At 57.7% G+C, this 57,671-nt stretch carries 50 protein-coding genes and 4 pseudogenes (2 of these 54 only partly in view); 17 read left to right on the top strand and 37 right to left on the bottom strand.

Translation table 11 applies throughout. The features are described from left to right. The 6 genes from RBB80_RS15580 to RBB80_RS15555 form a co-directional block, all read left to right on the top strand. On the top strand, window positions 1-535 hold the 3' portion of the coding sequence (locus RBB80_RS15580; protein WP_433969231.1) for a ligand-binding sensor domain-containing protein. Its footprint begins 1,175 nt before the window's first position; 535 of the gene's 1,710 nt are visible here — the last part of the coding sequence; its start codon lies beyond the left edge, outside the window; it ends in the stop codon at window positions 533-535. Beyond that, a complete protein-coding gene (locus RBB80_RS15575) occupies window positions 439-864 on the top strand; it encodes an ATP-binding protein (protein WP_433969694.1) in 426 nt (141 codons plus the stop codon). The genes RBB80_RS15580 and RBB80_RS15575 overlap by 97 nt, the downstream gene beginning before the upstream one ends. Then, window positions 861-1,493: a response regulator gene (locus tag RBB80_RS15570; RefSeq protein WP_433969229.1), complete on the top strand. Its 633-nt coding sequence runs from the start codon at window positions 861-863 to the stop codon at window positions 1,491-1,493. The genes RBB80_RS15575 and RBB80_RS15570 overlap by 4 nt, the downstream gene beginning before the upstream one ends. 143 nt (window positions 1,494-1,636) lie before the next feature. Beyond that, the gene (locus tag RBB80_RS15565; RefSeq protein WP_433969227.1) at window positions 1,637-4,816 is read left to right on the top strand and encodes an efflux RND transporter permease subunit; all 3,180 of its coding nucleotides are present in this window, start codon (window positions 1,637-1,639) and stop codon (window positions 4,814-4,816) included. A gap of 7 nt (window positions 4,817-4,823) precedes the next feature. Further along, window positions 4,824-6,008 (top strand): efflux RND transporter periplasmic adaptor subunit, encoded by a 1,185-nt coding sequence (locus RBB80_RS15560; protein ID WP_433969225.1) that lies wholly within the window; start codon window positions 4,824-4,826, stop codon window positions 6,006-6,008. Window positions 6,009-6,018: 10 nt separating this feature from the next. Then, window positions 6,019-7,632: an efflux transporter outer membrane subunit gene (locus RBB80_RS15555; protein ID WP_433969224.1), complete on the top strand. Its 1,614-nt coding sequence runs from the start codon at window positions 6,019-6,021 to the stop codon at window positions 7,630-7,632. On the opposite strand, the gene RBB80_RS15550 is transcribed toward RBB80_RS15555, so the two are convergent. Further along, the gene (locus tag RBB80_RS15550; RefSeq protein ID WP_433969222.1) at window positions 7,581-8,222 is read right to left on the bottom strand and encodes a TetR/AcrR family transcriptional regulator C-terminal domain-containing protein; all 642 of its coding nucleotides are present in this window, start codon (window positions 8,220-8,222) and stop codon (window positions 7,581-7,583) included. The two genes, RBB80_RS15555 and RBB80_RS15550, sit on opposite strands and share 52 nt — an antisense overlap. Window positions 8,223-8,396: 174 nt before the next feature. On the opposite strand from RBB80_RS15550, the gene RBB80_RS15545 reads away from it, so the two are divergent. Continuing rightward, a complete protein-coding gene (locus RBB80_RS15545) occupies window positions 8,397-9,989 on the top strand; it encodes a DHA2 family efflux MFS transporter permease subunit (RefSeq protein ID WP_433969221.1) in 1,593 nt (530 codons plus the stop codon). Window positions 9,990-10,135: 146 nt separating this feature from the next. On the opposite strand, the gene RBB80_RS15540 is transcribed toward RBB80_RS15545, so the two are convergent. From RBB80_RS15540 to murC, 14 genes and pseudogenes are all read right to left on the bottom strand, one after another. Next, on the bottom strand, window positions 10,136-10,930 hold the full coding sequence (locus RBB80_RS15540; RefSeq protein ID WP_433969219.1) for an NAD(P)H-hydrate dehydratase: 795 nt from the start codon (window positions 10,928-10,930) through the stop codon (window positions 10,136-10,138). Beyond that, window positions 10,888-11,748, bottom strand: coding sequence for an NAD(P)H-hydrate epimerase (locus RBB80_RS15535; protein WP_433969217.1), 861 nt, complete (start codon window positions 11,746-11,748; stop codon window positions 10,888-10,890). The genes RBB80_RS15540 and RBB80_RS15535 overlap by 43 nt, the downstream gene beginning before the upstream one ends. 434 nt (window positions 11,749-12,182) lie before the next feature. Continuing rightward, window positions 12,183-13,424, bottom strand: coding sequence for a penicillin-binding transpeptidase domain-containing protein (locus tag RBB80_RS15530; protein WP_433969216.1), 1,242 nt, complete (start codon window positions 13,422-13,424; stop codon window positions 12,183-12,185). Between the two features lie 151 nt (window positions 13,425-13,575). Then, window positions 13,576-13,794: a hypothetical protein gene (locus RBB80_RS15525; protein WP_433969214.1), complete on the bottom strand. Its 219-nt coding sequence runs from the start codon at window positions 13,792-13,794 to the stop codon at window positions 13,576-13,578. Then, the gene (gene ftsZ, locus RBB80_RS15520) at window positions 13,766-15,076 is read right to left on the bottom strand and encodes a cell division protein FtsZ (RefSeq protein WP_433969213.1); all 1,311 of its coding nucleotides are present in this window, start codon (window positions 15,074-15,076) and stop codon (window positions 13,766-13,768) included. Before ftsZ ends, RBB80_RS15525 begins: the two co-directional genes overlap by 29 nt. A 475-nt stretch (window positions 15,077-15,551) precedes the next feature. Further along, a complete protein-coding gene (locus RBB80_RS15515; RefSeq protein ID WP_433969212.1) occupies window positions 15,552-16,031 on the bottom strand; it encodes an SRPBCC family protein in 480 nt (159 codons plus the stop codon). After that, complete coding sequence (locus RBB80_RS15510; RefSeq protein WP_433969210.1) at window positions 16,021-16,530, bottom strand: SRPBCC domain-containing protein; 510 nt, start codon at window positions 16,528-16,530, stop codon at window positions 16,021-16,023. The genes RBB80_RS15515 and RBB80_RS15510 overlap by 11 nt, the downstream gene beginning before the upstream one ends. A 33-nt stretch (window positions 16,531-16,563) precedes the next feature. After that, on the bottom strand, window positions 16,564-17,097 hold the full coding sequence (locus tag RBB80_RS15505) for an SRPBCC family protein (RefSeq protein ID WP_433969209.1): 534 nt from the start codon (window positions 17,095-17,097) through the stop codon (window positions 16,564-16,566). Next, complete coding sequence (locus RBB80_RS15500) at window positions 17,057-17,545, bottom strand: ArsR/SmtB family transcription factor (RefSeq protein ID WP_433969208.1); 489 nt, start codon at window positions 17,543-17,545, stop codon at window positions 17,057-17,059. Before RBB80_RS15500 ends, RBB80_RS15505 begins: the two co-directional genes overlap by 41 nt. A gap of 15 nt (window positions 17,546-17,560) precedes the next feature. After that, the gene (locus tag RBB80_RS15495; protein WP_433969207.1) at window positions 17,561-18,787 is read right to left on the bottom strand and encodes a hypothetical protein; all 1,227 of its coding nucleotides are present in this window, start codon (window positions 18,785-18,787) and stop codon (window positions 17,561-17,563) included. Further along, complete coding sequence (locus RBB80_RS15490) at window positions 18,720-19,424, bottom strand: hypothetical protein (RefSeq protein ID WP_433969205.1); 705 nt, start codon at window positions 19,422-19,424, stop codon at window positions 18,720-18,722. The genes RBB80_RS15495 and RBB80_RS15490 overlap by 68 nt, the downstream gene beginning before the upstream one ends. A gap of 278 nt (window positions 19,425-19,702) precedes the next feature. Further along, on the bottom strand, window positions 19,703-20,932 hold the full coding sequence (gene ftsA / locus RBB80_RS15485; RefSeq protein WP_179581998.1) for a cell division protein FtsA: 1,230 nt from the start codon (window positions 20,930-20,932) through the stop codon (window positions 19,703-19,705). Further along, window positions 20,929-22,221 carry an FtsQ-type POTRA domain-containing protein gene (locus RBB80_RS15480; RefSeq protein ID WP_433969204.1) on the bottom strand — a complete coding sequence of 431 codons (1,293 nt, stop codon included), beginning with the start codon at window positions 22,219-22,221 and terminating at the stop codon, window positions 20,929-20,931. The genes ftsA and RBB80_RS15480 overlap by 4 nt, the downstream gene beginning before the upstream one ends. A gap of 131 nt (window positions 22,222-22,352) precedes the next feature. Continuing rightward, window positions 22,353-23,762: pseudogene (gene murC, locus RBB80_RS15475) on the bottom strand (UDP-N-acetylmuramate--L-alanine ligase). Window positions 23,763-23,969: 207 nt separating this feature from the next. Between murC and RBB80_RS15470 the strand changes: the two are divergent. Together RBB80_RS15470 and RBB80_RS15465 are read left to right on the top strand one after the other, a co-directional pair. Then, the gene (locus tag RBB80_RS15470; RefSeq protein ID WP_433969202.1) at window positions 23,970-25,052 is read left to right on the top strand and encodes an acetamidase/formamidase family protein; all 1,083 of its coding nucleotides are present in this window, start codon (window positions 23,970-23,972) and stop codon (window positions 25,050-25,052) included. Between the two features lie 217 nt (window positions 25,053-25,269). Continuing rightward, complete coding sequence (locus tag RBB80_RS15465; protein WP_433969201.1) at window positions 25,270-26,667, top strand: hypothetical protein; 1,398 nt, start codon at window positions 25,270-25,272, stop codon at window positions 26,665-26,667. Window positions 26,668-26,822: 155 nt separating this feature from the next. Here RBB80_RS15465 and RBB80_RS15460 read toward each other — a convergent pair whose 3' ends face one another. The 15 genes and pseudogenes from RBB80_RS15460 to RBB80_RS15390 all read right to left on the bottom strand — a co-directional run bounded on the left by RBB80_RS15460 (window position 26,823) and on the right by RBB80_RS15390 (window position 41,959). Next, window positions 26,823-26,996: a hypothetical protein gene (locus RBB80_RS15460; protein WP_433969199.1), complete on the bottom strand. Its 174-nt coding sequence runs from the start codon at window positions 26,994-26,996 to the stop codon at window positions 26,823-26,825. Window positions 26,997-27,347: 351 nt separating this feature from the next. Further along, window positions 27,348-28,505: an undecaprenyldiphospho-muramoylpentapeptide beta-N-acetylglucosaminyltransferase gene (gene murG / locus RBB80_RS15455; RefSeq protein WP_433969197.1), complete on the bottom strand. Its 1,158-nt coding sequence runs from the start codon at window positions 28,503-28,505 to the stop codon at window positions 27,348-27,350. A 147-nt stretch (window positions 28,506-28,652) separates the two neighbouring features. After that, window positions 28,653-29,746 (bottom strand): annotated as a pseudogene (gene ftsW / locus RBB80_RS15450) (putative lipid II flippase FtsW). A 17-nt stretch (window positions 29,747-29,763) separates the two neighbouring features. After that, the gene (gene murD / locus RBB80_RS15445; RefSeq protein ID WP_433969692.1) at window positions 29,764-31,119 is read right to left on the bottom strand and encodes a UDP-N-acetylmuramoyl-L-alanine--D-glutamate ligase; all 1,356 of its coding nucleotides are present in this window, start codon (window positions 31,117-31,119) and stop codon (window positions 29,764-29,766) included. Between the two features lie 15 nt (window positions 31,120-31,134). Further along, window positions 31,135-32,271, bottom strand: a complete 1,137-nt coding sequence (gene mraY / locus RBB80_RS15440; protein WP_433969196.1) for a phospho-N-acetylmuramoyl-pentapeptide-transferase — start codon at window positions 32,269-32,271, stop codon at window positions 31,135-31,137. A gap of 139 nt (window positions 32,272-32,410) precedes the next feature. Beyond that, window positions 32,411-33,073 carry a hypothetical protein gene (locus RBB80_RS15435; protein WP_433969194.1) on the bottom strand — a complete coding sequence of 221 codons (663 nt, stop codon included), beginning with the start codon at window positions 33,071-33,073 and terminating at the stop codon, window positions 32,411-32,413. Between the two features lie 70 nt (window positions 33,074-33,143). Continuing rightward, entirely contained in the window at window positions 33,144-34,532 is a 1,389-nt protein-coding gene (locus tag RBB80_RS15430) for a UDP-N-acetylmuramoyl-tripeptide--D-alanyl-D-alanine ligase (protein ID WP_433969192.1), read from the bottom strand. After that, window positions 34,529-35,263: a glutamate ligase domain-containing protein gene (locus RBB80_RS15425; protein ID WP_433969191.1), complete on the bottom strand. Its 735-nt coding sequence runs from the start codon at window positions 35,261-35,263 to the stop codon at window positions 34,529-34,531. Before RBB80_RS15425 ends, RBB80_RS15430 begins: the two co-directional genes overlap by 4 nt. Further along, window positions 35,191-35,841 (bottom strand): Mur ligase family protein, encoded by a 651-nt coding sequence (locus RBB80_RS15420; protein ID WP_433969189.1) that lies wholly within the window; start codon window positions 35,839-35,841, stop codon window positions 35,191-35,193. The genes RBB80_RS15425 and RBB80_RS15420 overlap by 73 nt, the downstream gene beginning before the upstream one ends. Then, a complete protein-coding gene (locus RBB80_RS15415; protein ID WP_433969188.1) occupies window positions 35,838-36,029 on the bottom strand; it encodes a Mur ligase domain-containing protein in 192 nt (63 codons plus the stop codon). The genes RBB80_RS15420 and RBB80_RS15415 overlap by 4 nt, the downstream gene beginning before the upstream one ends. A 46-nt stretch (window positions 36,030-36,075) precedes the next feature. Continuing rightward, window positions 36,076-38,419 (bottom strand): annotated as a pseudogene (locus RBB80_RS15410) (penicillin-binding transpeptidase domain-containing protein). Window positions 38,420-38,505: 86 nt separating this feature from the next. Continuing rightward, complete coding sequence (locus RBB80_RS15405; protein ID WP_433969186.1) at window positions 38,506-39,030, bottom strand: cell division protein FtsL; 525 nt, start codon at window positions 39,028-39,030, stop codon at window positions 38,506-38,508. Between the two features lie 215 nt (window positions 39,031-39,245). Next, on the bottom strand, window positions 39,246-40,139 hold the full coding sequence (gene rsmH / locus RBB80_RS15400; RefSeq protein WP_433969184.1) for a 16S rRNA (cytosine(1402)-N(4))-methyltransferase RsmH: 894 nt from the start codon (window positions 40,137-40,139) through the stop codon (window positions 39,246-39,248). 212 nt (window positions 40,140-40,351) lie between these two features. Beyond that, window positions 40,352-40,813 (bottom strand): division/cell wall cluster transcriptional repressor MraZ, encoded by a 462-nt coding sequence (locus RBB80_RS15395; RefSeq protein WP_433969182.1) that lies wholly within the window; start codon window positions 40,811-40,813, stop codon window positions 40,352-40,354. Window positions 40,814-41,500: 687 nt separating this feature from the next. Then, window positions 41,501-41,959 (bottom strand): DUF2127 domain-containing protein, encoded by a 459-nt coding sequence (locus RBB80_RS15390; protein WP_433969181.1) that lies wholly within the window; start codon window positions 41,957-41,959, stop codon window positions 41,501-41,503. A 323-nt stretch (window positions 41,960-42,282) separates the two neighbouring features. Here RBB80_RS15390 and RBB80_RS15385 point away from each other — a divergent pair, with 323 nt between their 5' ends. Both RBB80_RS15385 and RBB80_RS15380 read left to right on the top strand, forming a co-directional pair. Then, a complete protein-coding gene (locus RBB80_RS15385) occupies window positions 42,283-42,837 on the top strand; it encodes a fasciclin domain-containing protein (protein ID WP_433969180.1) in 555 nt (184 codons plus the stop codon). 128 nt (window positions 42,838-42,965) lie between these two features. Continuing rightward, window positions 42,966-43,517, top strand: a complete 552-nt coding sequence (locus tag RBB80_RS15380; protein ID WP_433969178.1) for an SRPBCC family protein — start codon at window positions 42,966-42,968, stop codon at window positions 43,515-43,517. A gap of 73 nt (window positions 43,518-43,590) precedes the next feature. On the opposite strand, the gene dxs is transcribed toward RBB80_RS15380, so the two are convergent. Next, window positions 43,591-45,480 (bottom strand): 1-deoxy-D-xylulose-5-phosphate synthase, encoded by a 1,890-nt coding sequence (gene dxs / locus RBB80_RS15375; RefSeq protein ID WP_433969177.1) that lies wholly within the window; start codon window positions 45,478-45,480, stop codon window positions 43,591-43,593. A 268-nt stretch (window positions 45,481-45,748) separates the two neighbouring features. Between dxs and RBB80_RS15370 the strand changes: the two genes are divergently transcribed. The 5 genes and pseudogenes from RBB80_RS15370 (at window position 45,749) to RBB80_RS15350 (ending at window position 50,745) form a co-directional block, all read left to right on the top strand. Beyond that, on the top strand, window positions 45,749-46,549 hold the full coding sequence (locus RBB80_RS15370; RefSeq protein ID WP_433969175.1) for an ABC transporter ATP-binding protein: 801 nt from the start codon (window positions 45,749-45,751) through the stop codon (window positions 46,547-46,549). Next, window positions 46,537-48,042 carry a hypothetical protein gene (locus RBB80_RS15365; protein WP_433969173.1) on the top strand — a complete coding sequence of 502 codons (1,506 nt, stop codon included), beginning with the start codon at window positions 46,537-46,539 and terminating at the stop codon, window positions 48,040-48,042. The genes RBB80_RS15370 and RBB80_RS15365 overlap by 13 nt, the downstream gene beginning before the upstream one ends. 575 nt (window positions 48,043-48,617) lie before the next feature. Further along, window positions 48,618-49,523: a hypothetical protein gene (locus RBB80_RS15360; RefSeq protein WP_433969172.1), complete on the top strand. Its 906-nt coding sequence runs from the start codon at window positions 48,618-48,620 to the stop codon at window positions 49,521-49,523. Further along, window positions 49,505-50,461, top strand: a pseudogene (locus RBB80_RS15355) (prolyl oligopeptidase family serine peptidase); the annotation flags it as partial. The gene RBB80_RS15360 and the pseudogene RBB80_RS15355, both read left to right, overlap by 19 nt. Window positions 50,462-50,583: 122 nt before the next feature. Further along, window positions 50,584-50,745, top strand: a complete 162-nt coding sequence (locus tag RBB80_RS15350) for a hypothetical protein (protein ID WP_433969171.1) — start codon at window positions 50,584-50,586, stop codon at window positions 50,743-50,745. 51 nt (window positions 50,746-50,796) lie between these two features. On the opposite strand, the gene pgeF is transcribed toward RBB80_RS15350, so the two are convergent. Next, a complete protein-coding gene (gene pgeF, locus RBB80_RS15345) occupies window positions 50,797-51,657 on the bottom strand; it encodes a peptidoglycan editing factor PgeF (RefSeq protein WP_433969170.1) in 861 nt (286 codons plus the stop codon). A 322-nt stretch (window positions 51,658-51,979) separates the two neighbouring features. Between pgeF and aroE the strand changes: the two genes are divergently transcribed. Beyond that, window positions 51,980-53,599: a shikimate dehydrogenase gene (gene aroE / locus RBB80_RS15340; RefSeq protein ID WP_433969169.1), complete on the top strand. Its 1,620-nt coding sequence runs from the start codon at window positions 51,980-51,982 to the stop codon at window positions 53,597-53,599. A gap of 47 nt (window positions 53,600-53,646) precedes the next feature. On the opposite strand, the gene RBB80_RS15335 is transcribed toward aroE, so the two are convergent. From RBB80_RS15335 to RBB80_RS15315, 5 genes are all read right to left on the bottom strand, one after another. Next, window positions 53,647-54,042 (bottom strand): hypothetical protein, encoded by a 396-nt coding sequence (locus tag RBB80_RS15335; protein ID WP_433969168.1) that lies wholly within the window; start codon window positions 54,040-54,042, stop codon window positions 53,647-53,649. A gap of 174 nt (window positions 54,043-54,216) precedes the next feature. After that, window positions 54,217-54,432, bottom strand: a complete 216-nt coding sequence (locus RBB80_RS15330; RefSeq protein WP_433969166.1) for a hypothetical protein — start codon at window positions 54,430-54,432, stop codon at window positions 54,217-54,219. Between the two features lie 538 nt (window positions 54,433-54,970). Then, window positions 54,971-55,405 (bottom strand): ATP synthase F1 subunit epsilon, encoded by a 435-nt coding sequence (atpC, locus tag RBB80_RS15325; RefSeq protein ID WP_433969165.1) that lies wholly within the window; start codon window positions 55,403-55,405, stop codon window positions 54,971-54,973. Window positions 55,406-55,408: 3 nt separating this feature from the next. Beyond that, window positions 55,409-56,851 (bottom strand): F0F1 ATP synthase subunit beta, encoded by a 1,443-nt coding sequence (gene atpD / locus RBB80_RS15320; protein ID WP_433969164.1) that lies wholly within the window; start codon window positions 56,849-56,851, stop codon window positions 55,409-55,411. A 30-nt stretch (window positions 56,852-56,881) separates the two neighbouring features. Then, a protein-coding gene (locus RBB80_RS15315) for a F0F1 ATP synthase subunit gamma (RefSeq protein ID WP_433969162.1) crosses the window boundary here: on the bottom strand, window positions 56,882-57,671 show its 3' portion. Its footprint extends 302 nt past the window's final position; the window shows 790 of its 1,092 coding nt (coding positions 303-1,092); its start codon lies off the right edge, out of view; its stop codon occupies window positions 56,882-56,884.

The following is a 57,671-nucleotide window of genomic DNA, read 5'->3' as shown; positions in this document are numbered from 1 at the left end:
TACGGAGCCCGCAGTACTGGCCTTCACCCTCTTACCTGCCTTCTATCAGACGAAATGGTTCATCGCGCTATGCCTCTTGGCGCTCCTGCTTGCTATCCTCCTCCTGGTTCGGTTTAGGATTCGGTCCGTAGCCGATGGGCTTCGGCGGCGTTTCGAAGAGCGGCTGGACGAACGCGCACGCATGGCCCAGGATCTGCACGACAATCTGCTGCAGGATGTCATGGGAATCAGCCTGCAACTTGAGATCGCGGATGAACTCACTCCCCGGGAGCAGCGGGCAAGCCAATACTCGGTCGAGCCCTTCAGCTCTCTGAATCGGCCTTGGCGCAAGGACGTGGCGCACTCACAACTCTGCGAGCAACCACCGTCTCGAAGCAGGACGTGCTCCAGACACTCAAACTTGCCGCGACGCATTTCCCGGAAGACCGACACCAAGCGATCCACTACATCACCGAGGGAACAGAACTCCCTCTCCGGGCCGGCGTCGGCGATGAGATCATCCAGATTGCGTGCGAGGCCCTGCGAAATGCTCTGAAGCATACGCGTGGCGGCGTTGATGTGCGACTGAGCTATACCCCCAACGTCTTCACTCTCCATGTCGATGATGTAGGGCCGGGCATCAGCCAGCCGATCCTCGAATCGGGTCTGCCCGGACACTTCGGCCTTATGGGCATGCAGGAGCGTGCCTCCAGGATTGCGGCTACCCTTACCATCGAATCAAAGCGCGAAAATGGCACCCGGATCCTGCTCACCGTTCCTGGACACATGGCGTATCCCGACCACAAAGCGAGTCCGAGCATCTGGGGCAGACTGCGCGCACGTTGGTCGAACACACGCGTCAATCATAAAATTGACCAGAGATGACAAAAACTCCACGAATCCGAATCCTCTGCATAGACGATCATCCAATCGTCCGCGACGGGCTGATCAGCATCGTAACACTGCAGCCCGACATGGAGATCGTCGGCGCGGCTGGTTCCGGTGCAGAGGGCCTCAGCATGTTTCGAGACCTCAAGCCGGACATAACCCTCGTCGATCTTCGTCTTCGTGATACCACTGGATTCGACCTCATTCGAAACATCCTGAAACTCTCTCCCTCTGCTCGCGCCATTGTGCTCACCTCGTTTGAAGGTGACGTGGACATTGAGCGCGCTCTCGCCGCAGGCGCAAAAGGCTATGTGGTCAAGGGCATGGTCCGCGAGGAACTCCTTCAAGCGATCAGGGCCGTTCATGCCGGCAAGCAGCACGTCCCCTCCACCATTGCCGCGAAGCTGGTCGATCACCTCGCCTCAGAGAAACTCACCCAGCGAGAGTTGGATGTGCTGAAGGAAATCGCCCGCGGTAAACGAAACAAGGAGATCGGCGCAACGCTCTCCATCGCGGAAGACACAGTCAAGATGCACGTCAAGAGCATTCTGATGAAGCTGGGCGTGAACGACCGCACCGAGGCGGTTACGAGCGCTCTGCGCCGCGGCATCATCCACCTGCACTAGCCCCCGATACACCCGAAAGAGTTACCTTTTCTACGCCTAGTTTGGCGTATCGACGGCACACCATGAATCCATAGAGTGGTTCTCAAGCAGATTGTGGTTCGCAACTATCGGCGCACCCCTCAGCTGCTTCTTAGAGGACTGCCATGTGGATCGTTAGACTCGCACTCAACCGGCCGTACACCTTCGTAGTACTCGCGCTCCTGCTGTTTCTCGCAGGGCCCGTGATGTTGATGCGCACGCCCGTCGACATCTTTCCCGAGATCAACATACCAGTGGTCAGCGTCATCTGGACGTTTACAGGTCTCGTGCCTTCCGAAATGGAGTCCCGAATTACCTCCATCTACGAACGTGCTCTTACAACGACCGTTGGCAACATCGACCATATCGAGTCGCAATCTCTGAACGGTGTCGCCGTCATCAAAGTGTTTCTCCAACCGCAGGCGAACGTCGATGGAACCATCGCCGAGGTGAATGCGGAGGCAGAGGCAACACTCAAACAACTTCCAGCCGGAATTACCCCACCTCTTGTCATTCGTTACAGCGCATCCACGGTACCGATTCTTCAACTCGGTCTCAGTGGACGAGGACTTTCAGAACAGCAGCTCAACGACTTCGGGACGAACTTTATCCGACCTCAACTGTCCACCATTCCAGGCGCTGCGGTTCCGCTTCCCTATGGCGGCAAGGTTCGCCAGATCATGGTGGATATCGACTCGTCCCAGTTGCAATCCAAAGGGCTCTCCCCTATGGACGTCGTCAACGCGATCAATGACCAGAACGTCATCCTGCCCTCAGGAACAGCGAAGATCGACAAGACCGAATACAACGTCGGTCTCAACGGTACTCCGGTCACAGTTCAAGAGCTCAATAACCTGCCCGTGAAGACGGTGAATAGCGGCACCATATTTATGCGCGACGTCGCGCATGTGCGAGACGGCTTCGCCGTGCAGCAGAACATCGTACGCCAGGACGGACAGCGTGGAGCTCTGCTCACGATCGAGAAAACAGGCAACGCCTCCACACTGGCCATTGTCGCCGGGATTCGCGCAGCTCTACCCCGCATCGCATCCACACTGCCACCCGAGTTGCAGATGCATCCGCTCTCGGATCAATCGGTGTTCGTGCGTGCCTCCCTGAATGGCGTCGTGCGTGAAGGAATCATCGCCGCTTCACTCACGTCGATCATGATCCTGGTGTTTCTCGGAAGCTGGAGAAGCACTCTGATCATCTGCATCTCCATTCCACTCTCGATCCTTACGTCGCTGCTATTGCTGAGTGCCTTGGGCGAAAGCATCAACATTATGACGCTGGGTGGGCTGGCGTTGGCAGTCGGCGTTTTGGTCGACGACGCGACCGTAGAGATCGAGAACATGCAGCGAAACGTCGCCATGGGCAAGGATCTCCGACAAGCCATCCTCGATGGCGCCCAGGAGATCGCAGTTCCTGCGTTTGTCTCCACCGTCTGCATCAGCATCGTCTTCGTCCCCATGTTCTTCCTCTCCGGCGTGGCGCGTTACCTCTTCGTGCCGCTTGCCGAGGCGGTGGTCTTCGCTTTATTCGCCTCCTACTTCTTCTCGCGCACCATCATTCCCACGCTCGTCATGTTTCTTTTGCCTAAGGAACTCGAACAGCATCGGCACCCTATTACAGGCGAGCGAACCAGCCGGTTTGCGCGCATCCATCAACGCTTCGAACATGCGTTTGAGGCCTTCACGGTCCGATACACCGGCTTACTGCAGCAGTGCCTCGATCACCGCAGAATCTTTCTCAGTCTCTTCCTGGTCTTCTGCCTATCCAGTCTGGCGTTGATACCTTTTCTCGGTCAGGACTTCTTTCCCGCTGTCGATGCCGGACAATTTCGCCTGCACCTTCGTGCCAAAACCGGCACACGCATTGAGGAGACGGCTCGGCTGGTGGACGAGGTGGATCGCTACATCCGGACTCAGATACCTGCGAATGAAGTCGGTGGAATTCTCGACAATATAGGCCTCCCAACCAGCGGCATCAATCTCTCCTACAGCAATAGCGGAACCATCGGAAATGCGGACGCGGAGATCCTCGGCTCCCTCCAGCCAAATCATCACCCTACCGCTGACTACGTCGCACGTCTCAGAGAGGAACTTCCCAAGCGCTTTCCAGGGACGTCATTCTTCTTCGAACCTGCTGACATCGTCGCGCAGACGTTGAACTTTGGCATACCCGCTCCCCTCGACATTCAAATCGTCGGACGCGACGTAAACGCCAACTTCGCCATCGCGTCGCAGATCGCCGAGCAGATGCGTGCCGTGCCAGGCGCAGTGGACGTCCATATTCAACAACTGCTGGATCAACCAAGGTTGCAATTCGATGTGGACCGCGTACGTATCCAGCAGCTCGGACTCACCGAGCGGGATGTTGCCAGCAACGTCCTCGTATCCCTGAGTTCAAGCTTTCAAACGCAGCCTAATTTCTGGCTCAATACCGCGAATGGTGTCTCCTACAATATTGCCGTCCAGACGCCCCAATACAGGATCAACTCTCTCGACGCCCTGCGCACGATCCCGGTGAATTCGCCGACGGTAAACTCGCCGCAGCTCTTCGAGAATCTGGCCGGCATGACCCGCAAGAGCGAACCGGCGGTCGCGAGCCACTATGACGTTCAGCCCGTCATCGATATCTATGCGAGCACACAGGGACGTGACCTTGGTGGCGTCGCAAAGGATGTACAGCGAATTACCACGGAGGCCGAAAAGCACCTGCCCAGAGGCAGTCACCTCGTCACCCGCGGGCAGGTGGCCACCATGCACTCGTCGTTCGTCGGCCTCTTCGCCGGCCTCGCCTTCGCCATCGCATTGGTCTACTTCCTCTTGGTCGTCAACTTCCAATCGTGGTCAGAGGCCTTCATCATCATCACCGCATTGCCCGGGGCGCTGGCCGGAATCTGTTGGGTGCTCTTCCTCACCCATACTTCTCTCAGTGTTCCTGCCTTGATGGGAACCATCATGAGCATCGGTGTCGCGACCTCGAACAGCGTGCTCATCATCACCTTCGCGAACGAACACTTCGCTGAGAACCGGGATTCCTTTCGCGCTGCGCTTGAGGCAGGTGCCACGCGTCTGCGTCCAGTCCTGATGACGGCGATGGCCATGATCATCGGCATGATTCCCATGGCCATCGGTCTCGGCGACGGGGGAGAGCAGAACGCTCCTTTAGGCCGTGCGGTGATCGGCGGACTCCTCTTCGCTACCGTCGCTACGCTCTTCTTCGTTCCAATCGTCTTCGCCGTCCTCCGGCAAAACACCAAATCAAGCTTGCCTGTCTCCCAGGTAAGTCATGAGGCATGAGGGAACTATGACAAATCAAACGCAGGCCACATCACCATCCAGAACTCAAACCAGCCGAGGTGGAATCAAGTGGTTCCTCCTCATCCCGATCGTCCTCTGCATCTTCGGGGCGGTTACCTTACTCCTGCGCGCTCAGGATGCCAAAAAGCTGACCGCAGGTACAAACGCACTTGATACCGAACCGGTAACTCTCACTCACGCGCAACAAGGTGCGCCCGACAGTGAGATCAGCTTGCCTTCTACGCTTCAGGGATACTCCGATTCGCCCGTCTACGCTCGCACCAGCGGTTACGTCGCCCACTGGTATGCGGATATCGGAACCCATGTTCACCAGGGCGAACTTCTGGCTCAAATCGAATCGCCCGAGGTCGATCAGGAGTTGAACCAGGCTCGAGCGGCCCTCAGCCAGACCCAGGCAAACCTCGTACTGGCTGGCATCACCGCCAAGCGGTATCAGGAACTGATCCCCACAAACGCCGTCGCTCAACAGGAAGTCGATCAGAACAATCAAAATCTCGATGCTCAGAAGGCCGGCGTTCAGGCAGCGCACGCCAATGTCAATCGCCTGGAACAACTGCAGGGCTTCGAGAAAGTTGTTGCCCCGTTCGACGGCGTCATCACCCAGCGCCGCACAGACATCGGCGACCTGATCAATGCCGGCAATAGCGGCATGGGTGCTGAGCTCTTCCGCATCTCCAAGATCAACATCGTGCGTGTCTTTGTGCCTGTCCCGGAGAGCTATAGCGACCAGATCTCGGACGGCCTGAAAGCGACTCTCGAGCTGATAGCCTTGCCAGGCCAGCAGTTTGAAGGAACCGTCACCAGGAGCAGTCACTCCATCGCTTTGGACTCTCACACACTGCTCACCGAGATCGACGTGCCCAATCCCTCCGGCAAGCTGCTGCCAGGCGCCTACGCAGAGGTGCACATCCACCTGAGTGCGCCCGTGAAGCACTTGGTTGTGCCGGTGGGAGCCATCCTCTTTCAGTCCGCAGGACCGCAGATCGCTGTCGTCGACGGGACCAATCAGATTCAGTTGCGCAAGGTCGCTCTGGGACGCGACTTCGGCAATACGATCGAAGTCACCAATGGCATTACCGAGAGCGACCAAATCGTTGCCAGCCCACCCGATTACCTGGTGAACGGAATGCACGTCACAATCCAACCTGCCCCTGGCGGCGAGAAAAGCTAAAGGGGGAACCATGGGAAAACTAAGACAACGGCACATGGACGTCAGACGCTTATCGTCACTCACATTCACAGCCGCGCTCACCGTAATGATCTCCGGATGTATGGTTGGGCCTAACTATCACCCGCCATCCGCACCGGTTCCACCAGCATTCAATGCTAACGATGGAATATCCTCTGCAGCCGTTCCGCCGTCTGACATCTCCTATAGCGATTGGTGGAAGGTCTTCCACGACCCGGTGCTCGACGACTTCGAGATCCAGGGCGACTCCGCAAATCGAGACATAAAAATTGCCATCGCTCATGTAGATGAAGCTACCGCACTCACCAGTTCCGCGCGTTCTTATTTGCTTCCGACTGTAGGCGCTGCGCCTGGAGTCTCTCGTACACGCGAGGCGCAGAATCGTCCGAATAACGGAAATACCAACGGTCATGCCGCAACTTATAACGATATTGTGCTGCCTTTGGTTGCAAGTTATGAAGTCGACGCATGGGGACGCCTGAGGCGATCGCTTCAGGCCGCGCGTGCGACACAACAGGCATCGGAGGCCGATCTGAGATTTGTTCGTCTGGAAACCGAGACGACCATAGCCACCGATTACTACAATCTTCGCGAGAGTGATCAGGAACTCCGGATTCTCGATCGGACACTGGCTGACCTTCAGCAAGGATTCGATCTCACCACAAGCCGCTTTCAACATGGTCTGAGCAGTGACCTGGAGGTGGCGCAGGCAAAGACGCTTCTCGATCAGACAGCCGCACAGAAGCAGGCGCTCGAGATTCAGCGCGCGCAGCTGGAACATGCGCTTGCCGTCTTGCTGGGGCGCACCGTGGAGAGCCTGTCCGTTCCGATCTTGCCAGACAACCCTATACCCCCAGCGATTCCTGTTGGCTTACCGGCCGATCTTCTGACGAGAAGACCCGACATCGCGGAATCGGATCGGAATGTTGCTGCTGCGACTGCCCGCATAGGCGTTGCAAAGGCGGCATACTTTCCCCAGATCTCGCTCACAGGTCTTCTTGGCTACGAAAGCACTAACGCCGTCAGTCTGCTGAATTGGCAAAACACAATTGCGTCTCTCGCCGCCTCGGCAACGGCTCCTATATTTACGGGAGGGAGGCTGCGTGCCGGAGTCGATCAAGCACAGGCAGCCTATCGCGAGTCACTCGCCCAATATGAGAAAACAGTCCTTGTCTCTTATCAGGAGGTCGAGGACCAGCTATCGGCGCTCCAGTACCTCTCTAACCAGTCCCAATCGCAAGCCCTGGCAGTAGCCGATTCCGAGCGCACAGAACAAATTGCGATACAACGCTACAAGGCCGGACTCGTCAGCTATCTCGACGTCGTCTTTGCGCAGCAGAGCGTTTTGTCGAATGAGCGAACTTCGTCCCAGATTGCCGGGCAGCGAATGACTGCTTCCGTGGTCCTCATCAAGTCTCTTGGTGGAGGATGGACCGGATCCAAAGCACCTAACGGTGCACCAAGGAGAGAATCCAGGCTCGGCAGTGATCGTCAGAATTTGGTTGGCCAGTGTTCTTCTTTCCCGGGACACATCGGAGTTTTCATGCCTGCTCTTTACTTTCTCGATCGCGCCCGAGAGTCCCTTACCAGAGTGGGAGTTCCATAGGCTCGCAGAAAAACCTTCAGAACACCGGTGATATGCTCCTGCTGTTTGTCTCTGGTTCGGGTTGCGGTCTGGAGGCCCAGAATACTCCAACGGACAGCTCCGCCAGAGAGCAGACTTATCAAATGTTCTGCCATGGTCCAAGGATCCTCTCTCACCAGATATCCCAGCTTGATCTGCTCCTGAAGATAGCCTGCCAGGAACATCTGCCCTCGCTTCGGACCCAGTTCATAGAAGCGCTGTCCCAACTCCGGGAAGCGTACGGATTCCATCGAAATGATCCGCAGCAGGGTGATCTGGTCGTCTGACACAGCGAACCGGAGAAACCGGATGCCATATTCTTTCAACGCGACATCGATCGGCGATTCGGCAGGAAGAGAAGCTGTTACTTCTCCCAGCACAATGTCCATGCGGCGTTCCATCACAGCGATAAAGAGCCTCTCTTTCGTTGGAAAACGAGAGTAAAAGGTCGTCTTTGAAGAGTTCGAGAGTCTGGCGATTTCGTTCATGCTGGCGCCGGCGAAGCCGTTCTCGAGAAAGACCTGCGACGCAATGTCCAGGAGTTCTGCAACACGGCTCTCCTCAAGACGCAAATCGGATCGGGATCTTAGGGGCGGTACTTTCCTGTTCACTGAATTCTTTGCCACTTTCTTCGTCCTGCTTCCAGTTTAGTTTTTCCTGAATCCTTATTGTCGGAAGGCGCTCCAATAGATTGTACGATACCATACGGTATCGTACAAATATTGCCCGCTCGGAAAATTTCGAATATGAACGCAACAACAGGCTACAAGCCAAAACATAACCCCTGGATCGTCGCCGTAACCGTGACCCTGGCCACCATCATGGAAGTCCTGGATACGTCCATCGCCAATGTGGCCTTGCCTCATATCGCCGGATCCCTCGGAGCATCTCAGGACGAGTCAACCTGGGTCATTACTTCCTATCTTGTGGCCAATGCAGTCGTGCTTCCGGTCGGGGCCTACCTGGGCACCATCATCGGGCGCAAACGCTTCTACATGACCTGCGTTACCATCTTCGGCATTAGCTCGTTCCTCTGCGGACTGGCTCCATCGCTTCCTCTCCTACTGTTCTTCCGAGTAATCCAGGGTCTGGGTGGCGGTGGTTTGCAGCCATCGGAGCAGTCGATCCTTGCCGACACGTTTCCCCCAGAGAAACGTGGGCAAGCCTTCGCAGTCTACGGACTCGCCGTCATCACAGCACCCATCGTCGGTCCGACCCTCGGAGGTTGGATTACCGACAACTATGACTGGCGTTGGATCTTCTTCATCAATATCCCCATTGCCATCTTGTCTCTCTTTCTCACCCATCGCCTCGTCGAAGATCCTCCCGCGATCAAAGAAGAGGTAAAGGCAGCGCGCCGGGGAGGATTCAAGCTCGACTACACAGGCTTCGGTTTGATCGCACTGACATTCGGCTCGTTAGAGGTAGTGCTCGACAAAGGCCAGCAGGACGATTGGTTCTCATCGCATTTCATCGTCTCGTTCCTCGCGGTTACTGTAATCGGCCTCGCCTGCCTCGTGATCTGGGAGCTTCGACAGGAACGAGTTGGGAGCAAGCCGATTCTCGATCTCCGACTCTTTGCCCGAAGAAATTTCTCCGTCTCATTCCTGATGATGTTCGTGCTTGGCTTTACTCTCTACGCAACTACCGTGCTCCTGCCGCAACTGCTCCAATCGTTGATGGGTTACACCGCCGAGAGCGCTGGAATGGCCATGTCTTCGGGAGGTCTGGCGACGATCATCTGCATGCCCATCGTCGGCATTCTGATCTCGCGCGTCGACGGCCGCTACCTGATCATTTTTGGATTCGCCAGCATCGCTGTTGCGCTCTACCACATGACCAGTCTCAATCTGCAGATGAGCTTTCGCTACGCCGCCGTTCTGCGTTTCTATCAATCCATCGGATTGGCGTTTCTCTTCGTGCCCATCAATTCAATGATCTATCTGGGAATAGATCCTCGTAAGAACAACGATGTCTCCGGCCTATCGAATCTTGCGCGTAATATCGGCGGCTCAGCCGGAACATCATTCTTCACCACCGTCCTCGCTCGCCATCAGCAGGCCCACCAGGCATACCTGGTTCAGAATGTCGTCGGCAGCAGCCAGCAATGGATGAGCTCCGTACACGCGCTCACGTCCAGCCTGCAACGTAGTACCGCCGCGCTCTCCGATGCGCAGAAAGGTGCCTACCTGAGCATCTATCAAAGCCTGCAGGCACAAGCAAGCGTGCTCTCCTATATTGATGTTCTTACTATGTTGGCCGTATTCTGCGCTTGCATGGTCCCAATGGCACTCCTCATGCAAAAACCTCCAAAAGGAATGCAGGCGTCCGCTCACTAGTTCTACAGATGTCAGCAATGCTGCACCGGGGGAACGACAGTATCGCTTAGCTGGCAGCACACGGGCTGTCGATAGAGACGCACCTCGCGTGTTGCGCCCGAATAGACTCTGATCAACTCAACCTGAAACCGCATCCACTTCTAGCTCTATCCACGCAACCCGCATATCCAAACCAACCCATCCTCATCCGTCGCTCGATATCGAAACGCATCCGACAGATGTGTAACCGTATCGGTTGCAAGTACAGTATGCTCATCCATCGCATGCGCTGCAAAGTCCGCAGCCAGGCCGTGCAGGTACACCGCTGTCTCCACCGCGCGAGCCACATCATTCGGAAACTGAGCCAGCATTGCTGCCACAATTCCCGTCAGAATATCCCCGCTCCCACCCTTCGCCATCGCCGGATTCCCACTCGTATTCACGGCAATCGAACCATCCGGATGCGCGATAAGCGTTCGCCACCCCTTCAGCACCAGGGTCAGCTTATGCTTCGTCGCAAACCTCCGCGCCAACCCCACGCGATCCGCCTCCACCTCTTTCACCGTCATCCCCGCCAGCCGTGCCATCTCCCCGGGATGCGGGGTCAGCACCATCACCCGTCCTTCACCATTCAGCAAATCCGTCTTTCCCTCGAAAGCATTCAGCGCATCCGCGTCGATCACCACCGGCACGGTAGTCTTCTCCACGATCTGCCGCGCAAACGCAGGCGCATCCCCCTCGGTCGAAAGCCCTGGACCCACTGCCACAACCGAAATCCTCTTCACCAACGCATCCAGCTTCGCCCCATCCAGATTCTTGAACGAAACCGCGCCCTTGGTTCCCTCCGCCAGCGGCACCATCATCAACTCCGGCGCAATCCGAGCCACAGAATCCAGAATGCTCTTCGGAACCGAAGCCGTCACCAGTCCGGCCCCAGCCCGCAAACACGCCAACGACGCCATCGCCGGCGCCCCTGCCTTCCCGTAACTTCCCCCACCACTAACACGTGCCCGAACTTGCCTTTATTCGAGGTCACGTCCCGCGGCCTTTCCGCCAGCGCCTTCGAGGCACCCGCCCACGTGAGCCCGCTGGCCGACACCACACCATCCCCCGGCGACCCGATCCCCGCAACCACCACCGGTCCAAACGTCCCGCCGTTCTTCTCACTGCGCGTCAGATGTCCAAACACATGCGCTATCTTCGGAGCCGTAAACGTCACCACAGCGTCGGCCCGAAATGACCCTTCAGCCGTCTGCTCCATCGAATTCGCATCCCATCCCGAAGGCAGATCCACCGCCACCACCGGCGTCTCCAGCTTCTCCACCATCTCCCGTAACAACACCGCAAGCCCACGCAGCGGCGGCTTGAATCCCGTCCCCACCAACGCATCCAGCAACAACTCCGCCTCCCCCACAGCACTTGCGCAAGCCGTCAGTCCAGCCTCATCCCCCACCTCATCCACCTCAACGGACGAAAACTCCTCCCTCAGCCGTTTCAGCGCCGCCGCGGCCTCTCCCTTCACCTCATCCATCCGCCCCAGCAACACCACCCGCACCAATCGCCCCGCCTGCGCCAGCACCCGCGCCGCAACAAAACCATCCCCGCCGTTATTGCCCTTCCCACACAACACCACCACCCGCATCGCCACCGGATACTGCCGCAGACAGAACTGAGCCACCGCCTCGCCCGCCGCCTCCATCAGCTTATCCAGGGACACACCAAACTCCTCCGCAGTCCACCGATCCACCGCCTGCATCTCTGTCGCCGTAAGAATTTTCATCTTTCCCTTCTACGCGATTCCCCCGCCGAAGCCAAGGCGACGACCACCGAACCTTCACCGGCCCAAATAGAAAGTCCATCCCACCCCGCCCGCAAAGAAGAGTCCGTGGCGACCGACCAGTCTCCATCCGACCGCCGCCCGGTGGATAGCCGCTCCGCAACCACCCGGCCGCAAGGCCGCGCCGCGAACCTGGAGCGTCGACAAACCACAGCCCATCCCCCGCCACAAAGCAAAACACAACGAAGGTTCAACCTCACTACGAGGCCGAACCAGTTGGAATTCAAATCGCGGGAAGGATGAAAGCAAATTAATTCAGAAAAGTGGCACTTTTTTAGCAACTCAAAAAGACGCCGCCAATCCCCACGTCGTCACCACCAGAACACCACGCTGTCACCACGTTCCTACCAGCGCGTTTTACATTCCGAGCCACAACCCTACTCAGAACCACCCATAACACCACTGGTTTCAACCGTTGGCTTCTGTAAAAAATAATCCTTGTCCCACAGCGCCCGGTAAAACTCCCCGGTCAACTCAGCCGCCTTAGGACCAAAGGTAGGCCGCCCGCCCTCCAGGAAAAATACCGTCACAATCTGCCCCTTCGGCGTATCCGCAAACGACCCAAACCACCCGAATCGAGTGCCATTATTGGAGCAGGTCCCCGTCTTGCCCATCACCGGAAACTGGCTGAAGTTAGCCCGCAGAGAACGCGCAGTTCCATACTGCACCGCACCCTGCATACCCACCGAAATCTCCGGAATCAGTGGAGCGATATCCAGTACCCGCTTCACCTTCGGCTCAAACGTAGCCACATCCATCGCAGTCTCGGGATGTTGCAGATAATAAAGCGTGCCGCCGTTCGCAATCGCAGAAACCAGCGCCCCCAGCTGCAGTGGAGTCATCGAAACACTCTCGCCGAACGAGCACATTCTCCCCACTCCACCCAACGACGCAGGCAATACTTCATCAGGATAAGTCCCAAGCTGTTCACCCTGAATGTGATATCCAGCTAGTTCGCCAAGCCCAAACTCGTTGGCGTAGTGTTTCACCCGTTCAAATCCAAGCTGTCGTCCAAGCGTCTCAAAGTAAAGGTTGTTCGAGTGCGCCAAAGCCTCCGTCATCGTCAGGTGATAGTGTCCGCCCAAATTCACCGGCGTATCTTTGCGGACGATTCCCTCCTCCAGCGCAGCCAGGGCCACCGTCAGCTTGATCGTCGAGCAAGGCTCAGCCCCTCTGGACAGCGCTAGCTTCTGGTTTACCATCGCCAGAATCCGTCCCGTAGAAGGATCTATCGCGATCGCGGTGCCATTCATATTGCCCAACGCCTCAATCGCGGCCGCCCGAACCAACGGGTCCTCTCCCTCGACGACATCGCCCAATGTCAAATTGTCAGCAAACGAACTCGCAGAAAAGTGCTCCTGATACCGTGTCCGCCGAACAGCCAGAGTCGGCCGGGCTCCTCGATGGTGCCCCGCAACCCCATGCGTTGCAACGACATGCGTCGTTCCCCTTGTGGTCGAAGCCGAGCGAGAAGCCCCGGAACGAGTCTTCACTGTAGTCGCAACCCGAGCCGTCCCAGCGGAGTGCCGTCTGGCCTTCCCAGTTGCAGTCGTCGCAGCGTTAGCACCCACTCCAGCACCAAGAACAAGGCCGAAGAGGAGCGCGCCAAAAACTTTCAATGATCTCGACACAGGCGATCCCTCTTATTGATTTGACTGCAATCGAACTGCCATCGATCCACAATTCATCTAATAAAATACTAATTCAACACAGTCTCTTGCGCAGCACCCTTCCCCATCCGTGCTACTCGTAGCGAAATCAGTTGTACCATCAGTTACCGCGCCGCAAAAACGCAGGAATATCGAGCTCATCCGGCTCAGCTTGATCCGCCGGCGCCACCGCTGCACTTCCAAACGCGGGAACACGAACCAGGGAGTCCCCCACCTCGTCCGTCCCACCGCGAACATCCTCCGGTTGAACGCGCACCGGCGCAGAAAAGTGAGTCACCTCCCTCGCCCGATCAACCTGTCCGCCCTCCGCTCGATTCACCTCGGCAGTTCTCTCCCCGCGCCGCGGGAGCACGGAAGAAGTCGTCATCGAACACCGACGCCGGCACCGGAACCAGCTCAATCGGAGCACTCGCCTCCATCTTCACGATCGACTCTTTCACTGCGTTAGCCTCATGCACCGGTTTCGCCGGCTCCATCTCCATCTCACTCGCAAACCGTGTCGCCGTAGGTCGAGGAGTCACCACGCGAGGCTGAATCGGCACGTCATACCGCATCGTTGGCAGCGTCGCCTCCGCCAGCATGCGCTCTCGCCGCTGCGGCATCTCCTGCTGCTTGAAGCCCGTCGCAATCACGGTGATCTTCACCTCATCGCCCATCGACTCATCCTGAACCGCCCCAAAGATGATGTTCGCATCCTCATGCGCCGCATTCTGAATGATGCTCGAAGCCTCGTTCACCTCACTCAACTTCAAACTGCTCGAGCCCGTGATGTTGATCAGAATCCCGCGCGCCCCATCGATCGCGCCCGCCTCCAGCAGAGGCGAAGCCATCGCAGCCATCGCAGCCTCCACCGCGCGATTCGCACCCGACCGCACGCCCGTCCCCATCACCGCATAGCCCATCCCCGCCATCGTCGTCTTCACGTCAGCGAAGTCGCGATTGATCACACCAGGAATCGTGATGATGTCCGAGATCCCCTGTACGCCCTGCCGCAGCACGTCATCCGCAATCCGGAAGCTCTCAAAGAACCCAGCATCCTTCGCCACCGCCAGCAGCTTTTCATTCGGAATCACGATCACAGTATCGACCGACTCCAGTAGCTCCTGCATGCCGCGCTCCGCCTGCTGCATCCGCCGCTTCCCTTCAAACGCGAACGGCCTCGTCACCACCGCTACCGTGAGTGCGCCCATCTCACTCGCCAGGCTCGCAATCACGGGCGCAGCGCCCGTCCCCGTACCGCCGCCCAACCCGGCAGTCACAAACACCATGTCCGCGCCCTCAAGCGCCTCAATAATCTTGTCCGAATCCTCCAGCGCCGCCCGCCGTCCCACATCCGGGTTCGCACCCGCGCCCAAACCGCTCGTCAGCTTCACGCCAAGCTGCAGCTTCACCGGCGCATTCGAGACCTGCAACGCCTGCACATCCGTATTCGCCGCGATAAACTCCACACCCACAACATTCGCCGCGATCATGCGATTCACAGCATTGTTTCCGCCGCCGCCCACGCCGATGACCTTGATCCTCGCTCCATGCGGTATCTCATCGTGATAGTGAATGCGGAGATCGTTCGGATCGTTAGGATCATTGGGCAGATTCGACATAGCAGCAGGACTCCTTGAAAGTTGTTTAATTCTCCCACCTCCTTGCCAAACACACGACCCCCGTTTTCCACCGCCCGTACCACGCATGGTTCCAAATGCCGCGAACTTGCACCACTTTTGCTATCGTGCATCACACAACTGAGCACCTTTCCCCAAACGCCTTCAGTCCTTTACCTGGACTGCAGAGGGCGCCACTCCCTCATCACGCCCCTCTCAGAGAACCCCCGCAACTACAAAAACCCTCCACACATTCAGGAAGAGAAGCCTTTGCGCAACCGCCTGCAATCGAACCTGCGGTACGCTTGCGAACTCTTAAGAGACCCACCTCATCATCCTCGAAGCCGAGCTGGAGCACGCCGACCCAAACGCCCTGAACGCGCCGCCAGCAAAAAGAGCCTCGGATCCTCCCGCCGAACGCGAATAATCTACGTTCTCGAAGAAGGATCTGAAGCTCTATCAGCCTTGTCGATGCACACTAAAGCCGCCCAACCAGCTCCGACAGCCGATCAATGCTCTGGCACCATCCTTGCGACATTCCCGCAAAGTACTCCGGCGCAGCAGTCGATGTCTTGATCACCCGAGCAACCAGCGAGATCTCCGTTCCGCCGCGCGCTTCGTCAAAGATCACCGAATTCTTCACCTCAAACATCGGCTTCCCATGCTCATCGATCGACGCCGTCACGAACACCAGCCTGTGCGGCGGATCGATCGTCACAAACCGCCCCGTCATCGTATGCACCTCACCCTCCGGCGATCGCATATCCATCAGAATTGCGCCGCCGATACGTGCATCCACCTCGCACACCTCGTTGGTGAAGTCCTTCGGCCCCCACCACTTCGCCAGGTGTTTCCGCTCGATCCACGCGGCAAACACCACCTCCGGAGAGGCTGCGACTCTCCTCGTTAGACAGACCTCAAGCAGCCCCGCCTCCATCACGCCTCCTTCAACGGCCATGCTTCACCTCGCGCAAAAACTCATCCAGTTTCTCGAAGCTGCTGTTCCAGCCCTTCCCATGCCCATCTCGATCTTCTTCAGTTACGAAGAAAGCCTGGTGAAAGTTCATCGTCGTTTTGCTTGCATGCTCTTCAAACGTGATCGTAATCACGGTGTCGTGCTCCGGAAGTCCGCTGCCCTCCTCCCAATGAAAGGTGAAGACAAGCCGTTCCGGCTCAACCAGTTCGAGGTATTCGCCACCCTGCCACACGTCGGCGGTCCGCCACTCGCCACTGCTGTCGGTGAATCCGTCGCTGTGCAGACAGTCTCGCCACTTACCGCCCGGTCGAACATCCGCGGTCAGGTTTCGAGCCTCAAACTGGCGTGGCCCGTACCACTGTCTCATCTGTGCAGGATCAGTCCACGCCTTCCAAACCAGCTCGCGTGGCGCATCGAAGACCCGTGTAATCTGCAGCTCAGTTCGAGTCCTCACCTTCGGAGATACCGTCGCAGTGCTCATCGAATTCCTCCCTGTGTCTTCAAACCCTCGTGTTTATGCCGTCGCTGTTGTCCCCGCAAACTGGCCTGCCAGATAATCCGCAAGCCTCTGGAATGCCTGTTTTGCGCCCTCGATCGAACCGTAATCCCGCACATTCTGATCGCGAGCCTCAGCCGAGGCAAAGGTTAGACGCATCGTGACCCGCGTCCCTCCTGCCTCCTCTTCAAAAGTCGTCGCTTTTTCCATCTGCACCACGGGCTCGCCCTTCCTCCCACCGGTCAGCGTGTACACAAGCCGTTCATGTTGCACCACCTCGAGGAACACGCTCTCGTTCGGATAATCTATGCCGTCGGGCCCGTGCAGCACTTGTTTCCACACGCCGCCCGGCCTCACATCCATCTCTTCAATCGTCGTCGTAAAGCCCTTCGGCCCCCACCACAGCGCAACCTGTTTTGGATCCGTCCAGGCGGCCCACACCATCTCGCGTGGCGCATCGAACACGCGCGACAACACAATCTCTCGCTCAGCGGCGTCTTCTAGTCCCCGATCAGCGGCGCTTTCTACCACTCCCATTTTTCTTTCCGGCATCTTTATTCTCCTTTGTCTGTAGGGTCTTCAGATACTCGTCCAACCGATCGAAGCTCTCCTCCCAAAACCTTCGGTACTCATCCAGCCAGTCGGCAGCCTGCTTCAAAGGTTCTGCCTTCAGCTTGCAAGGCCGCCACTGCGCCTCCCGTCCGCGCGAGATCAACCCAGCCTTCTCCAGCACCTTTAGGTGTCGAGAGATCGCCGGCATGCTCATCTCAAACGGCGCGGCAATCTCCGTAACCGAGGTCTCTCCCAACGCCAGCCGTGCGAGAATCGCCCGCCGGGTCGGATCAGCTAATGCAGAAAACGTCGACGTAATTTGATCGGTCATATCTTTATTAACAACTAAGTTAAATAACCATAACGTTAAATACAAAATCTGTAAACAAAAATAAGCCCATAAACCAAAAAACTTTGAGATTTTGCGCTTCGAACGAGCGTCTTCCATCTCGACGTCTTCAATCTATCGACTGGAGGAAACCGACGACCCTAAGAGCAGCACCCACGCCTTGCTTCCAGGAACCCGCTGCCACCCCTGCGACGAAACATCAAAGGGAATCTCTGTTGCGACGACAGCAAGAGCACCTTGCTTCCTGAACAACTGTAGAACCTGTTCCTGAGTTGAAGGATCGTCAAAAAAGAGATGCAGATCCTCTATCTGATTCTGCGGGTCGTAGGCATCGTTCCCCAGAGCTGCCACAACATGCACCCGAGACGCATAAGCCCACGTGCATCGCATGTCGTTTCCGGGTGAAACAGAGGCAACTCTATCTCCCGCCTTCAAACCCAGTCCTTGCAGGTACTGAGCGACGGCCCATTGCCCTCCGCTCTGCATATCCGTCCGGGCAACAGCCAGTCGAACAGCGCCACGAAGCCGCTCCGCCGAATTGAACACAGAAGCCATCACCAAAAGGAGGAGCGCCACCGTACGTACTCCTGATCGGAGAGGCCCACGCCAGCTGTCTAACCTGAGAAACGGCGCCATGGCAAGCACACAGAGAAACCCCGCCACGTACCGCCCTTCAACGTGGATCAACAGCAGAACAAAAATCCCGAGCAGCGAAGGTAGATACAAAAACCACTGGCTCAAAGATGGTCTTGCGCCAACGCGATCACCCGCCCGAGGCCAGAACGCAATACAAAAACAGAGAACGACGACTATCGCGACGGGAATGATCTCTTGAAACACATACTTCGACGTGCGCAAATTTACTAAGACAGCCTGAGCCGCATTTCTGAAACTGAAAAACGGGCGATACCCCTCATACCAATACACCATGTTGAACTGCGGCGAATACGTCACGTGAAAGGGCTCTCCAAACGCGAAGACCGGAGGATGTGTACTGAGCATCTGCACCGGATGAACAGGAGATCCCAACCCCTTCGGACCTCCCTGCCAACCCATCCAATGCTTCAAGTGATTCACGTGGAAGGCGTAGTTCAACGTTCCCGCCTCACCAAGGGTCGGCCGTCCAACAGCCCAGGACAGGCCCACGCCATAAGGAACGACAAAGAGCAGAAACACTCCCACCGTACGAAGAAGCGGAGCGGCGCTACGACGCCAGCCCATAAAACCGAGCAAAACCAAAAAGAATATGCCGGAAAGAGTCAGGAAGATCGCCTTACTCAGGAATCCCAAACCAAGCACAACTCCCAACAACGCAGCGTTGCCCGCGGTTGGCCGTGACACGACCTTCAGAGCAAGTCCGGAAGCGAAAAAACAGGCACGTCACCAGTAGATCCGGGCCGACGGTGGACACGCGTCCAACTCCCGTCTGAACGGCCACAAAAACGCAAGCCGCGCAGATCAACAGAAAGGGCGACAGCGGAGCGTCACGGTCTTCTGAGAGATCTCCCCGCAGAGCCTGCGACATCAAACGTAGGAGCCAAAGAAAACCAATCCACGCGACGAAGTAAATTGCCAGGTTCAGCCAGAAAACCGCCGCCATCTCTCCATGCGGTATGGACGGAAATAAGCGCCTCACGACCGACAGCAGCAGAGGATATCCGATGCTCCAGAGCGGATTGAGCGCCGCCCTCCAATCCCCCGCTCGAATCATATTCGCTACATCAAGGTAGGAGATATCGTCCCCAAACAACTCCGACTTCCCATATCTACCCTCGATTGCCCCCGCAATCAACACCGCCATGCCCACCAGCAGACGCACCCATAGATACCGCCCTCCAAGGGAGGAATCATCCGGCCCTATCTCCTTCTCATCGCTGTTCACCTGAAGCTCAAGCGTCATGTTCGCCGCCATAAAGCTGATGTCTTCTTTTTTGGAAGGGGGCCCGTTGATCGCGATCGCAACCAGGATCTCAGCCATAGTCTGGCGTCGCTTCGGAGCAATATTACAAGAGTTGGTCCCGAAATCCAGATGCACTTCTTTGCGCAAGCGCTAGAGCAAAATCCCCGATGGTGTGGCGGCCATCCTTCTGGCCAAAATGCCGGTGCCCCAAGTCTCGATTCTGAGACATGGTTTTCACAAGGCCGTCGCACTCTACATCAACGCGCAATCCACTCTCATCCATAGCCCTATCAGAATTGGGGTGGAAACCAATCGAAAAACAAACGGTGTTTTTGAACCTTCGACTGGGAGGTGGGTCAGAAGCTTCCCGCAAAGATCGCCTTCAACTTCGCCCTCAATCCCTGCTCCTCGCTCGCACGCCGAACCTGCGTCCGATGCGTATACAACAGCATCCCAATCGCCGCTGCAAACTCCGGCACAGCCAGCTCCGCAGGCATTCGCGACAACGGCACCGGATACCCAATCCGCGCCGGCACCCGCAGCAGACTCTCCGCATTATCCAGCAACCCAGCCATATTCGCGCCGCCGCCCGTCACCACGCAGCCCGCACCCAGCGCCTCCAGCACCCCACCCTGCCGCAGGTTATCCCGCAGCATCGTAAACAACTCGCGTGCACGCGGCTCCAGAATCTCCGCCAGAAATCTCTGCCTCACCATTCGCGCCGGCTGCCCACCCGAGAACGCAAGATTGCCGCCCACTTCAATCTCATTCAGCTGCGGCACCGCCGTCACCACGCAGTGTCCATACATCTTCTTCAGATACTCGGCTTCTTCTACGGTCACATGCAGTCCGACCGCCAGGTCGTTCGTAAAGTGATCTCCACCAATCGGCAGCACCGCCGTATGCGCGATCGAGCCCTCAAAGAACACCGCAAGCTCCGTTGTGCTCGATCCGATATCGGCCATGCAGACGCCCAGCTCTCTCTCATCGGCGCTCAACACAGCTTCAGCTGCAGCGATCCCTTCATACACCGTATCCATTACTTCGAGCCCGGCACGGTTCGCGCACGTAATCACACTCTGCGCGACACCACCCGAGCAAGTCGACAGATGCAGATTCACCTCAAGCCTGTTCCCCACCATCCCCACCGGATCATGAATCCCCGGCTGATCATCCAGAATGAACTCCTGCGGCAACAGATGCAGCACCTCGCGATCCGGAGGCAGAGCCACCGACCGCGCACGATCCACCGCAGCCCGCACCTCCTCCCGCGTAATCTCTCGCATGCGGCTACCCATGCTGATGCCGCCGCGCGAGTTCACTCCGCGCACATGCGTCCCGCCAATACCCACAATCGCCGTTTCAATTCCAGCCTTCGCCACGCGCTCCGCCGTCAGCGCCGCACGATTAATCGCCTCCGCCGCCGGCCCCAGCTCCGCAATCAAACCCTTGCGCATCCCGCGCGACGGTTCCACACCGTGTCCGCGATACCGCAGCACCCCATCCTGCAGCTCCGCCACCAGCACGCAACTCTTCGTGCTTCCCGCGTCGAGCACGGTGATCAGATTGTCCTGCTTCTGATTCATGGTTGAACCGCCTGGGAAGGATGATACTGCGTAGAACCACCCGATGGCTTACCAGTCACCGGATGGGGCTTCGCAACGACAACATGTTGTTTTGCCTTCGGCTCGACCTTCTTCGCTGAAGCCTTTGCCGCGGGTCGTCCCTTCACCACACCAGCGTGCTTCACGGGAGCAGGATGTACCGCAAGCCGAGGCTTCGCAGCCACCTTCGCAACAGGCTTCGTCGCTGGCTTGGTCTGCTCCGCACTCGCGTCCTGAGACGTCGCCGCAGGTGTCTTTGCATCAGCCGCCATCACAGCAGCTCCATTCGGCGCAGAGGTCACAGGAACACCCGCTCCAGGCTGCATCTCCAGCACCACCTGCCGCTCATACCGCATATCCACAGAAGAAAGCTTTGGATAAACCGTCCGCCACTCCGGCAGATGTTCTTCAAATCTCTTGTACCGATCCAGAAAATCCGCGTCGCCAAAGTGAACCAGCACCTCAGTCGACTTATCCGGAATCAACGCCTTAACATCCTCAGGATTCGACAGGTCCACCTCGCTCAGCCCCTGCGAGATCTTCTCTCCCGATCCATCCAGCTCCGCCGTAAACCGCTCGTAGATCTTCATCCGCGCCGCGCGCATCGACAGTGGCTCATCCGCCGAGATCCCCGTCACCACCGGAAACGAGTACCTCCCATCCGGTCTCGCCTCCACCGGCATATCCAGCAGCACGCCGTTCGCATCCACCAGCCCAATATGGTTTCCCTGACGCACAAACGCCACCGGCGTCCGCTCAACAATCGACACCCGCATCCGATTTGGCAGCAGCCGCATCACCGTAGCATGCGCCACCCAGGGGAGCCGCTCCAGCTCCGCGCGCCTCTGCGCCAGCGACACGGTAAAAATATTCCGCTCCACATCTTCTCCAAAGACGCTCAGCAACTGCGCCCTTGTCACATGCGCATTCCCCTGAAACTCAATCGACGAAGACGAAGGAATCACAAACCGCTCATCGTGCAACAAAAAGCTTCTCGCCATCGCAAACAACCCGGCGCACACCCCAAGCAGAACCACCAGCCCGCATCCCGCAGCGACCCTTCCCCACTTCGTCGAAGGCATCCCGCGAAACCGCACCCGCACCCCAGCCTTCCGTCTCCCCACCGGAGCATCATCCTCCCAATAAGGATCATCCGCAAAGTCCTCGCTGAGATCGCGACGCAGCCTCCGCTCCGGCGAAGCCGACACCCGCCGAGGCCCCCTCGAACCCCGAGACTCCGAGACGTAGTTCTTTTCAGGCGCCTCTAGCACCGTTATTCCACCTCTCGAAACCGAATCGCTTTGTCGCACGCCTGAGCAAGGCCGCGAGAATCGCCATCCTGAGCATAACCCGCACAGCGCCGCCACTCCCCATCATCTTCAGCACGTACCCTTTCAGGAACTCACCCATTCGTCTCCCCACTGACAGACAAAGCCTCCAGCAGCGCCGCCCCCGACTGCGATACACTCCCCGCCCCCAGCGTCAAAATCACCTCTCCCGCCTTCGCCTCCCGCGCCAGCACCCCCACACCCTCCGCCACCGAAGCCGCGTACTCCACTCGCACCCCACCCTTCGCCCGAATCGCCTTCACCAGCGCCTGCGCATCGACACCCGCAATCGGAGCCTCACTCGCCGCGTAAATATCAAGCACCTCAACCGTATCCGCGTCTTGGAAAGCCCCAGCAAACTCCGCCATCAGATCGCGCGTCCGCGTAAACCGATGCGGCTGAAACAGCACATGCACCTTCGCGTACCCACAATCCCGCGCTGCCCGCAGCGTAGCCAGAATCTCCGTCGGATGATGCCCGTAGTCATCCACCACCGTCACCCCCGCACCTCGCCCTTGATCTGGAATCGGCGATCCACCCCCGAAACGTCTCCAGCCCCGCGGCAATCTGGTCCGGAGCCACGCCCAGCTGCACCCCCACCGCCACAGCAGCCGTAGCGTTCAGCACATTATGCCGTCCCGGAACATGCAGCCGAAACGTCCCCAGTACCAGTCCTTTATAGTTCACCGCAAAACACGAGTGGCACTCCCCATCCTTCGGCAACATCTCAGCGCGAAAATCCGCATCCACACCCTCGCCGTACGTATAGACCCTCCGCCTCACCCGAGGCAGCACCGTTCGCAGCAGCGCATTATCCACGCAAGCCGTAGCCGCCCCATAAAAAGGCAGCTTATCCATAAACTCCACAAACGCCCCCTCGACATCCTCCATATCGCGATAGCAATCCATATGTTCGCGATCCAGATTCGTCACCACCGCCAACACCGGCGACAGCTTCAAAAACTCCGGTCGCTCTCATCCGCCTCCGCCACCAGGTACTGCGAGTTCCCCAGCCGCGCATTCGACCCCAGCGCATTCACTCGTCCACCCACCACCACCGTGGGATCAAGCCCACCGCCAGCCAACACCGCCGCCACCATCGAAGTCGTCGTAGTCTTTCCATGCATCCCTGCCACGGCGATCCCATACTTCAGCCGCATCAGCTCCGCCAGCATCTCGGCCCGCTGGATCACCGGGATCTTCCGCTCCCTGGCCTCCACCACCTCAGGATTGTCCTTCGCCACCGCCGAGCTCGTCACCACCACATCACTCGCCGCAGCATTGCTCGCCACATGCCCCTCGAAGATCCGCGCCCCCAGCCCCAGCAGTCGATCCGTCACCGCACTCCGCCGCAGGTCGCTTCCCGAGACCGAGTACCCCATCGTCAGCAGAATCTCCGCGATCCCGCTCATCCCAATTCCACCGATCCCAATAAAGTGAATCCGCTGCGACGGTGCAAACAAAAAATGCCCAGGCACAAACATGTTTCGTAATCTCTACTTTCAACTGCGCGAATCTTCACTTTATCAGCGTCTCTCTAAACAAGCAGCACCAGCCCCGGTCAAGAAAACTATCCCTCCGACCAACGGGAGGACCGATATAGTTCACTCACCACCACAAGGTATACAAGTCACGAAGTGACCGCCCCGCGCGCAGCGGGCCCGTCCGGGGGACACCGCAGCAAGCTCGACGTGATATATAAAATCCATGCCCGCCAACCGAACCCGCCTCGCCACCCTGTGCGCCGCACTCCTAACCCTCCCCGCCGCCGCACAGCAGCCGCACACCCTCCTCGCCACTCCCACCACCGTAGCCTGGGGCTTCTACTCCGCCAAAGCCACTCCCGCCCTCACCATCCACTCCGGCGACACCGTCACCATCCAAACCCTCTCCACCTGCGGCTCCCCCGAGCGCCTAAAATCCCTCGGCATCGCCCCCTCCGACATTCCCCCTACGTCGAAGACATCTACAAAAACTATCCCGCCTCCGAAAAAGGCCCAGGCGGCCACATCCTCACCGGACCCGTCGCCATCACCGAAGCCGAACCCGGAGACGTCCTCGAAGTCCGCATCCAAAAGATCTCCATCGACGTCCCCTGGGCCTGCAACGGCTTCGGCCCCGGCCGCGGCTTCCTCCCCAACGACTTCCCCTACAGCCGCACCCGCATCATCCCCCTCGACCGCGAAAAGATGATCGGCCACTTCGCCCCCGGCATCGACATCCCCCTCCACCCCTTCTTCGGCTCCATGGGCATCGCCCCGCCAGAGTCCGCCGGCAAGTACAACTCCGCCCCACCCTGGATGCACGCCGGCAACATCGACAACAAGGAGATGGTCGCCGGCACAACCTTGTACATCCCCGTCAACGCCAAAGGCGCCCTCTTCGAAGCTGGCGACGGCCACGCCGGACAGGGCAACGGCGAAGTCGATATCACCGCCCTCGAAACCCAGCTCACCGGCACCTTCCAATTCATCGTGCACAAAGATCAACACCTGTTATGGCCCCGAGGCGAAACCCCCACCGCCTACATCGCCATGGGTTTCGACGAAGACCTCAAAACCGCCACCGAGATGGCCGTCCGCAACATGATCACCTTCCTGTCAGAGGAGATACCAGACCAGATCCCCGGCCACCCCCGTCTCACTCGCGACGAAGCCTACGCCCTCATCTCCACCGCCTGCGACGTCGACATCACCCAGCTCGTCGACACCAAAAGCGGCGTTCACGTCCTCTGCCCCAGAAAACTCTTCATCGAAGGCTCAAATAATCACTAATTGCACGCTAACTCGATCAAATCGCTACAACCTTTCCTCCGTGATCGATAGAGCGCCAACATCAATATTTAGCAACAAACCCGATAAATTCGTGTCTAATCAACTGAGCACTTGACCCGGGAACATTTAGCCGGGCCGGAACTCATCCTTGCTCTCCGCGAAGTCCGCCGCACGACGCAGCACCGGATAAACGAAGGCTGAGCAGGAAGGTAGCGCTATGACGTTCACCCGCCTCTTCAGAAACTCCGTCGGAGCAGCAACACTTGCTGGTTTCACACTGGCCATGCCTCTTCTGGCCCAGGTCCAGCTCTACAACCCGAGCGATCAATACGGCTCTCCCGCAGCGTTGCAGGCTCAGCAGGACCCCCAATATGGAGCCGAGCAGAACAACACGGCCCCGCCGCAATACGACCAGCAATACGGTGCTCCCCAACAGTACGGCGACCCAAACCAGGGCGCCCAACAGCAGTATGCGGCACCGCAGCAGTACGGCGCACCGCAGCCCGGACAACCCCAGGGCATCGAGCAGGCCCCTCCCCCAATCCCCGACTACGAACAACCTCCAGCCCCCGGCGACGGCTATATCTGGACCCCCGGATACTGGGCGTGGACCGCTGACGGCTATCAATGGATTCAAGGCGCCTGGGTCGCAGCTCCCTACACCGGAGCCCTATGGACCCCCGGCTACTGGGGCTATAACGACGGCTACTTCTGGAACGCCGGATACTGGGGCCCATACGTCGGCTACTACGGCGGCATCAACTACGGCTTCGGCTACTTCGGCGTAGGCTTTTACGGCGGATACTGGGGCGGCGGCCGCTTCTTCTACAACCGCACCTACTGCAACGTCGGTCGCGGATGGCACGGCGGCAACTTCTACAACCGCGCCTATAACGGATACTCCGGCCACCCCGGCGGAGCCAGCTTCACCCACGTCAACTCGATCGCCTACCACGGCAACAGCTACGGCGGCGCCCGCGGCTCCAACATCAACGGCCGCAGCTTCGCTCAGACAAACGCTGGCCGCACCACCGCCGGAGGCTTCGGCGACCACAGCATACGTTCAACCCCGGGGGCGTCGGCACCTCCTATAACGGAGCTCGCACCTACAACGGAGCCACCGCTAACTACAACGCAAATGCGGGCCGCACCTACAACGGAGCCACCGCCAACTACAACGCAAACGCAGGCCGCGCCTACAGCGGAGCCACTGCCAACTACAACCTCAACGCAGGCCGCGGCTACAACGGAGGCACCGCTAACTACAACGCAAATGCGGGCCGCGCCTACAACGGAGGCACCCCCAACTACAACGCGAGTGCAGGCCGTTCCTACAGTGGAGGCAACGTCTACGCAGGAAGCAGCGCCTACAGCGGAGCATCCCGCAGCTACTCACAGCCAGCCGCCGTTCAAAGCCACAGCAACTACGCCAGTGCTCCCCACGCCTCATACTCCGGCGGAGGCAACTATGGTGGCGGCGGTTCGCACGGCGGAGGCAGCGGCTACAGCGGTGGCGGAGGTGGAGGAGGCTTCCACGGCGGCGGTGGTGGCGGCTCACACGGCGGAGGCGGTGGTGGCGGTCATCGCTAATCCATGCCGACAAATCGAGGGCTGAGGGATCAAATCCCCAGCCCTCTTCTTTTGCTCCAAACTTTTGCTTGCACGTCATCCTGCAGAAATCCGCATTTCTCTGTTCTCATCCCGTAGGGCCCGCTTTGTCTTTGCCGTTGCCGTTGCCGTAGCTTCTGCCGTTGCCTGTCCTTTTGTTTGTCATCCCCGAAGGGATCTGCGGTTGCCGTTGCGGTTGCCGTTGCTGTTGCCGTTGCGGTTGCCGTTGTCGTAGCATCTGCCGTTGCCTGTCCTTTTGTTGTCATCCCCGAAGGGATCTGCGGTTGCCGTTGCCGTTGCCGTTGCATCTGCCGTTGCCCGTCCTTTGGTTGTCATCCCGTAGGAATCTGCTTTTGCCTCTACTCGCCCGGACCGCCCCAAAAGACTTGTCAAGCCCCCAAATCACCAAAACCCACGCCAATCCAGCAGATTCGCGTGGCGTATGAGTTATGCCCCAACCGCTATACTGGATATAGAGATCAAAGAAGCCCGGCCAAAAGCCGGGCTTTCGTCATCGAGACCCGTAACCCGTTTGGAAAGACGAATTTGCCCCTAACTCGTTTAGAAAGACAATTTTACAGACCTAAAAATCCGTAAGTTATTGATTTTGGCTATTTTAGCTCGGGGTACCCCCAGGGGGGTACCGCATGGAAGGAGACGCCGGTTGATCAGGTCCAGGCGGAATCATCAACGCCCCGCCAGCTCTGCCACCATCTGCCCAATCACCCGCACCGCATCGGGATGAGCCAGCTTTCGAACCCTGCGGCCCATCTCCGCCAGTCTCCCGGCATCCAGCAAAAGCCCCGACAGATCGCTCAATAAAAACGCCTCCATCAGGTCGTCTGCCTCCTGCACGCGCAGCTCCGCAGCCCCGACCCGCGCCAAGGCCTCTGCATTCTTCATCTGGTGGTCGTCCGCTGCCCCCGGAAAAGGCACCAGCACCGCCGGCCTCCCCGCCGCCGCCAGCTCCGCAACGGTACTCGCGCCGCTGCGGCAGAGAATCAGGTCCGCATCCGCAAACCTCCTGGGCATATCGTCGAGATACGCCGCCACCTCCCAGCGAGTGGGGTCCGCACCGCTCGCCCCATACGCCTCCTCGGTCGACTCCGCCTGCCCCTTGCCCGTCTGGTGCAGAATCCTCAGCCCCGGCACATACTCCAACAGCCTCTTAGCGATCTGCGGCATCACCGCATTGAAGACCCGCGCCCCCTGGCTCCCGCCAAACACAAGCAGCCGACGAGCCGGTACAGGTCCATCCTTCGGAGGAATGTACGCAAGGGAGTCACGAACCCTTTCCTTCTTTGGAACAATCGCAGGAGCAATCTCAAAGAACTCCTGCCGCACCGGAATCCCAGTCACCCGCGCCCCGCGAAAGTACCTCCGAGTCTCCTCGAAGTTCACCGCCGCAGCCGACACAAACCGCCCCACCAGCTTATTCGCCAGCCCCGGCACCGCGTTCGGCTCAAACGCCAGCGTCGGAACCCGCAACAGGATCGCCGCCATCATCGCCGGCCCCGAAGCATACCCACCCACCCCCACCACCACATCCGGTTTGAAGCTCCGCACCAGCTCCACGCACCGCACAACACCAAGCGGAAGATCTGCCAGCGTCCGCACCCGCGTCGCTAAACTCACATTCTTCAACTGCCCCACCCGGATCAACTCCAGCGGAAACCCAGCCTCCGGCACCAGCCGGGTCTCAAGCCCACGTGCCGTCCCCACAAACCGCGCCTCGGCCTCATGCGCATCGCGCAACTCCCGCGCAATCGCCAACGCGGGAATCACATGCCCGCCGGTCCCGCCCCCCGCAACCAAAACCCGCAACCGCTGTCCCGATTCGCTCACCAGAGCCGTTCTCCTCGAGTCGTACTCCGAGCAACGCGAGGACCAACACCGCTCCCGCCACCGAGAAAAGGTACACCCGTCACGAAGTGACCGCCCTCCGCGCAGGAGGCCCGTCCGGCAGGACACACGATCTGCCTTTCCCCCACTTCAATCAATCTCGCGCGTAATATTCAGCAGCACACCCATGCTCGCCAGCGTAATAAAGATCGAAGTCCCGCCCGAAGAGATGAACGGAAGCGGAATTCCCTTCGTCGGCAGCAGCGCCAGCACCACGCTCATATTGAAGAAGGCCTGGATCAGAATCGCAGTCGTCAGCCCAAACGCAAGAAACCGCGCAAACGGATCGGTCGAAAGAAACGCCGCCCGCAGCCCGCGATATCCCAACGCCACAAACAGCCCAACAACCAGTAACGCACCAATCAGTCCGAGTTCTTCACAGATATTCGCAAAGATAAAGTCCGTCTGAACTTCAGGCAGATAGAACAGCTTCTGCCGTCCCTCCATCAATCCAAGCCCGCGTATCCCGCCCGTTCCAACCGCAATCAGCGACTGCAGAATATGGAACCCGGTACCGCGAGGATCAGCCTCAGGATTCACAAACGCCAACATACGCGCCCGTCGGAACGCAACATGAAACAGCATGAAGTAAAGAACAGGAGCCGCAAACGCCGCACCCACCGCAAAGTACTTCGTCTTCGCCCCAGCCAGGTACAACATCAGAGCTGTCACAGCCATGCAGACCATGCCGGTCCCCAGATCAGGCTCCTTCAAGATCAAAGCCGTAAACGCCAGCGGCACCGCAACGGCGCGCAGAATCGTCCCCTTCCAGTCATCCATCTGGTGGATTCGAGTCTGCAAAAAGTAAGCAAGAAACAACACCAGCACAGGCTTCGCCAACTCCGAAGGCTGAAACGTAAACAGGTTCCCAAACCGAACCCAGCGATGCGTCGCATGCGAGTCCTTCATCGCAAACACACCGATCAACATCAGCATCGTCACCGCAACTGCAGGAAACACTACCTTGGGATTGTTGTAAGTCCGATAGTCCACCTGCATCAACGCAACCAGCGCGATCAGCCCCAACACTGCCCAGATCGCCTGCTTCATCACATAAGGATAGGGCGACCCAGGCTCGACTGCGCCATCACAGCCGACGCAGAAAATACCATCACCAGCCCAAACAGCACCAGCAGCAGCACCACTCCGAAGAGCCACTTGTCCACCCCAACTCTCTTCGCCATACATCACTTCCACTTCTTCAAATTAGTTCGTTCACCAACTGCCGGAACACGCGGCCGCGATGCTCATAGTTCTCAAACTGGTCAAAGCTGGAACACGCCGGCGACAGTAGCACCACGTCGCCAGATACAGCAGCCTTCGCCGCCTCAGCCACCGCAATCTCCAATGTTCCCGCTGCCACCATCTTCACGACTCCATTCAGCTGACGCTCAATCTTTTCTGCAGCCGAACCAATCGTATAAACAGCCTTAACCCTCTCCTTCAGCAACGCGGCCATCAATCCATAGTCCGAGTCTTTGTCCTTCCCGCCTAGAATCAGATGAATCCCTTTGCTGAACGAAGCCACAGCCTTCATCGTCGCATCCACATTCGTCGCCTTCGAGTCGTTATAAAACTCCACCCCATTCAGCTTCCTAACCATCTCCAGCCGGTGTTCCACAGCCGTAAAACTCGCCACCGAAGCCCGAATACTCTCCACCGAAACCTTCGCCAGCCGCGCCACGCAAACCGCCGCCAACACATTCTCGATGTTGTGCGCACCCTTCAGATGCACCTCTGAAACCGGCATCACCGGCTCCGTCACCCCGCCCTCCTTCTCCACCCAGACGATCACGCCCTCCCGCACAAACGCGCCGCGTCGAACGGCCTTCGTCCCGCTGAACCAGAACACCTCGCTCTTTGCCCGCGCCGCACACATCTGCGCCACGCGATCATCCCCATTCAACACCAGTGCGTCTCCAACGCCCTGCCGCTCGAAGATCCTCTCCTTAGCCGCCACATACTTCTCAAAGCTGCCATGCCGATCCAGATGATCCGGCGTAATGTTCAGGATCACCGCAATCCGTGGATGAAACTCCTCCACCGTCTCCAACTGAAAGCTCGACACTTCGAGCACATTAATTGTCTCCGCAGTGCTCTTCGCCACCAGATCGATAACCGGCAGACCAATATTCCCACCTACCTGCGTCGGCACACCTGCATCACTGAAGATCTTTCCCACCAACGTCGTAGTCGTCGTCTTTCCGTTCGACCCGGTAATCGCTACCACCTGCCCCTGCAGATAACGACTCGCCAACTCCAGCTCTCCAAGTACAGTCAGACCAAACGCAACAACCTGCTTCACCTCAGGCGTGTCCATCGGCACACCTGGCGATACCACAATCAAATCCTGCCGCCGAAACGTCAGAAGCCCGTGTCCACCAGACTCCACCATGATTCCCGCCTCCAACAACGCAGGAATCTCCTTCGCCAGCGCGACCGCACTCCGCGTATCGCTCACCGTCACCCGTGCCCCTCGCGCACGCAGAAACATCGCCGCCGACAGGCCGGATTTGCCCAGCCCCACAACCAAAACCCGCTTATTCTTCAAATCCATCATGCCTTCACACTCTCATCGCAGCTTCAACGTAGTCAATGCAAACAAAGCAAATACCAGCGCCAGAATCCAGAATCGCGCAATCACCTTCGACTCCGACCATCCCATCAGCTCAAAGTGATGGTGAAGCGGAGCCATCTTGAAAATCCGCTTTCCATTCCTCAGCTTGTAGCTCCCCACCTGCAGCATCACGCTCAACGCCTCAAGAATAAAAACACCGCCAATAAAAGGCAGTAGTAGCTCCTGTTTAATCACAACCGCCACGGTTCCAATTGCCCCACCGAGCGCAAGACTCCCAACGTCTCCCATGAAAATCTCGGCCGGATGAGCGTTGTACCAAAGGAACCCAATGCTCGCTCCCACCATAGACCCACAAAATACCGTGAGTTCGCTCACCATCGGCATCCGCTGCAATTCAAGATAATCCGAAAACACTACATGCCCACTCACGTACGTCAGCACCGTGAGAGCCCCGGCCGCAATGATCGTACATCCGATTGCCAGACCATCCAGTCCATCGGTCAGATTCACCGAATTGCTCGCGCCCGCGATCACGATCATCACAAAGACCACAAACGGCAAAAACACCAGCCAGTGCATGTGCGGAATGTGCCCCATCCACTCCCACACCAGATCCGGCCTGAAACGCTTTGCAAACGGCACCATTAGCCGGGTCGAGTAACCGCCCCGAATCTCCATCACAACCAGCGTTGCCGCCACCGCGGCGCTCACTATAAATTGAAGTCCGAGCTTCGCCCTCGCCGTCAGTCCCTGGTTCTCCCGATGCACAACCTTGATATAGTCATCCGCAAATCCGATCGCCCCAAACGCAAGCGTGGACAACATCACCAGCCAGACATAAGGATTCGAAAGATCAGACCACATCAACGTAGGCACCAGGATCGAGATACAGATCAACACGCCGCCCATGGTCGGGGTCCCGCTCTTTTTCTGGTGCGACTGTGGTCCCTCTTCCCGGATATACTGCCCAATCTGAAACTCGCGCAGCTTCTCGATCACATACGGGCCGATCAGTAAACCGATCAGCAGAGCCGTAAGGCTCGCAAACACAGTACGAAACGTCAGATATCGAAAGATGCGAAACAGCCGAAAGTAAGGGAACAGCTTCTGGTACAACAACCAATAGAGCAAAACGCCTCCGCCTTTTACCCGCAGCTCATGCCCGTTTTCTGTTGCGAGTCACGGCTATCTTAACAGCACCATCGCCGGATTCCGTAGTTATCTCACCCGCGAACCAATCAGAATGCCGCCGAATCTCGAAATTCTCCGCTCAGAGCCCGTTCTCCAGCGCAAAGCAGAGCGCATCCGCCGCCATCGCAAGCTCGAACGCAAGATGAGCATCGTGATCCGAGTCCTCTGCCTGCCGCAACAACTCAACTGTCACCGAAAAAAGATCCGTCCCTTTACCGCGCTCAGCATGCTCGATTTTTTCCAATCTTTGATCCGCCTCCGCAATAAACTTTGCCAGCCACGCCGGTGAAGGCGACGCGACCTTCTGACGGTGTTTTTCCCGGGCAGCATAGAGTCCTGCCAGCGACAGATGCTCCGCTGCACGCAGAACCCCGATCGCCCGCAACACAAACTTGTTTCCTTCTTCGCCCTCCGTTGCCTTGCGGTACAGCTTCACTCCACGCTCCAGCAGATCCCTCAGGTCCTCCCCGGTTCCCTTTTCCATCAGCGAAATCACCACCGAAGCTCTCTGCAGATGGTGAAACGCCGTCATAAGTCCGTAATCAGTGGCATAAACCACCCCGGAACCAGCAACCTTTTCTACAGCCTTCTTCGCAGCCTTTTTAGCAGCCTTCGTGGCGTGCTTCGCTGCGTGTTTTTTTGTCGCTTGCTTTTTTGCGACGTGCTTACTCGCCTTCTTCGCATGTTTCTTCAGCGCCGAATTGGAGTTTTTCCTGACCAGTGCATTCCCGTTGCTCGACATAGTTCTCCGCTCCGTATCCTCTCGTTTCGCAAATCAGCAAATCATTCAGATGCTGTTTGATCTTGCTGCGTCACCGAGGCATTCCCGCTAATACCGTCAAAGCCTTCTCCAGACGCACGCCACGGGAAGCCTTCAACAACACTACGTCGCTCGCACGCACATTCGCAACCAGCCACTCACCCGCTTCCTCAGGACTTGTTACAAAGAGTGTTTCCACGCCGACAGCCCTGGCCGCCCCGACAGTAGCTTCGGCTGCACCGCGCACTCCGAGCACAAAATCCACCCCGCGTTCCTTCATCCGCGCACCGCACGCAGCGTGTAGCGCAGCCGAATCCGAACCAAGCTCCAGCATCTCCCCCGCAACCACAATATGCCGCTCCGCTGGAATCGCCATCAACGCGTCAACCATCGCGTTCAGCGCTGTGGGATTGGAGTTATAACAATCATTGATCAGCGTCGCCCCGCGCCACTCCAGCACCTCCCCACGCTTATCCCCTGCGCGCAATTCGCCGACCGCCGCCGCACACTCCCCCAACTCCATCCCGCTTTGCAGACCCACAGCGATCGCAGCCAGTGCATTCGGAACATTATGCCTCCCCAACATCTTCAACTGCACACTGGCGTGCTGACCCTTAGCCTCTACCGTAAATTCCACGCCCTCCGCGCCTACCTCAGCGACGTCGACAGCTCTCACGCCGGCTCCCTCACCAAACCCGTAAAACACCGTACGTCCGCTCAACCCACGGCCAAACGCCGCCACATAAGCGTCGTCGAAGTTCAGAATCGCGATGCCATCCGCAGGCAGCGCCTCAATCAACTCATACTTCGCCCGCGCAATTCCAATCAACCCCTCCGGAAAGAACTCGAGATGCACCGGCCCCACATTCGACACAACGGCCCAATCCGGTTCTGCAATCTGTGCCAGCGCAGCAATCTCCCCCGCATGATTCATCCCCATCTCAATCACCGCTATCTCATGCTCCGGCTCCAGCTTCAGAAGCTGCAACGGCAGGCCGAACGCGTTGTTCAGGTTGCCAGCCGACTTCAACACCTTGAACTTCGCGCCTAAAACCTGCGCCACAGCCTCTTTCGTCGTCGTCTTTCCCGCCGACCCCGTCACCCCGATCACTCTCCCGCCCCACTCTCGCCGCACAGAATGCGCCAGTTGTTGGAGCGCGCACAACACGCAATCCTCGCAGTCTGACACCTGCAACAACCGCTTCTCATCCACCTCGGCCGGCACGACCCATCGATTGCTCACCACCGCAGCGATGGCTCCATTGGCGAGGGCCGCCTGCACATAGTCATGCCCATCCAACCGCTCGCCGCGGACCGCGAAGAATAGCTCCCCACCGCCAATCGTTCGCGAATCGATCCCATATCCCACCGCTTCGGCCGAAGTGTCAAACTCGCCATCCGCATGAATCCAGTCCGCAATCTTCCCCAGGGTCAGCTTCACTCGATCTCCCTCAAAACTCCAGCAGCAACAGCCACATCATCGAACGGCACCGTCCCGTCTCTCAGGATCTGCACCTTTTCATGTCCCTTACCCGCGATCAAAACAATGTCTCGAGCCTTCGCCGCACGAATCGCAATCTCGATCGCCGCGGCTCGGTCCTGCTCTACTATGCACCTGGCTGTCGTCTCCCGCACCCCCGCCAGAGCCTCATTGATAATCGCCATCGGATCTTCACTTCGAGGATTGTCGCTCGTAAGCACTACCAGGTCGCTTCCCTCCCCCGCCGCCCGGCCCATCCGCGGGCGCTTCGTCTTATCCCGATCCCCGCCACAACCAAACAAAGTAATCACCTTCCCATTGCGCTCCTTCACCAGCTCCCGGGCCAGCGAGATCAAGTTCCGCAGAGCATCGTCCGTATGCGCATAGTCCACAACGACGGTAAATCCGAGTTGATTCGCGATGGTCTCAAAGCGTCCCGGAACAGGCGTCAACTTATCGGCAGCTTCCGCAATCTGCTCCAAACTTAAACCCCGAGCTAAAGCCGCACAGGATGCTGCTAGCAGGTTGTACACATTCACTCGCCCGGTCAACGAAGATCTCATCTCCACTGTCCCCATCGGGGTCTTCCAGTCAAAAGATATTTCACCCGCTTGCAGGGTCACATTCTCCGCACGAAACTCCGGAACCCAACCGTAGGTTTTTTCAACCCGTAGGTCCAGAGTTCGCTGCACCCAACAGCTGCTTTTTCAATCAAACCGCCATAATCATCATCAAGATTCACGACTGCTACTCTTGGGGGAAGTCCCAACCCCTCAAACAGTCGCGCCTTCGCTGCGAAGTACTTCTCCATCGTCCTGTGATAATCCAGATGGTCCTGGGTCAGATTGGTAAACATCGCGACATCCACCGGCAGCCCCCACACCCGCTCCTGCTCCAGCGCATGAGATGACATCTCCATCACGGCTTCTGTCGCGCCAGCCTTCACACCATCCGCAAAGATCTCCAGAACATCTCGCGACTCCGGCGTAGTATGCGGCGAAACCCGAACCTCGCCCCCAACATGCGTCTCAATCGTCCCGATCAACACGCACGCCCGCCCCACACTCCGAAGCATCGCCTCCAGCAAAAATGCCGTAGTCGTCTTCCCATTCGTCCCGGTCACACCACTCAACGCAAGACCACGCTCCGGATGCCTCATCACCGCGGCACTGACCTCTGCCAGCGCCCGCCGTCCTCGCTCCACCAAAGCCGCCCCAACGCCCACATGCTCTCGACGCAGCCTCTCATAAGCCTCGCGAGAGTCCGTCACCACCGCTGCAGCCCCTTCGCGATAGCTGCCTCTAGATATCGATTTCCATCGGTCGCCTCGCCCCGCATCGCAACAAACACATCACCACGTTCCACCCGCCGAGAGTCATACTCAACCCCCGAAATCTCTACCGAAGCACAAAAGCGATCCACGGAACTGAGCCCGTTACATACAGTCTCCCAATTCATAGAGGGATGCTAGCCGACAATCCGAATATTTCGCAGCACAAAACCATCATCGACTGAACCGCACCACAATCTCAGTCCCCGTCGGTACCATTGTCCCAGCCGCCGGCACCTGCTCTCGAGCCAAACCACTCCCCACTGCCTGCACGCGCAAACCCACCGAATCCGCCCGTTCCACCACCCCCCGCAGCCCAGATCCCTCGAACGAAGGCACTGGCACACGAAGCCCCGCATCCACGACAACCGCACCTCTTTCTTTCGCCTCAACGGCAGGCGCAGCCTTCGGCGGTGTCGTTCGCGCTGTCAAATCAGATGCCGTCGAGTCAGTCCCACTACCCGCCTGAAACGCCGCCAGAACCTTCGCCGGCAGCATATTCAAAATCTCCGCCGTCTTGCCCGGAGCGTTCCCGGTAGCCCTCTGCGCAGCTGCAACCGGCATCTCGTTCGCCGCGACCTCTACAGCCGCAGCGTTAGCCGGCGCGCGCAGTGGGTCGTCCGCTGGCAAACTGTTCACATCGTCGAACATCGCATTCAAATCCGCGGTGTTTTCGCTCGGCGCATCCCCGGCCTCCTCTGTCTTCGCCGCCACCATCAACTCTTTTTTTGTCTTCAGCGGCTGATCGTGCGGCACGCCCAGGTACTCCAACACCTGCTGCGCCACCTCGGCAAACACCGGCGCGCTCGCCGCACCGCCATAGTGCTGCACCTCGCTGCCGGCCGTCGGAGTGTCAATCACGACCGCAACCGAGATCGCAGGATTGCTCACCGGCGCAAAGCCCGCGAAGCTCGCCACCAGCTTCGTGTGAGAGTAAGTGTGCGTCGCCGGATCAACCTTCTGTGCCGTGCCCGTCTTGCCGCCCGAGCTATAACCATTCAGTGCCGCCTGCCGCCCCGTGCCCTCCGTCACGATGCCCTGCATCATCATCCGCATCTTCGCCGAGGTCATCTCCGTGATAACCCGGTGCGCGCCATCCGGCAGAGTCGCAGGCAGCCCGTTCGAAGGCCGAAACGCAGCAGGCTTCAACCGCGGATCGCCCTTCATCTCATCGGTCGACTGCAGCAGCACATGCGGAGGCATATAAACTCCCCCATTCGCAATTGTGCTCACCATCGTTACAAGCTGCACCGGAGTCACGCCCACCTCCTGCCCAATCGCCATTGACAGGATGCTCGTCGCGCCCCACTTCCTCGGGTTCCGCAGCAAGCCGCGAGTCTCACTCGGCAGTTCGATCCCCGAACGATCGCCGAAACCGAAGGCCCTCATATAGTCATAGAACTTTTGATTCCCCAGCTTCAGCGCCATCTTCGCCGCGCCCACGTCGCTGGAGTGCTCGAGCGCATACTGCACTGTCACCCGCCCAAAGTGATCGCTCCTGTCGTCATGCAGCGTACGGCCGTACATCGTCATCGCACCGCCCTGGCAGTCGACGATGTCCGTAGGCTGAACCCCGCCGCATCGATCGCAGCCGAGTAAGTCACAAGCTTGAACGTCGACCCCGGCTCATACACATCGCTCACCGCAAGGTTCGTCAACACGGTCGCGTCCATGTGCTTCTGGTCGTTCGGATTGAACCGCGGAGACACCGCCAGTGCCAGAACCTGCCCGGTATGCGGATCCTGCACCACCACCGTCCCATGCAGAGCCTTCACCTTCTCCACCTGCGCGTCCAGCGCCCGCTCCGCCATGTACTGAATATTCGCGTCGATCGAAAGCACAAGATTCTCGCCCGGCATCGGTTGGCTCTCTTCACTGCCCAGCACATGCCGCTTCGCATCGAGCGCGGTCAGCATATGCCCAGGCTCCCCGTGCATATCCTCATCGAACTGCCGCTCTAAACCACCCAGCCCAATATCGTCTGTACCCACATATCCCAACACCTGTGCTGCCAGATCATTATTCGGATAGAACCTTTTGAACTCCTTCTGAAAGTACACACCCTTCAAATTCAGCTCGCGCAGACGATCGACAATACCGGGATCGACCTTCCTCGCCACCCACGCGAAGTTCTTCGAAGCGTTGAATCGAGCCAGCATCTGCTGCTGCGACGTAAAGTTGTCTCTCGGATCAGCGTGCACTATCTCTGCAAGTATCTCTGCCGCGCTCGCACGATTATCCCCAAGCTCCGACGGCACCGCATACACACTATCCACCTGCACCGTCACCGCAAGCTCCCGCAGGTTGCGGTCATACAGCATCCCCGCCGTGGAGCGACCTCGAATGTCCTCTGTTGCTGAAGCGCCGCGCGATGCACGAAATCAGAGTGCCGCACCACCTGCAGCCATCCCAGCCGTACCGCGATCAGCGACGTCCAGGCACAAAAAAACAGCGCCACATAGGCGAAACGGATCCTCCGTATCGGAGCGGTCAACGTCTGCCGTGGCGCCTTGTTCATCTCATCCCTGCTCTATCGTTAGTGTACTTCCCAATCCCTCACCGTCAGACGTTCCCTACAGACTCGAACACACTGCCGACAATTCGCTACTGCGCAATCTGCATCGCCGGAGCACTAGCCTGCGCCAGCACTGGGGCATTCGGATCTCCGCCGCCCTCCGGCCGCACCACCTGTCCAGGCTGGGGCTCGCCCAAACCAAGCTGCTTGGCAATCCTGTCGATCCGGCCGGGATCGGTCAACTGCGCCTCATTCAATCGCAGTTGCCGATTCTCCTCCCGCAACTCTTCCACCTGAAGCTTCTGAGCCTCGACGTGATAACCAATTTCGATCGCCGAAAAGTGCTGCCAAACATAAACCATCACCAGCACAAACAACACACTCATCACTGCAGTAAACGTGCGCATCTCACGCCGCCGCTCCGGATCGTCCGCCTTCACGATGCGGCTGTTGTCGATGTGTTTCGTAAAGAAAACCTCCGGCGTCGGCCCACGCCGCGCACGCCGTTGCGTCTCATAGAGCTCACGATTCCGCGCCGTCAGCGACTCCGCACGGCTATGCGCCCGCGATCCCAGCATCTCTAACTGTTGTCCCGCCATCGCCGAAGCTGCCATCCTGCACCTCTCTCAACCCGCCACTAAATCCTGAGCCCAAAATCTTTTGCCACTCTCCTCAACGTACGAACCGGGCCGGGATCGCTATGGGAGGAAGGGACTTTTTGCTACAGAGTTGTCTTTCGCCTGAAAGAAGGTGGGACAACCCCGGCCCGATCACATGTTTTCTCTATCTATAGACTGCACCATTTTCAGTGCACCAGAGAATCTCTTACCTAAATTTTTTCGGCCGCCCTCATCTTGGCACTGCGCGACCGCGGATTTCTCATCTGCTCCTGCTCAGCCGCCACAACCGGCTTCTTCGTCAAAACCTCAAAAACCTTCGCGTCCTTGGCAGCTTTGAACGCGTCCTTCACCAGCCGGTCCTCCAAAGAGTGAAAGCTGATCAACACCAGCCTTCCTCCCGGCTTCAACAGAGACCCCGCGCTCTTCAGCAGCGATTGAATCTCTCCCAACTCGTTATTCACTCGAATCCGAAGCGCCTGAAAGGTACGTGTCGCCGGATGAATCTTCTCGCCTTTCATTGGTGGGGCCTCGGCCGATACGATTCGAGCCAATTCTGCTGTAGTCGTAATCGGCCGGGCCCTAACAATGGCTCTGGCGATTCTCCGCGACCTCCTTTCCTCTCCGAATTCGTAAATCAGGTCGGCGAGTTCGTTTTCGTCTTCCTGATTTACCACTTGCTCGGCCGTCTCCCCGCTGCGCGTATCCATCCGCATATCAAGCGGACCATCGGTCCGAAAACTAAATCCTCTGTGCGCCTCGTCCAGCTGCAGGCTGCTCACGCCAAAATCAGCAAGCAATCCATCCAGGCTCCCGGGTTCAATCACCCCCGAAGCCTCCGAAAACGCCCTCGGCTCAAACACCACCTCCGGCATCTCGTCTCCAAGCTCGGCCCGCAAAACCTCAAGCCTTGCTTTAGCCTTCTCCATCGCCTCCGGGTCGCGGTCAAAGCCAATCAACTTGCCCTTGCCGCCCAGCCTCTTCGCGATCTCCAAAGAGTGCCCCGCCAGACCCAGCGTCGCGTCAACCACCACGCCGCCCGGTCGCACATTCAAATACTCCAAAACTTCTTCTAAAAGAACCGGCACATGTTGCGGACTCTTCATCGTTCACCCGCCTTCTGTGCTGCCCCTGGGGGCCTTCCTGCACCAACCTGAACCTCTTACAACCTGTCCGAAACCTTGAAAATAGTTGTCATCTCGACCGGAGCCGGACAGTTCTATCGCCCGGCGGAGTGGAGAGACCCCGTATTTCGCCTTTGTCTTTGCCATTGCCCGTTCCTACCTCTACTCACTTCCTTACTGCTCTTTACCAACTGCTAAGCAACTGCCTTGGTCTTCTCTGCGAACGCCATCAGATCCACATCCGTAAGTTCAACCGCTCCGCTAGCCTTCTTCATCTCGGCATCGAACAGCTCGGCATTCACAACTTCCAACAACGTCTGCGACCCCAGGACATTGACCTCGCCAGTCACCTTCGCCAACTCCCTAAGCTTCTGCGGAATCAGCACCCGGCCCTGCGCGTCCATCTCTGCCATCTGCCCATAAAAGTTCGTTACATCCTGAAACTTCTTCCGTACCGGATCCATCGGGGACATCTTCGAAAGCGACGCCTCGATCTGCTCCCACTCCTTCAGCGGGTAAACCTGCGCCCGCTTCCCATCCATGCTCGTTATGTAGAACTGGGGACCGTACAGCTCATCCACACGGCGCTTGAACTCGGCAGGGAGCTTTAGTCTCCCCTTCTCGTCCACTCGTGTTGGGTGATTTCCCCGAAACATAACGACCTCGATACCTCCGCCAACTCAACTTCCGTCCAAAATCACTTCACGTCGTAGAATTTTGCTTGCCGGGAATCTAGTTTGGTCCACCAGACTCCAAAATCTTCTACTCCGCTCCACCCAAGCATCGCTGAGGTGCATCCCCTGTAAAGAGTTAATTTGTGCAACTTCTGTGTATTTCCCGAATTGGATTGTGGAAAACTTAGCTATTGGGCAATCTAGAAAGATAACCACTACAGGTAGTGTTTAGCTCTGTGGTTCATAACTTTGGAGTCACTTGCAAAGACCCGAATCCATCTGATAGGCGAAATAAAAGCGAAAACCATACTCTCCCGACATCCGACCGGAAAAAATATCTAGATCCTCGCCCCCGATTGAAACCAGGAACTCTGGTATCCATGACTCTTCCAAATCCTGTCAAGCCCTGAAGTCGCTTATCTCCCTTATCAACACTGAGATAAGCCTGGCGTATTAGTTATGCTCAAGCTTCTATACTTATAGGTATATAGAAAAAAGAAGAGTAGTCACTGACGTTTTGGGAGGCCGATCCCGACCTAACCCTCTTGTTTGGAAATATTTGCGAATAAGCTCTTTAGAATGAATAATTTGGAGGTATACCTGAAGGCTAAGTAAGTGAAAATAAATAACTTGAGCAGGGGTATGGGGGGAGGGGGGAGGGGGGTGGGGCTAATGCGTCCCCAGTAAGTTCTTCCGGCGCAACAGCCACACCAGGTAAGCCAGCACCGCGAGATTGATGATGAGCAGGCTCAGGCGAAACCAGTCTGGCCTTCGAGCCAGCTCATACAACTCCCACGGAAGAAAAGATACCGTCAGAATCAACGTCAGGTACTCAGCCCAGACCTTCTCAAGCAGCAGCCCAATGCCCTCCGTCAAAGCCAGCGCGGAGTAGGCAAACGTCGCCACGCTGATCTGTCTCAACCGATGAGCGTCGATCAAATCGACCTTACCCAGCAGCAAAGCGACCAGGCGGCTCTCCGGGTCGAACTTCAACTTCAACGCCAGCCGCAGCACCTCATCGCCGATATCTTTGTGAACCAGATGAAGGGCGCCGGCGCCAATACAGAAGAAGAAGATTGCCTTCGCCAGCTTGAACAATCCGATCAGCAACAAGCCACGGTCGTGCACAGCGGCCGGATGAACCCCTGCTCCTGTGTCTCGTTCAACCCGTAACCACTGCCCGACTCTTTTAACATGTTCACTGACTTCAGTTGACGAGGACTCGATGGAATTGTCAACGCCACCTTCGTAGGATGCACAACTTCACATCATCAACATCTTGTCGCAATCAATTACGCACACACAACCGACCTCGCAACGATGTCACTTTGCCTGAGGTTTCACAAGCATGATGGAAATAGAAGCAATCCAGTCCACGCGAGTGGACGTAGTTGCTTATGAACGCCCCTGCAGGGAGCTTCTGGAAACTGAGAACGAAAAGGATAACGAAAATGAAGAAGTCTTTCCTTGCCACCCTCGCAGTGGCCACACTGGCCATCACCTCACTCACCGCCCACGCACAGAAGGACCCCGAAGTCGGCGGCGCAGCCATGTACCCCACCAAGACGATCGTCGAAAACGCGGTCAACTCGCCGATCCACAAGACTCTCGTCGCTGCCGTCAAAGCCGGCGGCTTGGTCGATACTCTTAACAGCCCGGGCCCCTTCACCGTCTTCGCGCCGACCGATGATGCCTTTGCAAAACTCCCCGCCGGCACCGTCGATACTCTCGTCAAGCCGGAGAGCAAAGACACTCTCGACAAAATCCTCACCTACCACGTCGTTGCCGGGAAGATCAGCTCCAAAGAACTCGAGAAGATGATCAAGAAGGGCGGCGGCAAAGCTGCCCTCAAGACAGTTCAGGGCGAAGATCTCACAGCCACCTTGTCCGGCGGCAACATCATGCTGACGGATGCAAAGGGCGGCACGGCAATCATCACCACGGCAGATGTTTTCCAGTCGAACGGCGTCATCCACGTCGTCGACACCGTCCTCATGCCCAACTAAGTACTTCCTCCGGCATTCCCTTGAGCGCCTCTTCATGAGGCGCTCTTTTTTCATCTCACGAAACTCGCGGCTCGCAGTTGTTCGTCACTCGCTCTTTACCGCGCAAACACGCTATAACCAACCCAGCCATGCGCCATACATTACAAGCCGAACAGTGGCTCCCGTATTCAGTCGACGTTGTCTTTGCCTTCTTCGCAAATCCAGAAAACCTCCCACGCCTCATGCCATCCTGGCAGAAGGCCCGCATCGAAGAGGCTTCTTTCGCACCACCGCCATCGCGTCCCGTGCATCTCGCCTCCGCCAATTCCACGAGCAATGCGGCAGGAGCAGGCACGAAACTTACAATCACCTTTCGTCCTTTTCCGTACTCGCCAATCAGAGTCTCATGGGACGCAGAGATCTCCGAGTTCGTGTGGAATGATTACTTCTGCGATCAACAACTACGTGGTCCCTTTACATACTGGCATCACTGCCATAGTGTGCGACCGGACATTCGCGACAGAGAGTCTTCCAGCTCCAACTGCGGCACACTGCTATCCGACAAAGTCGAGTACGAGTTGCCGCTAGGCGGCCTGGGAAACCTGGCAAACAACCTTTTCGTCGCCCGTCAGCTTCGCAGCACCTTCGACTATCGCCACACCCGCACAACCGAGTTGCTTGCGCTCCTGATTCATCCCTGAAAGCCGTCCTCGGTGTGAGAATGGATCCTCGCTCGGGCCGTGAATTGCAGCCGCATCGAATGAACCTCTTCACCTAATGCTTGGCGAGAACCTGCTCCATCAGCTTGCTGAGATAAGGTCTCGATCTCTCAAGCGCTGCCTCGGCCGTAAGGCCGTACTTCTCTCGCAGTGTCTCCACTTTCCCATGCTCGATGAACGCATCCGGCCACCCCACCCTCACCACGGGAACCGGAGACTCAAGTTCGTTTAGCGTCTCCATCACTGCAGAACCAAAACCACCCGCAAGAACATGATCTTCTAAAGTAATGACCAACCCACAGCGGCCACCGTATTCTCCGACACAATCACGATCTACCGGCTTCGCAAAACGCGGATTAATCACCGCCGCAGAAAACCCTTCCAGCTTCAACATCTCTGCCAGACGGACCGCCTCTGGCAGCATTGCTCCTAAACCGAAGATAGCAACATCCGCTCCGTCGCGAATCACCTCAGCCTTGCCGATCTCAAGCGCCACTGGCTGCTCTTTCACTGCAACGCCCGGGCCAGTCCCACGCGGATATCGAATCGCGCTTGGCCCTTCGTGCAGCATCGCCGTATACATCATGTCGGCGAGTTCATCCTCATCCTTGGGCACCATATGCACTAGGTTCGGCACGCTGCGCAGATAGCTGATATCGAACAGTCCATGATGCGTCGGCCCATCATCCCCGCTCAACCCGCCGCGATCCATACAGAACACCACTGGCAGATTCTGCAGACAAACATCATGCACTATCTGATCGAAGGCACGCTGCAGAAACGTCGAATAGATCGCGCAAAAAGGCTTATATCCCTTCGTCGCCATCCCAGCTGCGAAGATCACAGCATGCTCCTCAGCAATTCCCACATCGAAGTACCGCTTTGGATGGTGCGGCCTAAAGAGATCCAACGCGGTCCCGTTGGGCATTGCAGCTGTAATAGCCACAACCTTATCGTTCATCGTAGCAAGCTTCGTCAGCGATTCCGCAAAGATCTCAGAATAGGTCTTCTGTCCCGCAGGCTTCGTCTCTCCTGTCTGCGCATCGTAAGGTCCTAGCCCATGAAACTTCTTTTGCTTTTCTATCGCAGGCTGAAAACCTTTGCCTTTTTGAGTGATCGCATGCAGCACCACCGGTTTGTTCTGCTGCTTCAAAAAGTTGAATGTCTCGATCAGCAGTGGCAGATTGTGTCCATCGATCGGCCCAAAGTAGCTGAGCCCAAACTCTTCGAAGAGCGTGCCCGGCCCAATTAAACCCTTCGCCGCCTCCTCCGCCTTGCGAGCAACATGCCGCACCGTCTTCCCGCCAAAGCGCTCCAGCAGATCTGCCGCCCGATCATGCAGGCTCGAAATCGTCGGATTCGTCACGATCTTGTGAAAGTATTCAGCGATCGCCCCCACGTTCTTATCAATCGACCACGCATTATCGTTCAACACCACGATCAACCGCTTGGTCTGAGCCGCAATATTGTTCAACGCTTCAAACGAGATTCCATTCGTAAACGCTGCATCGCCAGCCAGCGCGACGATATGTTCTTTCCCACCCGACATGTCACGGCCAACAGCCATACCCAGAGCCGCGCTCAGCGCCGTTCCTGCGTGTCCCGCACCATAGCTGTCGTGCTCACTCTCAGTGCGCAGCATAAACCCATTCAAACCACCCGGCTGTCGAATCGTATGAAACAGCTTCTCTCGCCCCGTCAGCAGCTTGTGGACGTAAGCCTGATGGCTCACATCGAAGACGAAGCTATCCTTCGGGGTGTCGAACACAAAGTGCATCGCCAGCGTCAGTTCAACCACGCCGAGATTCGGACCGATATGTCCGCCCGTCTTCGCAACCCCCACAATCAGTCGCGCCCGAATCTCCTCTGCCAACTGGGTCAGCTCCGCAATCGAAAGCTTCTTGACGTCAGCGGGAGAGTTGATTGTCTCGAGAATATTACTCATTCAAAACCTGTTCTGCAGTCTCGCTAACCGAGCGTCGCGTCCTGCCCAAAACACAGCTACACCCTCAACCCGGCGAGATGAGGTGACTCTTAAGTATATCAACCCGCAACTTCCCGTGTTGCATATTTCCAACCCCGATTCTTAGACGTTCACTCCCGTCCTTCGATGTCTTTTCCGCATCGCGAGGCAGCGGAATGACGGACACCGATAAACCAAAGCGCCCTAAATTTGCCCTGGCGGTGCATCCCCTGCGATATGCTTCCCTCACATGATTCCCGCCGTCACCACCACAGGCCTCACCCGCCGCTTCGGCGAATTCACCGCAGTTCAAGACGTAAACCTCACAGTGTCTCCGGGCCAGTTCTTCGGATTCCTCGGCCCCAACGGTGCAGGCAAATCTACCACCATCAAAATGCTCACCGGCCTGCTAGCACCGACCTCGGGCTCCATCCAGATTCTCGGCCTCGACGCCGCCACAAATCCTATCGAAGTTAAACGCCAGATCGGCGTCGTCCCGGAAGGCCTCGCCCTCTTCGGCCGCCTCACCGCCGCCGAATACCTTCGCTTCGTAGGCCGCATGTATGGCCTCGACGCCGACACCACCGCCGCCCGCACCACAGAGCTCCTCGAGTTCATGAGCCTCGCAGGCGAAACAAAAAACTTATCACCGACTTCTCCCATGGCATGCAAAAAGCTCGCCCTCGCCGCCGCCGTCATCCACGGCCCACGCATCCTCTTCCTCGACGAGCCCTTCGAAGGCGTCGACGCCATCGCCTCCGGCACACTCAAAGCCATGCTTCAGGGCATGATCGCTCGCGGCGCGACCATCTTCCTCACCTCCCACGTTCTCGAAATCGTCGAGCGCCTCTGCACCCACATCGCTATCATCGATCGCGGCCACCTCATCGCCAACGGCTCGCTTGAAGAGCTCCGCGCAGGTGTTCAGGCCCGCAACCCTGAAGACAACGGCGGCAACCAAATCCTCACCCTCGAGCAAATCTTTCTCAGCATCGTAGGCGGCGATCCCGCCAATACCCATCCCGAGCAGGAACTCTCATGGCTGGGCTAACCAACAATGCGAGCGATCCTCGAAATCCAACCTGGACCTCCGCCCAAAGTCGAGCCCAGTTCGCTGCTCTGGCTCAACTTCGCTGGTGCATCTTTCGCAATGCCTTCCGCCGCAAGGGTGGAGTCGGCGAACTCATCGCCCGCATCCTGATCGTCCCCGTCATCGCCGTCATCGCCATCTTCCCCATTCTCGGCGCAGGCTTCGGAGCCTACCTCCTCGCCTCCACGGACCGTCTCGCCATGCTCTCGGCAATCACCTGGGGAGTCTTCCTCCTTTGGCAACTCGTGGTCCTCAACATCTCGGCGCCCGGCCTCAGCTTCGACATCAACACGATCATTCGCTTCCCCCTCAGCTTTCCCCGCTACCTCACAGCCCGCCTCTTCTTCGGGCTACTCTCCGCGGCCAACGTCATCGGCACTCTGGCCCTCATCGCCGCTGACATCGGTATCGGCATAGCCAAGCCGTCGCTAGCACCCTGGACCACACTCGTCATCTTTGTCTTCGCCCTGGCAAACATCTTTTTCACACGAATGGCCATCACCTGGGTCGAGCGCTGGCTCTCTACCCGTCGCGCCAGCGAAATCTTCACCGCCCTCATCATCTTCGGCTCCCTCGGTTTCCAATACATCAACCTAAGCTTCAACCCGGCCTTCCAAAATGGCCGCGTCAACAAATTTCCCGTCCTCATCAAAATCTTCAAACGTCTTCGCCCCGTCGCCGAACTCCTTCCCCCGGGTCTGGCCGCCACATCGATCGTCAGCTCTGCGCAAGCACGCCACTTCAACGCCATCGCCTCTCTGCTCGGCCTCGCGGCCTTTGGGTGCATCTTCCTGGTCATCTATGCCTGGCGGATGAATCGCGAGTTCCACGGCGAAAACCTAAGTCGGGTCGCCCACCAGCCCCTTGCAACCCGCGCTCGGTCGCCATCCCGCACCTCTCGGCCTGCGCCAGCGACTACGGCTTCAACTAACGGCCTTCTGGGCATGAGTTCCACACTCTCCGCATGTCTCCACAAAGAACTCATCTACCTCCGCCGCAACACCAATCAGCTATACGGCTTCATCGCTCCACTATTCATGGTCTCCATATTCGCCAGCCGCATAGGAGCCAGCGGTACCAGCGATAGCCTCATCTTCCCTGCAGCCGTCGCCTACTCTTTGCTCGGCGTCGCCATCCTCTCCTATAACGGCCTCGGCATGGACGGCCCAGGCGTCCAGTTCTACTTCGTCAGCCCCACGCGCATCCGCGACGTCTTCCTCGCAAAAAACCTGATTGGCTTTCTCCTCACTCTCATCGAATTCGTCCTCATCTTCGGAATTCTCGTCTTCGGCGCCCATACTCCGCCTCCGCTCATCGCGGTCGCGACTCTCTGTTGGCTCCTTTTCGCCACCTTCACCAACGGAGCCATCGGCAATCTCCGCTCCCTCAGCGCACCAAAAAAATCAACCTGTCGAAGATCAGCCGCACACAGACTTCGCAACTTAGCGCCCTAATTGCCTTAGGTGTTGTTCTAGCCTGTTTCGCTATCGGCTTTGCAACTGTCCTCTTCTGCCAGCACCTCGGCCAACCTTGGCTTATGATCCCTATTCTCCTGGCCTTCGCGATAGCAGCCCTCATTTTTTACACCCGAGTTCTGAACCGTCTTGACGCAATAGCGCTGAACCATCGAGAAGCCCTCGCTGAAGAGCTGTGCAAGACCTAGTGTCCTGAGTCCAGGCGAAGCCGTATCAAGCTAGCGAAGCCCGTATCAAGCCTCTGCTGTCATCCTGAACGAAGCGAAGAATCCCGACGAACTCCGCCTTCCCAGAACCCCTCGTCCCTTTCCACCCATCCCCTTCACGCCGTTGTCTGTTCTTTACCGCCCCTTGCAAGATGCTGTTGCATCTGGAGGCAGTTTGAACTTTAGATCCAGAACACCAGCCTGTATCGATCTGAACAGTTCATCAGACAGTTCATGACAAACCTCTGACAACACCTGCGCTACACTGGCTTTCTTCGCACACCAACTCACCAGCCGACGTCAAAGACAGCAAGCGCCGCGAACTAATCAGGAAGGAAAAACAACGAGATGCAGCTTAGGAGCCGCAAGACCGCAGTCCTCACCGCGTTCGCAATCGCAACCACCTTTGGCTACCTTCACGGCTTCGCCCAGACGACCACAGAACAGCCAGACAAATACCAGTGGCTCGAGGATGTCTCTGGCGACAAAGCCATGGCCTGGGTCAACGAAGAAAATGCCCGCTCGGCCAAAATCCTCCAGGCAGACCCACGATACCCCGTACTCGCCGAAACGGCGCTCAAAGTCCTTGAATCGCCCACTCGGCTTCCCTCCCCGGACTTCCGCGTCGGCGAGATATACAACACGTGGCAGGACGCCCAACACGTCCGCGGCATCCTTCGAAAGACCTCCCTCGACAGCTACCTCACCGATCAGCCAGAGTGGCAGACCGTCATCGACTACGACGCCCTCGCCGCGAAAGACAATGAAAAATGGGTAGAGAAAGGCCTCAACTGCCTCTACCCGGGAGACGGCCTCTGCCTGGTCTCTCTCTCCGCCGGCGGCGAAGACGCCGACACTCGGCGAGAGTTCGACCTCAAGACCGGCAACTTCGTCGAAGGAGGCTTCGTCCTGCCGAAGTCCAAGCAGGACCTGACCTGGGTCGACAAAGACACCCTCCTCGTCGCCCGCGACTGGGGAGACGGCACCATGACTCAATCCGGCTACCCCTTCGTCGTCAAACTCTGGAAGCGCGGCCAATCGCTTGACCAAGCCAAAGAGGTATATCGGGGCACACCGGCCGACGTAGGAGTCAGTGCAACAGGTCTTCACGATAGTCAGGGTCACATCGCCGTAGTCATCGAGCGCGGAGTAAATTTCTTTGAGCGCGAGACCTTCCTCTACACCACCAACGGACCCAAAAAATCTTTGTTCCCGGAAAATCGCAAATTCACGATATGCTCGACGGCCAGCTGATCGTCGAACTCAACCAGGACTGGAAGCCCGAAGGCCTCTCTAAAACAGTCCCTCAAGGCTCAGTCGTTGCATTAGACCTCGAAGCCGTAAAGACAGATCCCATCCACCTCAAGCCAACCGTCATCTTCAGTCCCACCTCCGAAGAGTTTTTCCAGGAGTCAGCAACCACCAAAGACCACCTCCTCCTCACCACACTCGACCACGTGCAAGGCCGCGCCTACATCTACACCCACGAAGCAAACAACACGTGGACACGCAAGAAGCTAGACATCCCCGACAATCTCAGCGTCAGTATCGCCACCACCAACACCTCCGACAACAAGTTCTTCCTCGAAACCACTGGCTTCCTGACGCCCTCCTCACTCCTCCTCGGCGACGCAGCATCAACCAATCTACAGATCGGCAAAACTCTCCCGGCCCAATTCGATGCTTCCCATCTCGTCGTCGAACAGCTTCTGGCCACCTCCAAAGATGGAACCAAAGTCCCATACTTCCTCGTCCGCCACAAAGACATCAAGTACGACGGCTCGAATCCAACTCTCATGAACGCGTACGGCGGCTTTCAAGTCTCCATGACGCCTCTCTACAACCCCATCCTCGGCAAGCTCTGGCTTGAGCGAGGCGGCACCTTCGTCCTCGCCAACATACGCGGAGGCGGCGAGTTCGGGCCCGCCTGGCACGACGCCGGTCTCAAGACCCACCGCCAACGCATCTACGACGACTTCGCCGCAGTAGGCCAGGATCTCTTCACCCGCAAAATCACCTCGCCTCGCCGCCTCGGTATCGTGGGCGGCTCTAACGGCGGCCTTCTCATGGGCGTCGAATTCACCCAGCACCCCGAGATGTGGAACGCCGTCGTCATTCAGGTCCCTCTCCTCGACATGATCCGATTCGAGCACATCGCCGCCGGAGCCTCCTGGGTAGGCGAATACGGCACCGTCTCCATCCCCGAAGAGCGAAAGTTCCTCGCTCACATCTCCCCCTATAACGAGCTCAACCCCAAACCAACTACCCCGAGCCGCTCATCTTCACCACCACCAAAGATGATCGCGTCGGGCCCGTGCACGCACGCAAATTCGCCGCGCGCCTCGAAGAGTTTCACAAGCCCTTCTTCTACGACGAGATCGTCGAAGGCGGTCACGCCGCCGGAGCCAATCTCAAAGAGCAGGCAAACACCCGCGCCGAACAGTACACCTACCTAACCCGAAAACTCATGGACTAACCTTCTGGAGCACCTCTATACGATAGCCGCTGTAGCTGCAGTTTTCAGCAGCTATTGCGGCTCTCGAGCCACACCCACCACGCTCAACATCCTCCCCGCAACGCCCTTCTCCCCACGATGCGAAAAGTACTTTAGTTCGCCTTGCGAATCGACCTTGCAAGCGGAACACTCTCCAACCACAGTGATGCGATCCTCGCCGACTCCGGCCTCCAGCAACTGCCTGCGATTTGCCTCCCAAAGGTCCAGGTACAACTTCTCCTCCTCTTCAGCGACACCAACCCTGAAGAGCTCCTCACCATACGCAAATCGCTCCCTAAACTCCCTGTGAACCTCCCTGCCCACCGAGTAGCAGCAAGCCCCAATGCTCGGCCCCACCGCGGCCTCCAGGTCCTCCACCCGCGACCCGTACTCAGTCATCATCATCGCCACCCCGCGTTCCACGATCTGGGCCACCGTCCCCCGCCATCCCGCATGAAACGCTCCAACAGCCCTCTTCTCCTGATCCACCACCAGCACCGGAACGCAATCCGCCGTCCCCACCCCAATTAGCACTCCTGGCACGTTCGTGACCAACCCATCGCCCTCCAGCACAGCCCTCCCATCCGCCGTCTGCAACTTCCCGCCGAGCGCTCCATCCGCTTCACGAACAACGTGTACGACATCGGAGTGGATCTGTCGCAATCCCACCAGCACAGAACCATCTTGATCCCCCAAATCACCATCGACGTACCGCAAAAAACTCCGCCGATTCTCCGCCACCAATGTCGTTTCATCCTCCTTGGTCCACCCAAGATTCAGCGTTCTTCCCCCATAAATCGAGGAAATACCCCCGCTTCGGGTACTAAACCCGTGCCGCAGCCACACAAACCTCCGCCAGACCCCAACTCGTATCGTTTCGATCCCATCGCTCACGCTAACTCCTTCACTTTGAACGTCTATCCTCTGCTTGATCATAGTAGCGTCTCTCTCTATACCAAGAGATTTAGCAAACGGTTCTAGAGTCGGGGCCGCTCGGTCAAGCCACCTCGCATTTCTTCCATTGGGACAGTACCCGGTAACATTCTTCAATATGTAGAGTCTACTTTTTAGTACCGCAACAAGGCTTAGCGCATCCAAAGATACGGAAACAATTGACGATGCGGGGGCACGAACTAACCCCCTTATATTTCAACAAAAATTTGCATCCTTCCCCGCGGGTCTGTAATATACCGCGATTGTAGACATGAGAGTGAATGTGCCCACCGTAGCCCCGCAATTTCTTCGTTCCCGTATCGGTAAAGTCTGCGTGCCCATCATCGGCGCCACGCCCGCCGAGATGCTTGAAAAAGCCAGCGCCGTTGTCAAGGAGACTCCTTTCCTCGAGTTTCGCCTCGACTACCTGGAGAAGCCTCTCCTCGCCCTGCCTAAACTGAAACACTTCCTCGGCGAAAACACCGCCGTCACCGCCATCGCCACCTGTCGCCGCGCAGCCAACGGCGGCAAGTTTGCCGGCCCCCTCGCCGCGGAGATGGAAATTCTCTCCAAGGCAGCAACGTCCGGCTTCCACATCGTCGATCTTGAGCTCGAATCCGCCGAAAGTTTGAAAAAAGGCGAGCTTCAGAAGCTTCGCGAGACAGGCGTCGCGCTTATCGTTAGCCACCACGACTTTACCGCAACCAAAGATCTTGACACCATCTTCAAGCGCATCGAGCCCTTTCAACCAGACTTCATCAAGATCGTCCCCACGGCCAAAACTCTCACCGACAACGTTACCCTCATGCGCTTCATCGAACGTATGGACAATCACTCCAACATCGTCGGCGTCTGTATGGGTGATGCCGGCATCATCTCGCGCGTCCTCGGACTCCGCGCCGGCTCTGCCTTCACCTTCGCTGCAGCCACCGCTGGCGAAGAGACCGCTCCCGGCCAGATTGCCGCCCGCACACTGATCGAAACCTATCGGATCGATCAGGTCGATGCAGCCACCAAGGTCTATGGTGTCGCCGGCAACCCCATCCGCAGCTCGCTCTCGCCCATCATGATGAACACGGCCTTCCGTCGCGAGACCGTCAACGCTGTCTATCTCGCGCTTCAGGCTAACAAACTCTCCGACCTGCTCAAACTCGTCCACGAGATCCCAATCCAAGGCCTCAGTGTCACGATGCCGCTCAAGCAGGAAATCATGGCGCACCTCGAAAAGACCGATCCCCTCTCGGCCAAAATCGGTGCCTGTAACACGGTCCTGCGCCAGGACGGCAAGCTATACGGCTTCAACACTGACGTCGCCGGCATCACTGGCCCCATTGAGAAGCGCATGGCTCTTCGCGGAGCAAAAGCTCTCGTTCTCGGTGCCGGCGGAGCAGCTCGCGCCGCAGTCTTTGGGATGCGCGACAAGGGTGCCGAGGTTTTCATTCTCAATCGCACCGCCGAAACCGCGCAGAAGCTGGCCAAGCAGTCCGGTTCAAAGACCATCAAGAAGGAGGCCGTCGCCAAGACGACCTTCGACGTAATCGTAAATGCGACTCCCATCGGCATGACCGGCATCAAGGGCGCACCTATTCTCGAAGCCGTAGATCTCAACACCAAGTTGGTCTTCGATCTGGTCTACAATCCACTCGAAACCCCACTCCTCCGTCTCGCGCGCCAGCAGAGCATCCCCATCATCACCGGCATCGAGATGTTCGTGCAGCAGGGAGCGCGTCAGTTCGAGATCTTCACCGGCAAGCCTGCTCCAGAAGAGGAGATGTTGCGCGTCGTAATCCACGCTCTACGCCAGCAGGCCGAATCTGCCACGGAGACTTCGGCACTCACCGCGAAGACAAAAAAGCCTCCTGAAAGATCTTCCTCCATAAAAAATCGAAGTCAGAAAAACTAAACCCCGGATCGCTCCGGGGTTTACTTCTTTACCTGGAATTTCACTTGTCACGCGTCATGGCAACCGGTCAGTACAGAAAAGGGCATCCGCAGACTCAGACGATCGATCGCAGCCTGAACCAATTCCCGCACCCTGGACGGCGTGACGTCAAGAAACTTTGCCACCTCGATCTCCGAGGATCGCAAAACGAGCTTCAGCATAAATGCCAGTCGCGGCAGGTCAGGCAACTCACCAAGAGTGCTTGGCAAATAGGAAGCATCCTCCTCACTTCCTTTGCGCCCTAGACCCAGTCCAGCGATCGCCTGCGTAATCAATGTCTCCCTCACCTGGTTATATGCAAGCAGAGGCGTCGAGGCATCGAACGGAATCGCGTCCAACTGCTCCATCGTGCGCAGAATCGCCTCTTCGACTAGGCGGTGATCCGCCACGAGATACCATGCCAAGGTCGCGAACTCGTCCAAATGTTCGAGAAACAGCAAATACCATGCGGCATTCTTTCGAATAGTTTTGGGGGGCCAGCCTTTCGTGAAACCCCTTTCGGTGTGGCAAATGAAGTTGGCATGATGAGACTCCTGGCCCTCTACAGGGTCACCTCTTCGACAACGTGCCGCGCCGCTTCAAGCGGCGCGTTGCTTCTGGACTGGTGCTCGCCCGATGACCACGGTCTTCGACGTTTCAGCCGGCTCGCTCAAACGCTCAAGCATCTCGTTGGTCGTATCCTGCACCCGAGTATTTGGCCTGTGTAGTTTGCGGGTTCCCTTGGCAACCAGCCGAACAAGCTTATAGCGGTTTGATTCATACGCGACCGCCTTAAAGATCAATTCAGAACGCATCGTAGTAGTTCCTCCTGATTAGTTAGCGATTGTTCACTTGCTTCGATCGCCCCTGCTCATCAGGTGGTGGGCGCTCCAAGATCGTTCAACCCCTTGCTTCAAAGCCGCAAGTCGCACAATAGTTCGACTCGTCGCAGCCTCGTTATGACATCTGATCCATAAAGTTCAGCGAAAGTTTCGCTCTTCGCCGTCTCTCTTCTGAAATCGCAGCATTTTTAGACAAATCGCAGCGTTTCTCAACAACACATTCGGCCAAATGTCGACCTTGACCGAGACAATAGCACCCCACGCTTTTGCTTCACAATTACATGTTTCTGTTAAGTCCATGTCGTAGTCCGCCCATCTTTCCGCCAATGGATACAGATCATCGCGTCAAAAGTTCCCACCAAAGGTCAGAACCCAGGCGATAGCACACCCGTGCCCGACGATTCGAAGAGACACCTCCATCCTTCGAGAGCCGGGTCGATGAGACTTCGCCATGGAAATAGAAAAGCCGCCCTGTTCAAGGCGGCTTCTTTAGCTCTCAGATTAGAAAGGTTTAGCTGCTCTTACCCTGTGCCGAGGCGATCTTCTCCTCCGCCTTTCGCGTAACCGCGTTGGCTTCGTCATACTTCTCGCCATCGTCGCCTGCCTCACTCCAAAGCTTCTGCCCCTCTTGAAGCTCCTTCTGAGCCTCTGCGGTGTCAATCTCATCGGGATGCAGCGCGGTCTCCGCCAGGATCGTCACCCGCTCCGGCAGCACCTCTACGAAACCCCAGGCCACGAAAAACGTCTGATCGCCGGAGCTGCCACCATGCAGCCGCACCTCACCAGCCCCAAGTTCTGCGAGCAGCGGCGCAGCACCATACAGGGCCTCCAGATACCCTGACCTCGCCGGCAGCTCTACCGCCTCCGCCGTCGCATCCAGCAGGACACGGTCCGGCGTCACCAGCCGAACCGTTAACAACCCCGAATTGCTCGTCGTCTCTGCCATGAGTTATGCCGTCTGCTTCATCTTCTCTGCGGCTGCAATCACATCTTCGATTCCGCCCTTCAGATAGAAGGCCTGCTCCGGAATATCGTCGTGCTTGCCTTCGATAATCTCCTTGAAGCTCCGAACCGTATCCGCGACCTTGACGTAAGCGCCTGGGATACCAGTGAAGATCTCAGCCACATGGAACGGCTGCGACAGGAACCGTTGCACCTTACGCGCACGCGCCACGGTGATCTTGTCCTCCTCCGAGAGCTCGTCGATACCGAGAATCGCAATGATGTCCTGCAGATCTTTATAGCGCTGCAAAATCTTCTTTACACCCTGCGCCACATCGTAGTGCTCCTGCCCAACAACACGAGGAGACAAGATGCGCGAGGTGGAAGCCAGAGGATCGACGGCCGGATAGATACCAAGCTCCGACAGCGGACGCGAAAGCACGGTTGTTGCATCCAGGTGAGCAAAGGTTGTCGCCGGAGCCGGGTCGGTCAAGTCGTCAGCGGGCACATAGACAGCTTGCACCGACGTGATCGAACCCTTCTTCGTCGAGGTGATCCGCTCCTGCAACTCACCCATCTCAGTCGCAAGATTCGGCTGGTAGCCTACGGCCGAAGGCATACGGCCAAGCAGAGTCGAAACCTCAGAACCCGCCTGCGTAAACCGGAAGATGTTATCGATGAACAACAGCGTATCCGCGCCCTCTTCATCGCGGAAGTGCTCCGCGACCGTGAGACCGGTCAGTGCCACGCGAAGACGCGCCCCTGGCGGCTCAGTCATCTGTCCATAGACCAGCGTCGCTTTGCTCTTCGGGAGATCCTTCAAGTCGATAACGCCGGACTCCTGAAACTCCACCCAGAGATCGTTTCCTTCACGAGTACGCTCGCCCACTCCGGCAAACACCGAGAAGCCTCCATGCTGGCTCGCGACATTATTGATCAGCTCCTGAATGATGACGGTCTTGCCAACACCCGCGCCACCGAACAGACCGATCTTGCCGCCCTTCAAGAACGGCTGAATCAGGTCGATGACCTTGATCCCGGTCTCGAACATCTCTTCGCTGGTCGACTGCTCGTCAAACGCAGGAGCCTGCCGGTGAATCGGCAGGTGGACCTTAGCGTTAACCGGACCCAGTTCATCCACTGGATGACCGAGCACGTTGAGCACGCGGCCAAGAGTCTCGCGGCCCACCGGCACCATAATGCCTGCGCCAGTATCGATCGCCTTCATCCCGCGAACCATACCTTCGGTCGCGACCATCGCGATACAGCGCACGCGGCCTTCGCCAAGATGCTGCTGAACCTCAACGATCACATCCAGCGGGGTGGGAACATCGAAGCCTTCGCTGACGATGCGGATCGCCTGAAAGATAGGCGGCATGTGCGATTCTTCGAATTGAATGTCAACGGCCGGTCCGCTGATCGAAATTACTCTTCCAATATTCTCTGCCATAAGTCTCTTTCGTTGTCGCAGCCGCTGTACTTAGAGAGCAGCCGCGCCACTCACAATCTCAATAATTTCCTTGGTAATTGCTGCCTGACGTACTCGGTTCATGGTGAGGCTCAGGCTGTCGATAAGATCGCCTGCGTTCTTCGTCGCAGCATCGGTCGCCGTCATGCGCGCCGCATGCTCTGCTGCGGTGGACTCGAGCAACGCATGAAAGATCACCGTCGTCACATACCGCGGCATCAGATGCCGAAAGAGCCTCTCCGGCGACTGATCGAAGATGTAGTCGACATCTGCGGTGCCAAACTTCTTGGCTTCCTCTTCCATCTCACTAGCTTCTGGCACATGAACGCTGATGCCTTCAGACTGCGCCGCCCGAACAGCGGCATCGCGCTCCTCCTGGGTCCGTTCCAGGGAAGACTCAACATTATGCTCTCCAAGCTCAACAATCGGAAGCAGCTTTTCCACCACGATCCGCTGCTGCAATACCGACTTGAACTCGTTATAAACCAGATAGACCGAATCGATCTCCGACCGTTCGTAACGTTCTATGATCGAGTGCGCCAACTTGGAGACAGCCGCAATCTCGGTCTTGACTAGAAGATCCGGATGCTCGTCCGCAACTTCGATCCGTGCTGCGCGGTGACGGATCGTCTCAAAGTGAGTCGCAAGATCGTTATCGTAGTGCTCTTCCGTCTTCTCGTAGTTCGCAGCGGGAAACTTTCTCTTGTAGAAGCCAATCGCCTTTTTCCCGATTGGCTCAAGATCAATGTTCTGCCCCTTTGCCATGCGAGCATCGATGAACTTCTGCGCTGCTTTCCCCACG

Origin of the sequence: Tunturiibacter gelidiferens (assembly GCF_051013345.1) — a bacterium.
Lineage (GTDB): Bacteria > Acidobacteriota > Terriglobia > Terriglobales > Acidobacteriaceae > Edaphobacter > Edaphobacter gelidiferens_A.
The sequence above is the reverse complement of the archived record's forward strand: the minus strand, read 5'-3'. Positions and strand labels throughout refer to the sequence as shown.

What these genes read in the sequence shown, in the direction of transcription:
- atpC (WP_433969165.1), bottom strand. Translation starts at nt 55,405, where the DNA reads ATGGCAGAGACGACGAGCAATTCGGGGTTGTTAACGGTTCGGCTGGTG.
- RBB80_RS15490 (WP_433969205.1), bottom strand. Translation starts at nt 19,424, where the DNA reads ATGGCTGAGATCCTGGTTGCGATCGCGATCAACGGGCCCCCTTCCAAA.
- RBB80_RS15360 (WP_433969172.1), top strand. Translation starts at nt 48,618, where the DNA reads ATGCAGCTTAGGAGCCGCAAGACCGCAGTCCTCACCGCGTTCGCAATC.
- ftsA (WP_179581998.1), bottom strand. Translation starts at nt 20,932, where the DNA reads ATGAATCAGAAGCAGGACAATCTGATCACCGTGCTCGACGCGGGAAGC.
- atpD (WP_433969164.1), bottom strand. Translation starts at nt 56,851, where the DNA reads ATGGCAGAGAATATTGGAAGAGTAATTTCGATCAGCGGACCGGCCGTT.
- RBB80_RS15435 (WP_433969194.1), bottom strand. Translation starts at nt 33,073, where the DNA reads ATGTCGAGCAACGGGAATGCACTGGTCAGGAAAAACTCCAATTCGGCG.
- RBB80_RS15510 (WP_433969210.1), bottom strand. Translation starts at nt 16,530, where the DNA reads ATGAGCACTGCGACGGTATCTCCGAAGGTGAGGACTCGAACTGAGCTG.
- RBB80_RS15560 (WP_433969225.1), top strand. Translation starts at nt 4,824, where the DNA reads ATGACAAATCAAACGCAGGCCACATCACCATCCAGAACTCAAACCAGC.
- RBB80_RS15380 (WP_433969178.1), top strand. Translation starts at nt 42,966, where the DNA reads ATGCGCCATACATTACAAGCCGAACAGTGGCTCCCGTATTCAGTCGAC.
- RBB80_RS15415 (WP_433969188.1), bottom strand. Translation starts at nt 36,029, where the DNA reads ATGAATTGGGAGACTGTATGTAACGGGCTCAGTTCCGTGGATCGCTTT.
- RBB80_RS15405 (WP_433969186.1), bottom strand. Translation starts at nt 39,030, where the DNA reads ATGGCAGCTTCGGCGATGGCGGGACAACAGTTAGAGATGCTGGGATCG.
- RBB80_RS15465 (WP_433969201.1), top strand. Translation starts at nt 25,270, where the DNA reads ATGACGTTCACCCGCCTCTTCAGAAACTCCGTCGGAGCAGCAACACTT.
- RBB80_RS15535 (WP_433969217.1), bottom strand. Translation starts at nt 11,748, where the DNA reads ATGAAAATTCTTACGGCGACAGAGATGCAGGCGGTGGATCGGTGGACT.
- RBB80_RS15540 (WP_433969219.1), bottom strand. Translation starts at nt 10,930, where the DNA reads ATGGCGTCGTTGGCGTGTTTGCGGGCTGGGGCCGGACTGGTGACGGCT.
- RBB80_RS15570 (WP_433969229.1), top strand. Translation starts at nt 861, where the DNA reads ATGACAAAAACTCCACGAATCCGAATCCTCTGCATAGACGATCATCCA.
- murD (WP_433969692.1), bottom strand. Translation starts at nt 31,119, where the DNA reads ATGGATTTGAAGAATAAGCGGGTTTTGGTTGTGGGGCTGGGCAAATCC.
- RBB80_RS15395 (WP_433969182.1), bottom strand. Translation starts at nt 40,813, where the DNA reads ATGTTTCGGGGAAATCACCCAACACGAGTGGACGAGAAGGGGAGACTA.
- ftsZ (WP_433969213.1), bottom strand. Translation starts at nt 15,076, where the DNA reads ATGTCGAATCTGCCCAATGATCCTAACGATCCGAACGATCTCCGCATT.
- RBB80_RS15385 (WP_433969180.1), top strand. Translation starts at nt 42,283, where the DNA reads ATGAAGAAGTCTTTCCTTGCCACCCTCGCAGTGGCCACACTGGCCATC.
- rsmH (WP_433969184.1), bottom strand. Translation starts at nt 40,139, where the DNA reads ATGAAGAGTCCGCAACATGTGCCGGTTCTTTTAGAAGAAGTTTTGGAG.
- RBB80_RS15500 (WP_433969208.1), bottom strand. Translation starts at nt 17,545, where the DNA reads ATGGAAGACGCTCGTTCGAAGCGCAAAATCTCAAAGTTTTTTGGTTTA.
- dxs (WP_433969177.1), bottom strand. Translation starts at nt 45,480, where the DNA reads ATGAGTAATATTCTCGAGACAATCAACTCTCCCGCTGACGTCAAGAAG.
- RBB80_RS15565 (WP_433969227.1), top strand. Translation starts at nt 1,637, where the DNA reads ATGTGGATCGTTAGACTCGCACTCAACCGGCCGTACACCTTCGTAGTA.
- RBB80_RS15330 (WP_433969166.1), bottom strand. Translation starts at nt 54,432, where the DNA reads ATGCGTTCTGAATTGATCTTTAAGGCGGTCGCGTATGAATCAAACCGC.
- RBB80_RS15545 (WP_433969221.1), top strand. Translation starts at nt 8,397, where the DNA reads ATGAACGCAACAACAGGCTACAAGCCAAAACATAACCCCTGGATCGTC.
- RBB80_RS15505 (WP_433969209.1), bottom strand. Translation starts at nt 17,097, where the DNA reads ATGCCGGAAAGAAAAATGGGAGTGGTAGAAAGCGCCGCTGATCGGGGA.
- RBB80_RS15370 (WP_433969175.1), top strand. Translation starts at nt 45,749, where the DNA reads ATGATTCCCGCCGTCACCACCACAGGCCTCACCCGCCGCTTCGGCGAA.
- RBB80_RS15460 (WP_433969199.1), bottom strand. Translation starts at nt 26,996, where the DNA reads ATGACAACCAAAGGACGGGCAACGGCAGATGCAACGGCAACGGCAACG.
- RBB80_RS15365 (WP_433969173.1), top strand. Translation starts at nt 46,537, where the DNA reads ATGGCTGGGCTAACCAACAATGCGAGCGATCCTCGAAATCCAACCTGG.
- RBB80_RS15515 (WP_433969212.1), bottom strand. Translation starts at nt 16,031, where the DNA reads ATGGCCGTTGAAGGAGGCGTGATGGAGGCGGGGCTGCTTGAGGTCTGT.
- RBB80_RS15555 (WP_433969224.1), top strand. Translation starts at nt 6,019, where the DNA reads ATGGGAAAACTAAGACAACGGCACATGGACGTCAGACGCTTATCGTCA.